The sequence below is a fragment of the Streptomyces sp. NPDC020747 genome (assembly GCF_044334695.1).
Lineage (GTDB): Bacteria > Actinomycetota > Actinomycetes > Streptomycetales > Streptomycetaceae > Streptomyces.
In genome coordinates this window covers 537479-582806 of the sequence record NZ_JBIRTJ010000004.1, presented here as the reverse complement: position 1 = coordinate 582806, position 45328 = coordinate 537479, and the positions used below count along the sequence as shown (strand labels likewise).

Genomic DNA, 45328 nt, shown 5'->3' with positions numbered 1-45328 from the left:
AGCGTGAGGGAAACGCCCGGTTACATTCCGAACCCGGAAGCTAAGCCTTACAGCGCCGATGGTACTGCAGGGGGGACCCTGTGGGAGAGTAGGACGCCGCCGAACGATTATTAATAGAGCTGGTCCCTGAACTTCGGTTCAGGGACCAGCTCTTTTTTGTTGTGCGTCACTTGGAGTTCACGTTGCGCGACCAACATCTGACACATGGGTACTGCTGCAATGCTCCGGGCCGCGGGCGTGGGAATCGGTGACGAGGTCATCGTGCCGGCGTTCGGCAACGTCGAGGTCGCCGAGGCCGTGATGCAGGCCGGTGCGATGCCGGTCTTCGCCGACATAGACCCGGGCACGTACTGCCTGGACGCCGCCGAGGTGAACGCGGCCGTCGGTCCGCGGACGGTCGCTGTCGTCGCCGTACACCGCTTTGGTCGGCCCGCCGACATCGCGCGGCTCCGGGACGTCGGACAGCGGCACGGGCTGCTCGTGCTGGAGCAGGGCGAGTCCGAAGCGCCGTACAGCGAGATCGAGGAGCGCAGGGCACATGCGGCGTTCCTCGACGGGCGGTTGAGGGGTGTGCGGACGCCGGTGCGCGGCATCGGACACACGTACCAGCAGTACGTCGTGCGGGTGCCTGGGAACGGGCGGCCGGACCGGGACGCCTTCGCGCGGGCCGTGCGGGCCAAGGGAATCGAGTGCCGGGTGCCGGTGAAGACGCCCGTGCACCGGATGCCCGTGTTCCGGCGGGACGTCTGCCTGCCGGAGACTGAGCGGGCCGCCGACGAGACGCTGGCTCTGCCTGTCGACGCGTCGCTCACGAAGCGGGAGATGCAGCGGATGGTGTCCGCGTGCAATGCGCTCGGTGGGCTCCTGCAGCCCGCTTTCTAGGCGTTGAACGCGGGTCGAACACGGTTGGGAGCACGCCGCCGTTCGGGGTATGATCTATTTCGTTGCCGCGAGGGAGACCTCGAAGGGTAACCGGCCCCCCTAGCTCAGTCGGTAGAGCGTCTCCATGGTAAGGAGAAGGTCAACGGTTCGATTCCGTTGGGGGGCTCAGACAAAAAGGCCTCCGCCCTTGTGGGCGGGGGCCTTTCGTGTGTCCGGGGCCGGTTTCTCCGGGGCGGGCTCAGTCGTTCTGGAGGCCGGGAACGCGCATCGCGAGGATCGCCATGTCGTCCGACGGGGCGTCCGACGCGAAGCGTTCCACCGCGCGCATGATGCGGGCGGCCACGGCTCCGGCCGTGAGGCCTGTGCAGGTGGTGAGGACGTCGGTGAGGCCGTCGTCGCCCAACATGCGGGTGCCCTCGCGGCGTTCGGTGACGCCGTCCGTCACGCACAGCAGGACGTCGCCCGGATCGAGCGTGATCGTCTGCTCGTAGAGCTCCAGGTCCTCCATCACGCCGAGGAGCGGCTGAGGTTCGGCGGCCGGTTCGACCGTGCCGTCCTGGCGGAGGCGCAGGGGGAGCGGGTGGCCGGCGCAGACGACCTTGAGGAGCGCCGAGCCGTCCTCCTGGGGCCACAACTCCCCGTACAGGAGCGTCAGGAAGCGGCTGCGGGCGCCCTCGTCGAGGATCGCGGAGTTCAGGCGCTCCAGGACCGCCGGGCCGCCGAAGCCCTCGCGGGCGAGCAGCCGCAGCGCGTGCCGGGCGAGGCCTGTGACCGCGGCCGCCTCCGGGCCCGTACCGCAGACGTCTCCGATGGCGAAGCCGTAGGCGCCGTCGCGGATGGGGAAGAGGTCGTAGAAGTCGCCGCCGACTTCGTTGCCCTCGCCCGCCGCGCGGTAGATGACCTCGACCTCCACCCCGTCGATCTGGGGGAGTTCCGGGGGCAGGAGGCTGCGCTGGAGGGACTGGCTGATGGCCGTGCGCTCCGAGTACAGGCGGGCGTTGTCGAGGGCCAGGGCGGCCCGGCGGCTCAAGTCCTCGGCGAGTTCCAGGATTTCCTGGCGGAAGTGTTCGTCCGACGGCTTGCCGAGCGTCAGCATGCCGATGACGCGGTTGCGGGCCACCAGGGGGAGTACGACGGTCTCGCCGCCGACCGCGGCGGCCGTTTGTAGTGTCGTGCCGATGCCGGAGCTCACGGTGGCGGGCTCGCCGAGGCCGAGGCTGCGCATGGAGGTGCGCAGGGCGGCCTGGTGGGCGGCCTCCGCGGGGGCGCCCCAGACGCGGGCGCCCGGGGTCGGGACGGGGTCCGGAGGGGCGATCTTCGAGAGGAGTGCCTTGAGGCCGTCGATGCGCTCCTCGTCCTCGTGCAGGACGTACGAAAGATACGGATCCGACGCCTGGTCGGCGATCGTGTAGACGGCGCACCAGGTGGCCAGGGTCGGGACCGTCATCTGGGCCATCAGGGCCAGTGTCTGGTCGCGGTCCAGCGTGCCCGCGAGGAGGTCCGAGGCCTCGACGAGGAAGGACAGGGAGCCGCGGCGCAGGCGCTCCAGCTCGCCCAGGCGTGCCGACTCCACGGCGAGCGCGATGCGGTCGGCGGCGAACTGGAGGCGCAGGGCCTCCTCGTTCGTGTACCGCCCCTGGGCCTCGGCCGCGACGCCGAGCGAGCCGGTGAGGCGGCCCTCGACCTTGAGGGGGACCGTGACGACCGAGCGCATGCCCGTGCCGCTGAGCAGTGGTACGGCGCCCGGAACGACCGTCAGGTCCTCGTGTACGGCGGGCATACGGGCCGAGCCGTAGCGACCCGGGCCCGCTTCCACGGGGACGCGGGCGAAGCGCTGGCGGGCGGAGGGGAGGCCGGTGGAGGCGCGGACCTCCAGCTCCGTTTCGTCGTCGGTCGCCAGGAGGAGGAAGGCGGAGTCGCCGTCGAGCATGTCGCGGGCGCGCTCCACCGTGCGCTGGAGGAGGCCGTCCAGGTCGTCGGGGGCCGGCGAGCCGATGAAGACCTCGAAGGGGTCCGACGCCTGGCCCTCTGAGCTGGTCGTCGTGTCCGAGGCGTTGACGCGCAACGGGGTCTGCAGGACGGCGCGTTCGTGGTCGCGGACGAGCAGGCAGACCGTTGACGGCTCGCCGCCGGTGTCCCGGACGCGCAGATGCGAGGCGTAGACGGGCGTCACACGGCCGTTGGCGGCGCGCAGGCCGTAGCTGCCCTCCCAGCGGGAGAGTTGGAGCGCCTCGACGATGCCGGTGCTCGTGCCGGGGGTGTGCGGCCAGGCCGCGAGGTCGGTGAGGGGCTTGCCGATGACCTGCTCGGCCGCGTACCCGAAGAGTTCCTCCGCGTCCTCGTTCCAGGCGTTGATGGCGCCCGTGCGGTCGATCTGGATGACCGCCACGCGTACGCGGCCGTCGGCGAGCGGGAGGAGGTTGGCCGGGAGGGCGGGGCCGGCCGTGCGGGTGCCCACCGAGCGTTCCGGCAGTTCCAGCTGGAACCAGACCTGCTTGTGCGTGGGCGTGTATTCGACGCCCCAGCGGCCGGCCAGGGCGGCGCAGAGCTGGAGGCCGCGGCCGCCCTCGCGGTCGGGGCTGCCCATGTTGATGGCGGTCGCCTGGAGTGGAATCTCACGTTCCGGGTAGCGGTCCCCCACCTCGATCCGTACGCCCTCGTCGCTGCGCAGGCACAGGACGTCGGCGGACGTGCCCGCGTGCACCACGGCGTTGGTGACAAGCTCGCTGGTGAGGACCACGGCGTCGTCGACGATGTCGGCGAAGCCCCAACCCTGGAGGGTGTCACGGACGAAGGACCGAGCGGTCGCGACGGACCGCCCGACAGGATCGAAGCTGGCGGCCGCGCGCGCGGTGATCACAGAACTCCTTGTCCGGTTGTCGGAGGGCAGCGCTGCGTGGCCGACCCGCTCCTGCCGTGGCAGGGGCTGGTTCCCCGTCGGCCGGGGATCCTGGGGTGGTCCCCCGGGATGCAGTTCGGTGGTCATGGTGCGGTGCCCCTCCGATGCCTGCCCGCTCGTGCTCGTGCCACCGCCCAGGCCGGAAGGACCGGCGTGGCTGGACAGCCGCATGCAAGGTTACTTACCTTCGCGGTCCATGCGGATGCCGGTCACCACTGTTTCCACTCCGGAGCGTGTGTGCGGACCATGTGCGAAGCTGCCGAACTGTTATGGCCTGGTTCAGCCATGGTGAAACACTGGGCAAGCTTCAAGGGAAGGTCCGGGCAGGCCGAGTGCCTTTCAGTACACCGAGCAGTAGTACCCGAGTACGCCGAGCAGTAAATGGTCGACCCTTGCGGGAGGGACACAGTGGAGTCTGGCGCAGCGACGCGGGGCACTAAAACGCGCGCGAAAGGCGGACAGTCCCTGAGCAACAAGCGCAAACCGCGCAATGGCACCACCGACGTGGACACGGCCGCCCTGGACAGGCTGCTGGTGGCCCTGGTGTCGATGCGGGACGGCAACTTCCGTAAGCGGCTCACGGTCTCGGGCGATGGCGTGATGTCCGAGATTGCGGCGGTTTTCAATGAAGTGGCCGACCGGAATCTGCATCTGACGGGCGAGCTGGCGCGTGTGCGGCGCATGGTCGGCCGTGAGGGCAAGTTGACGGAGCGGCTGGAGTCGGGCGCCTGCGAGGGCTCCTGGGCCACCGCGATCGACAACTCCAACGCGCTGGTCGACGACCTCGTACGGCCCGTCTCCGAGGTCGGACGGGTGCTGTCCGCCGTTGCGGAGGGTGATCTGTCGCCGCGTATGGAGCTGCGGGCGCAGGCCGCGGACGGGAACGGGCATCCGCTGCGCGGGGAGTTCCTGAAGGTCGGGCGCACGGTCAACAACCTGGTCGACCAGCTGTCGACGTTCACCGACGAGGTCACGCGCGTGGCCAGCGAGGTGGGCACCGAGGGCAAGCTGGGCGGGCAGGCGCGGGTGCGCGGGATGTCCGGTTCGTGGAAGGACCTCACGGACTCGGTCAACACCATGGCGTACCGGCTGACGGCTCAGGTGCGGGACATCGCGCTCGTGACCACGGCGGTCGCCAAGGGTGACTTGTCCCGGAAGGTCACGGTTCACGTGGCCGGCGAGATGCTGGAGCTCAAGAACACCGTCAACACGATGGTGGACCAGCTGTCCTCTTTCTCCTCAGAGGTGACGCGAGTCGCGCGCGAGGTGGGCACCGAGGGCGAGCTCGGCGGGCAGGCACAGGTGCCGGGTGTGGCCGGCGTGTGGAAGGACCTCACCGATTCGGTGAATCTTATGGCCGGCAATCTGACCGCGCAGGTGCGCGGGATTGCGCAGGTGACGACAGCCGTGGCCAACGGTGACCTGTCGCAGAAGGTCACCGTGTCGGCGCGTGGCGAGGTCGCGCAGCTCGCCGAGACGATCAACCAGATGACCGAGACACTGCGTACGTTCGCGGACGAGGTCACCCGCGTGGCCAACGAGGTCGGCGGCGAGGGGCGGCTCGGCGGGCAGGCGAACGTTCCGGGCGCGGCGGGAACGTGGAAGGACCTCACCGATTCGGTGAACACGGTCTTCCGGAACCTCACCACTCAGGTGCGGGACATCGCCGCGGTGACGACGGCCGTGGCCAACGGTGACCTGTCGCAGAAGGTCAGCGTCGAGGTCGCCGGCGAGATGCTGGAACTGAAGAACACCGTCAACACGATGGTCGACCAGCTGTCGAGCTTCGGTGCCGAGGTGACCCGCGTGGCGCGGGAGATCGGTGTCGAGGGTGAGTTGGGCGGCCAGGCGGCGGTGCCGGGCGCGGCCGGTACGTGGAAGGACCTCACCGACTCCGTCAACACGGCGTTCCGGAATCTCACCGGACAGGTGAGGAACATCGCGCAGGTGACGACGGCGGTGGCCAACGGCGACCTGTCGCAGAAGGTCACCGTGGACGTCTCCGGCGAGATGCTCCAGCTGAAGAACACCGTGAACACGATGGTGGACCAGCTGTCGTCCTTCGCCGACCAGGTGACGCGGATGGCGCGTGACGTGGGCACGGAGGGCCGGCTGGGCGGGCAGGCGCGCGTGGACGGGGTGTCCGGCACGTGGAAGGACCTCACCGACTCCGTCAACTTCATGGCGGGCAACCTGACGTCCCAGGTGCGGCAGATCGCCCAGGTGACGACGGCGGTCGCCCGGGGTGACCTGTCGCAGAAGATCGAGGTCGACGCGCGCGGCGAGATCCTGGAGCTCAAGAACACCATCAACACGATGGTCGACCAGCTCAGCGCCTTCGCCGAGCAGGTGACCAGGGTGGCCCGTGAGGTGGGTACGGACGGCCGCCTGGGCGGTCAGGCGCAGGTGCCCGGCGTAGCCGGTGTGTGGCGCGATCTGACGGACTCCGTGAACGGCATGGCCGGCAACCTCACCGCCCAGGTGCGCAACATCGCGCAGGTCGCGACCGCTGTGGCCCGGGGTGACCTGTCGCAGAAGATCGACGTGGACGCGCGCGGCGAGATCCTGGAGCTGAAGAACACCCTCAACACGATGGTGGACCAGCTCTCGAACTTCGCCGAGCAGGTGACCCGGGTGGCCCGCGAGGTGGGCACGGAGGGCATCCTCGGCGGGCAGGCCGAGGTGCAGGGTGTCTCCGGCACCTGGAAGGACCTCACGCAGTCCGTGAACTTCATGGCGAACAACCTGACGATCCAGGTGCGCAACATCGCCGAGGTCACGACCGCCGTCGCCATGGGCGACCTGTCCAAGAAGATCACCGTCGACGCCAAGGGCGAGATCCTCGAACTGGTCACGACCGTCAACACAATGGTCGACCAGCTGTCGTCGTTCGCCGAGCAGGTGACCCGGGTGGCCCGCGAGGTGGGCACCGAGGGCATCCTGGGCGGCCAGGCGCACGCGTCGGGGGTCACGGGCATCTGGAAGGACCTCACCGACAACGTCAACCTGATGGCCAACAACCTGACCGTGCAGGTGCGGAACATCTCCCAGGTCGCCGCGGCCGTCGCCAACGGGGACCTGACCAGGACGGTGACGATCGAGGCCCGCGGCGAGGTCGCGCAGCTCGCCGACACCTTCAACACCATGGTGAAGACGCTGAGTTCGTTCGCCGACCAGGTCACCAAGGTGGCCCGCGAGGTGGGCACGGACGGCATCCTCGGCGGCCAGGCGCGCGTACCGGGCGTGTCCGGTACGTGGAAGGACCTCACCGAGTCCGTGAACGGTATGGCGTCCAACCTGACCGGCCAGGTGCGCAACATCGCGATGGTCACCACGGCCATCGCCAAGGGCGACCTGACCAAGAAGATCGACATCGACGCGCGCGGCGAGATCCTGGAGCTGAAGACCACCATCAACACGATGGTCGACCAGCTGTCGTCGTTCGCCGAGGAGGTCACCCGGGTCGCCCGGGAGGTGGGCACCGAGGGAGCGTTGGGCGGCCAGGCGCGCGTACGCGACGTCGACGGCACCTGGCGCGACCTCACCGAGTCGGTGAACGAGATGGCCGGGAACCTCACCCGGCAGGTGCGTGCCATCGCGCGCGTGGCGACCGCGGTGACCCGTGGCGACCTCAACCTGAAGATCGACGTGGACGCCTCCGGCGAGATCCAGGAACTTCAGGACTACATCAACAAGATGATCGCCAACCTCCGCGACACCACCATCGCCAACAAGGAGCAGGACTGGCTGAAGGGCAACCTCGCCCGGATCTCCGGTCTGATGCAGGGCCGGCGCGACCTCGCCGACGTGGCCTCGCTGATCATGAGCGAACTGACTCCGGTGGTCTCGGCCCAGCACGGCGCGTTCTTCCTGGCGATGCCGCTGGACGACGGCAAGGACGTGGGCGCGGCGCACGACGACTCGTACGAGCTGCGCATGCTCGGGTCGTACGGGTACTCCATGGGCTCCATGCCGACGTCGTTCAGGCCCGGTGAGACGCTGATCGGGACGGCCGCCAAGGAGAGGCGGACGATTCTCGTGGAGAACGTGCCGCCGGGGTACCTGAAGATCGCGTCCGGGCTCGGTGAGGCGCCTCCCGCGCATGTCATCGTGCTGCCGGTGCTCTTCGAGGGGACCGTGCTCGGTGTGATCGAGCTGGCGTCGTTCCACTCGTTCACGCACATCCAGAAGGACTTCCTCAGCCAGATCGCCGAGATGATCGCGACGAGCGTCAACACGATCGCGGTCAACACGAAGACAGAGGTACTGCTCAAGCAGTCGCAGGAGTTGACCGAGCAGCTGCGGGAGCGGTCGGCCGAGCTGGAGAACCGGCAGAAGGCCCTCCAGGCGTCCAACGCCGAACTGGAGGAGAAGGCCGAGCTGCTGGCCCAGCAGAACCGCGACATCGAGGTGAAGAACACCGAGATCGAGGAGGCGCGGCAGGTCCTGGAGGAGCGCGCCGAGCAACTCGCGGTCTCCATGCGCTACAAGAGCGAGTTCCTCGCCAACATGTCGCACGAGCTGCGTACGCCGCTCAACTCGCTGCTGATCCTGGCCAAGCTGCTCGCCGACAACGCGGACTCCAACCTCACCCCGAAGCAGGTCGAGTTCGCCGAGACGATCCACGGCGCGGGTTCCGACCTGCTCCAGCTGATCAACGACATCCTCGACCTGTCGAAGGTCGAGGCGGGCAAGATGGACGTGTCGCCGACACGCATCGCGCTGGTCCAACTCGTCGACTACGTAGAGGCCACTTTCCGTCCGTTGACGGCAGAGAAGGGCCTCGATTTCTCCGTACGTGTGTCGCCGGAGCTGCCGGCCACGCTGCACACGGACGAACAGCGGCTGCTCCAGGTGCTGCGCAACCTGCTCTCCAACGCGGTGAAGTTCACCGACTCCGGAGCGGTCGAACTGGTCATCCGGCCCGCGGGCGCGGAGGTGCCGGTCGCCATCCGGGAACAGCTCCTGGAGGCGGGTTCGCTGCGGGACGCGGACGCCGATCTGATCGCGTTCTCCGTGGCGGACACGGGAATCGGGATCGCGGCCAGCAAGATGCGGGTGATCTTCGAGGCGTTCAAGCAGGCGGACGGCACGACGAGCCGCAAGTACGGCGGTACGGGACTGGGGTTGTCCATCTCCCGGGAGATCGCGCGGCTGCTGGGCGGCGAGATCCACGCGCAGAGCGAACCGGGACGCGGCTCGACGTTCACGCTGTACTTGCCGCTGCACCCGAGCGAACTGCCCCCCCAGGGCTATCCGCAACTCGGTACGCCCATGGAGAACGGGGCGCTTCCGGCCGGCTCGGACGACGAGAACGGGGGGCATGTGGAGACCCCCGCCGAGGTCAAGTCGTACCAGGAGACCCAGAACGGGGCCGCCGCGCTCTTCAGGCGGCGTCGCAGGGCGATGCCCTCGGCCCAGCAGCGGCCCGCCCTTCCGGGGCCTCAGACGCAGGCCCGGGATTCCTGGACCGTCGGCGGCGAGGAGACGTCCGTGCACTCGCGCGCCGTCATCCGCTTCGAGGGCGAGAAGGTGCTGATCGTCGACGACGACATCCGCAACGTGTTCGCGCTCACCAGCGTCCTGGAGCAGCACGGACTGTCGGTGCTGTACGCCGAGAACGGCCGCGAGGGCATCGAAGTGCTGGAACAGCACGACGATGTGACGGTCGTCCTGATGGACATCATGATGCCCGAGATGGATGGATACGCGACCACGACGGCGATCCGTCGGATGCCCCAGTTCGCCGGGCTGCCGATCATCGCGCTCACCGCGAAGGCGATGAAGGGCGACCGGGAGAAGGCGATCGAGTCGGGCGCTTCCGACTATGTGACGAAGCCGGTCGATCCCGATCATCTGCTCGCGGTGATGCAGCAGTGGATGCGCGGACAGTGACAGGGTGGCAGGAGTGATCGGCCGACCGGGAACAGCCCGGTGGCCAGGGGTGTTGGGTCGGTCGCCCGGGCACGCCGGGCTGTTGACTCAGTGTGCCCGAGGCGGTGTAGAGACCCGGGATTCGGGGAACCTTCTGGTCTCCCGCTACGTTTCTGCTACGTGCACAGTGACATCGCGGTGACAGGGTGTGGCGACAGGCGGGGTGCGGCTACCATGACCGGCACAAGGACGGGCGACGCAAGGGAGTCGTCCCCTGGGGCGGCGCCCGGTGCACTGCCGGGGCGAGGAGGGCGGGCCATGGTGCAGAAGGCCAAGATCCTCCTGGTCGATGACCGGCCGGAGAATCTGCTGGCGCTGGAGGCGATTCTCTCCGCGCTCGATCAGACACTGGTTCGGGCATCTTCCGGGGAGGAAGCGCTCAAAGCACTGCTCACGGACGACTTCGCGGTCATTCTGCTGGACGTCCAGATGCCGGGCATGGACGGTTTCGAAACCGCCGCGCACATCAAGAGGCGAGAACGGACCCGGGACATCCCGATCATCTTCCTCACGGCGATCAATCACGGCCCGCACCACACCTTCCGGGGGTACGCGGCGGGTGCGGTGGACTACATCTCGAAGCCGTTCGACCCGTGGGTGCTGCGCGCGAAGGTCTCGGTCTTCGTAGAGCTCTACATGAAGAACTGCCAACTCCGGGAGCAGGCCGCGCTGCTGCGGCTCCAGCTCGAAGGCGGTGGCGGCAAGGCGGCGGTCGGCGACTCCAAGGAGCCGGCCGGACTGCTCGCCGAGCTCTCCGCGCGACTCGCGGCTGTCGAGGAGCAGGCCGAGGCCCTCTCCAAACAGCTCGACGACGACTCGGCGGACGCGGCCGCGGTGGCCACCGCGGCCCATCTCGAACGCAAACTCACGGGATTGCGCCGGGCGCTGGACGCGTTGGAGCCGGGGACGGGAAACGGGGCGGCCTCGCTGCCCTCGCCGAACTGAGCCGAGCGGCCGAGCCCATCCGGCGGGCCGCCCGGCACGCCACGCCGGGTTGGCCAAGGCCGGTTCGTGGCTTGCGGGTTGGCGGGCACTGATCGCGCCCACGCTGCGGAGCCGCACATGCCGCCGCCCCGCATTCCTTACGGGACTTCGTCGGTTGAGGCGGCGTCAGTTCGGCGCCCTGTGTGGGCGACACGAACGGGTGAAGCAGTAGGCACACGTGTCCGCAGTGGTCTCCACCGGTAACCTCACACCCATGGCCTCACGTCAGTCCGCAGCCAAGAAGGCGCCCGCGAAGAAGGCGGCCGCTCCGAGGAAGGCTGCGGCGAAGAAGGCCCCCGCGAAGAAAGCTCCGGCGAAAAAGGCGCCCGCGAAGAAGGCCGCGGCCAAGAAAGCCGCGCCTCCGAAGCCGGCGCCCAACCCGACCGGGGGCGTGTACAAGCTGGTGCGCGCCCTGTGGCTGGGGGTCGCGCACGCCGTCGGCGCCGTGTTCCGCGGCATAGGGCGGGGCGCGAAGGGGCTCGACCCGGCGCATCGAAAGGACGGTCTCGCGCTGCTGCTGCTCGGGCTGGCACTGATTGTCGCGGCCGGGACCTGGTCCAACCTCCGTGGTCCGGTGGGCGACCTCGTCGAGATGCTGGTGACCGGTGCCTTCGGCCGCCTCGACCTGCTCGTGCCGATACTGCTCGGGGTCATCGCCGCGCGCCTCATCCGGCACCCCGAGAAGCCCGAGGCCAACGGCCGCATCGTGATCGGCCTTTCCGCGCTCGCCATCGGTGTGCTCGGCCAGGTCCACATCGCCTGCGGGGCACCCGCGCGCAGCGACGGCATGCAGGCGATAAGGGACGCGGGCGGGCTCATCGGCTGGGGTGCGGCGACACCACTGACGTACACGATGGGCGAGGTCCTCGCCGTACCGCTCCTTGCGCTGGTCACGGTCTTCGGGCTGCTGGTGGTCACCGCGACGCCGGTCAACGCCATTCCGCAGCGCCTGCGCATGCTGGGCGCCCGGCTCGGCCTCGTACACCCTCCGGTGACGGACGACGGCTTCGACGAGGACGACGAGCGCTACGACGACCAGTGGCGCGAAGCGCTGCCCGCGAGCCCCCGGCGGCGCCGGGCGGCGCCCGAGGAGTACGACCCGGACGGTGCCGAGCAGGAGGCTCTCTCCGCGCGCCGGAGCCGCCGCAGGCGGCCTGCCGTGCAGCAGCCCGCGCTGGACAGGCCCATGGACGCCGTGGACGTGGCCGCGGCCGCCGCGGCGGCGCTCGACGGCGCCGTGATGCACGGGATGCCTCCCAGCGCGCTGGTGGCCGATCTGACGCAGGGCGTCGGTGCGGATCGCGGCGACCGTCCGGACACCGGCGGACAGGACACGGGCCGGCGCGGGGAGCCGACGCCGGTGCCCGCCGCGCGTGCCAAGGGCGCCAAGCCCAAGCAGGAGATGCTCAAGGCCGAGGTCGCCGACCTGACCAAGCCCGCTCCCGAGACCGCGCGCGACCTGCCTCCGCGCGCCGAGCAGCTGCAGCTCTCCGGCGACATCACCTACTCCCTGCCGTCGCTCGACCTCCTGGAGCGCGGCGGCCCCGGCAAGACACGCAGCGCCGCCAACGACGCCGTGGTCGCCTCGCTCACGAACGTCTTCATGGAGTTCAAGGTCGACGCCGCCGTCACGGGCTTCACCCGCGGTCCGACGGTCACGCGGTACGAGGTCGAGCTCGGCCCCGCCGTGAAGGTCGAGCGGATCACGGCGCTCGCCAAGAACATCGCGTACGCCGTCGCCAGCCCGGACGTGCGGATCATCAGCCCGATCCCCGGCAAGTCGGCGGTCGGTATCGAGATCCCCAACACCGACCGCGAGATGGTCAACCTGGGCGACGTGCTGCGCCTCGCGGACGCCGCAGAGGACGACCACCCGATGCTGGTCGCGCTCGGCAAGGACGTCGAGGGCGGCTATGTGATGGCCAACCTGGCGAAGATGCCGCACGTCCTGGTGGCCGGAGCGACCGGTTCCGGTAAATCCTCGTGCATTAACTGCCTGATTACGTCCGTCATGGTCCGCGCGACCCCCGAGGACGTGCGCATGGTCCTCGTCGACCCCAAGCGCGTCGAGCTGACCGCGTACGAGGGCATCCCGCACCTCATCACGCCGATCATCACCAACCCGAAGCGGGCCGCGGAGGCGCTGCAGTGGGTCGTACGGGAGATGGATCTGCGGTACGACGACCTGGCGGCGTTCGGCTACCGGCACATCGACGACTTCAACCAGGCCATCCGCGACGGCAAGCTCAAGACGCCGGAAGGCAGCGAGCGGGAGCTCAAGGCCTATCCGTACCTACTGGTGATCGTCGATGAGCTCGCCGACCTGATGATGGTCGCGCCACGGGACGTCGAGGACTCGATCGTGCGTATCACGCAGCTCGCGCGTGCGGCCGGCATCCACCTGGTGCTCGCCACACAGCGGCCTTCCGTGGACGTCGTCACCGGTCTGATCAAGGCGAACGTGCCGTCGCGGCTCGCCTTCGCCACGTCGTCGCTCGCGGACTCGCGGGTCATCCTCGACCAGCCCGGCGCCGAGAAGCTGATCGGCAAGGGCGACGGGCTGTTCCTGCCGATGGGGGCGAACAAGCCGACCCGTATGCAGGGCGCCTTCGTCACCGAGGACGAGGTCGCGGCCGTCGTCCAGCACTGCAAGGACCAGATGGCGCCGATCTTCCGGGAAGACGTCACCGTGGGCACCAAGCAGAAGAAGGAGATCGACGAGGACATCGGCGACGACCTCGACCTGCTGTGCCAGGCCGCCGAACTGGTCGTCTCCACGCAGTTCGGGTCCACCTCGATGCTCCAGCGCAAGCTGCGCGTCGGGTTCGCCAAGGCCGGCCGGCTGATGGACCTCATGGAGTCCCGCAACATCGTCGGTCCGAGCGAGGGTTCCAAGGCACGTGATGTTCTTGTGAAACCTGATGAGCTGGACGGAGTGCTCGCGGTGATCCGTGGGGAGGCTCATCCGTAGAGAAACGGGGAAGTCCGATTCCTCTTGCGGATGGGCCACGGCCACGTGGGTGAGCACGTCAGGGCCACGTGGGTGATTCGAACGTGACTCACCCGTAAGGGAACCGTGAGCAACCGTTTCCCTTCGTCGCACGTCAAGTTGAGGGAAGGGAAAGGCACGTGTCCCACCATCAGGATGACCAGCCGTTCTGATGGCGTACAAAGTCCCACCGCCCGGTTGCCCCACCCTTTCACAACCCCCCTAGACTGAACCTCCAGCACAGGTGGCTACACGCTCGAAAGGCGCCCCCGTGTCCATCGGCAACTCCCCTGACGACAACTCCCCTCAGGACGAGCCTCCCATCGAAAAGGGTGATCGCCCTTCGATCGGCCGTGCTCTGCAGCAGGCGCGCATCGCGGCGGGGCTGACGGTCGACGATGTCAGTAACGCCACCCGGGTCCGCATGGCCATCGTGCACGCGATCGAACAGGACGACTTCACGCCCTGCGGCGGCGACGTGTACGCGCGCGGTCACCTCAAGACGCTGGCGCGTGCCGTCGACCTCGATCCGGCGCCGCTCCTCGCGCAGTACGACGACGATCACGGCGGGCGGCCCGCGCCGACCCCCGCGGCACCGATGTTCGAGGCCGAGCGGATCCGTCCGGAGCGCCGGGGACCCAACTGGACCGCCGCCATGGTCGCCGCGATCGTCGCGGTGATCGCCTTCGTCGGGTTCACGATGGTCAAGGACGACTCGGACGGCTCGAAGACGCAGGTCGCCGAGGGATCCACGCCCACCGCCAGCAAGCCCGTCAAGACCAAGCCGACCCCGACCAAGCCCGTCGACCCCAAGCCCGACCCGTCGGACAGCGCCATCGCGGCCGCGCCGCAGGACAAGGTGACCGTCCAGGTGACCGCCCCCGACGGGCGCAGCTGGATCTCCGCCAAGGACCACAACGGCCGGCTGCTCTTCGACGGCTTCCTGAAGCAGGGCGACTCCAAGACCTTCCAGGACAAGGAGAAGATCGACCTCGTCCTCGGTGACGCGGGCGCGCTCCAGCTCTACGTCAACGGCAAGAAGATCGAGGACGAGTTCCAGGCGGGTGGGGTCGAGCGCCTCACCTACACGAAGGGCGACCCCGAGGTCGGCTGAGCGACCCGGAGGTCGGACAAGCGACCTCAAGGGACATGCGGGTACGGGGTTGGCCAAGATCGGCCAACCCCGTCGACGTGGGCTGTCAGTGGGACGAAGTAGTCTTGAGCCCATGCCTGAACGCCGTACCGTCGCACTCGTCACTCTTGGCTGCGCCCGTAACGAGGTGGACTCGGAGGAGCTCGCAGGCCGCTTGGAGGCGGACGGCTGGCACCTCGTGGAGGACGCCGAGAACGCGGACGTCGCGGTCGTCAACACCTGTGGCTTCGTCGAGGCCGCCAAGAAGGACTCCGTCGACGCCCTCCTGGAGGCCAACGACCTCAAGGGCCATGGGAGAACACAGGCCGTGGTGGCCGTCGGCTGCATGGCCGAGCGGTACGGCAAGGAGCTCGCCGAGGCCCTGCCCGAGGCCGACGGTGTGCTCGGCTTCGACGACTACGCCGACATCTCCGACCGCCTCCAGACCATCCTGAACGGCGGAATCCACGCCGCCCACACCCCGCGCGACCGGCGCAAGCTGCTGCCGATCAGCCCGGCCGAGCGGCAGAGCGCGGGCGCGGAGGTCGCCCTTCCGGGGCACGCTCCCGTCGATCTTCCGGAGGGCCTCGCGCCGGAGTCCGGCCCCCGCGCGCCCCTGCGCCGCAGGCTCGACGGCTCACCGGTCGCCTCGGTGAAGCTGGCCTCCGGCTGCGACCGGCGCTGCTCCTTCTGCGCCATCCCGTCCTTCCGCGGCTCCTTCATCTCGCGGCGGCCGTCCGACGTCCTGGGCGAGACACGCTGGCTGGCCGAGCAGGGCGTCAAGGAGGTCATGCTGGTCTCCGAGAACAACACCTCGTACGGCAAGGACCTCGGCGACATCCGTCTGCTGGAGACACTGCTGCCCGAGCTCGCCGACGTCGACGGGATCGAGCGGGTGCGGGTCAGCTACCTCCAGCCCGCCGAGATGCGGCCCGGGCTCATCGACGTACTGACCTCGACGCCGAAGATCGCGCCCTACTTCGACCTGTCCTTCCAGCACTCCGCCCCCGGGGTGCTGCGCGCGATGCGGCGCTTCGGGAGCACCGACCAGTTCCTGCAGCTGCTCGACACGATCCGCTCCAAGGCCCCGCAGGCCGGTGTGCGGTCCAACTTCATCGTGGGCTTCCCCGGCGAGACCGCGGACGACCTGGCGGAGCTGGAGCGCTTCCTGACCGGCGCGCGGCTCGACGCCATCGGTGTCTTCGGGTACTCCGACGAGGACGGCACCGAAGCGGCGACCTACGAGAACAAGCTGGACGAGGACGTCGTCGCCGAGCGCCTCGCGCGCGTGTCCCGGCTCGCCGAGGAGCTGGTCTCGCAGCGCGCGGAGGAGCGGGTCGGGGAGACCTTGCACGTGCTGGTCGAGTCTCTGGGCTCCGCCGGTTCCGACGGCGAGGAGGAGCCCGCGTACGGCCGCGCCGCGCACCAGGCGCCCGAGACCGACGGCCAGGTGCTGTTCACGAGCGGCGAAGGTCTCGTCGTCGGCCGTATGGTCGAGGCGAAGGTGGTCGGTACGGAAGGTGTCGACCTGGTGGCCGAGCCGCTCCCGGGCTCGCTCGCAGGTACAGAGGAGGCGGCCAGATGACCGGAGCCCCGGCATCCGCGGCGGGCGGCCCCGGTGCGCCCGGCACGCGTGGTGCTGTCGGCGCTTCCGGCGCTTCCGGCACGGGAACTTCCGGTAAGGGATCCTCTGGTACGGGTGCTTCCGGCGTCCAGGGCTCTCAGGGTTCGAAGACACCGCGTGGCGCGAAGCTGAGCGCCGCGGCCGTCAACCAGGCCAGCCTGTGGAACGTGGCCAACCTCCTCACCATGCTCCGGCTCGTGCTCGTGCCGGGCTTCGTGGCGCTGATGCTGGCCGACGGCGGATACGACCCTGTGTGGCGGGCGTGGGCCTGGGCGGCCTTCGCCGTCGCCATGATCACGGACGTCTTCGACGGTCATCTGGCGCGTACGTACAACCTCGTCACCGACTTCGGGAAGATCGCCGACCCGATCGCCGACAAGGCGATCATGGGCGCGGCGCTCATCTGTCTCTCCTCCCTCGGTGATCTGCCGTGGTGGGTGACGGGCGTGATCCTCGGGCGTGAGCTCGGGATCACCCTGCTGCGCTTCGTGGTGATCCGTTACGGCGTGATCCCCGCCAGCCGCGGCGGGAAGATAAAGACGCTGACGCAGGGCGTGGCCGTCGGGATGTACGTCCTGGCGCTGACGGGGCCGCTGGCGACCCTGAGGTTCTGGGTGATGGCTGCGGCGGTCGCCCTGACCGTCGTCACCGGGCTCGACTATGTGAGACAGGCCATTGTGCTGCGGCGTCAGGGACTGGCCGAGCGGAAGGCCGCCGCCGAGGAGGCGGAAGCGTGACGTCCACGGCCGCCGAAGTGCTGCGACTACTCACGGTGAGGGGCGAGACGCTCGCTGTCGCCGAGTCGCTGACCGGCGGTCTGGTGGCGGCGGACCTCGCGGGGGTGCCCGGAGCCTCCAAGGCCTTCCGCGGCTCGGTGACCGCGTACGCCACCGATCTCAAGCGCGATGTACTCGGCGTCGACGCCACTCTGCTGGATCAGCGTGGAGCGGTGGATCCGCAGGTCGCGGCCCAGATGGCGGCCGGTGCCCGCAAGGTGCTCGGCGCGGACTGGGGCATCGCCACGACCGGTGTCGCCGGTCCGGAACCCCAGGACGGACAGCCCGTCGGCACGGTTTTCGTTGCGGTGGACGGGCCGCACAGCGCGTCCGGCGAAGGCGTTCTTGGCGGGAAAGTGGTGGCGTTGCGGTTGAACGGCTCCCGGACGGAAATCCGTATGGAGAGTGTACGGAGCGTGCTCGCACTGCTTCTGGAGCAGCTTGTGGGCGAACTCACTGAGAATGAGCGGGCACAGGATACGGAACAGAACGGGGGGTTTTGATGTTTGCAGCCCTGAGTGAACACGACATCGCTCCCCGCACGGCCGCAGCGCAAGGCGGTACGGTGGGGCGAGAAGGATGCGGCTACGCGGTCCGAGGAGGGAGCCACCGATGATTCTGCTCCGTCGCCTGCTTGGTGACGTGCTGCGTCGGCAGCGCCAGCGCCAGGGCCGTACTCTGCGCGAAGTCTCCTCGTCCGCCCGAGTTTCACTCGGCTATCTTTCCGAGGTGGAGCGGGGGCAGAAAGAGGCTTCCTCTGAGCTGCTTTCCGCGATCTGCGACGCGCTGGACGTACGGATGTCCGAGCTCATGCGGGAAGTGAGCGACGAGCTCGCACTCGCCGAGCTGGCCCGGTCGGCAGCGGCTACCGAGCCTGTGCCCACGCCGGTGCGGCCGAGGCTCAATTCCGTATCGGTGACCGGTGTGCCGCCGGAACGGGTGACCATCAAGGCGCCTGCGGAGGCGGTCGACGTCGTCGCCGCCTGACGCTCACGGGCTCGCGCCCGCGAGCTGAGATGCGAAGAACTGTGTGAGAGCCCCGGCCGGGGCCTTCTCCGGGGAGACCTGGAGGGGGGCGGTCGGGGCTTTTGCGTGGGCGGAGGCTGAAGCCGGGGCGTGGCGTGAGGGTGGGGCTCGATGGCGCGGCGTGAGGGTGTGGCTTGACGGCGTGGCTTGGTGGCGTGGTGGGTTTGTCAGCGTTTGCCGGTAGTGGTCGGGGCGGCCATGGTGGAGGAGCGGGGGCGGAAGCCGGGGGTCGTTGCTGACCGGAGGATGTCCATGTACGTCGTGAAGAGCCCGCTGACCGATGCCGATCTGAAGACCGTGGCCGAGGCGCTGCAGGGTGCGCTGGTCGACCTGGTGGACCTGTCGCTCGTGGCGAAGCAGATCCACTGGAACGTGGTCGGACCGCGCTTCCGGTCCGTCCATCTCCAGCTCGACGAGGTCGTGGACACCGCCCGGCTGCACTCCGACACCGTGGCCGAGCGCGCCTCCACGCTCGGGGTCTCGCCGGACGGACGGGCCGCGACCGTCGCGACCAGCAGCGGTATCGGGGTCACGCCGGACGGGTGGGTCAAGGACACCGACGCGGTGGGGGCGCTCGTGGACGCGCTCGCCGCCGTCATCGAGCGGATGAGGGCGCGGGTCGGGGCTACGGGGGAGGCGGATCCGGTGAGCCAGGACATCTTCATCGGGATCACCGCGGACCTTGAGAAGCATCACTGGATGTTCCAGGCGGAGAACGGGTGAGGTTGGCTCTGCCGGGTTATGTGGGCAGTGGCTAGTGGCTGTGGCTGTGGCTGTGGTTTTGGGGTTGGGGTTGGCCTCGGCTTCGGTTCTGGGTGTGCGGTTGTGGGGCGGGCGCCGGTGGTGTGCGCCGGGCGCCCCGTTCGTGTCGATGCGCCCTGTCGATGGGTGAACCCGGCGGTCTAGCGTCGGGCGTCCGGCTGGAGGTGGAGCCATGGCGGGGCGGATGGGGCGAATAGGCAGGTGGGGGCTGGCCCTGGGCGTTGGAGGGCTGTGGTGGTGGGCCGTGATGCGGCTGGCGTTCGCGCCGGGCGCCGGCGTGCTGGAGGGGGCGGTCGCGGCCGGCGGGTGGGGGCTGAGTCTGCTTCCGGTGCACTGTGTGCCGAAGGGGCGTGCCGTTGGGGCGGCCGGGTCGGATCAGTGGGCGCGGCGCGTCTCGGAGGCTTGGCGGAGGAGGCGGGGGCCGCTTCTGGGGCGCGGGGGGTCTTCGTGAGGCACTTTTCCGGAAGGCTTCGGAGCGCTAGGGAGGGTTTGGGAGGGCCTCGCGGCGGCTTCTGGGGAGGGCTCTGGAGGGGCGTGTCGGTTGGTGCGGGGCATGGCGTCGGGTGGGTGCGGGGCGTGCGTGGGTGCCTCGCTACCAGGGCATTGCCACGCCTCCGTTGGGGCGGAGGATCTGGCCCGTAGTGAACGACGAGGCGTCGGAGGCGAGATGCAGGACCGCGTGGGCGATGTCCTCCGGCTCACCGACCCGGCCCAGTGGTGACATCCGGGCCATGAACCCCTCGGTCCGCGCCTGGGCCTCGCCGTCGTGGCGGTCGGTCATGGGCGTACGGATCCAGCCCGGCGCGACCGCGTTTACGCGGATGCCGTGCGGGCCCATCTCCGTCGCCAGGGTCTTCGTCAGCTGGACGACGGCCGCCTTCGCCGCTCCGTAGCAGAGCAGGCCCGGTCCGCCGGTGTCGACGGCCCCGGACGCCATCGTGACGATGCTGCCGCGCGTACCTGACGCGATCATCGCGAGGGCCGCCTCCTGGCAGGCGTACAGAACACCCTTGAAGTTGACGCCGAGTACGCGGTCGAGGTCCTCGTCGCGGGTCTCCAGGACCGGGCTGCTGTGCATGATCCCGGCGACCGCGGCCATGACGTCCAGGCGCTCGCAGGCCGCGACCGCCTCATTGAGCTGGGCGCGGTCGGTGACGTCGAGCGGATGCGAGTGGGCCGTACCGCCCGCGTCCTTGATGAGGGTCGCTGTCTCGTCCAGGCCCTGGGCGTCGCGGTCCGCGCAGTGGACGGTGGCACCCGCCTCCGCGAGCAGCACGGCAGAGGCGCGGCCGATACCGCTTGCGGCGCCGGTGACGAATGCGGTGCGTCCGGTGAGGTCGTACGCCGTGACGGACATGAGGGGACCGTACGAGGGTTTCTGACGGGTCGTCAATTAGTTGTACGTGACGGGTTGTATGCGGTGGGGTTGCTCAGGACGGCGGGTTGTACGCGGTGGGGCTGGTCAGCGGTGTGGGGACGGGCCCGGCTGGCAGGTCGGGCACCAGTACGTGGGGCGCTCCCGGGAGCCGTCGCCCTGGTTCGCGGCGCGGACCGAGGTGCGGCAGCGCAGGCAGGGGCGGGGTGCGCGGCCGTACACGTACAGGTTCTGGTCGCGCCGGCCTGTGGTGTTGCGGACCGGGCGGTCGCGGTTGGCTTCGAGGACCTTCCTGGCGAGGGCGGGCAGACGGGCGGCGTGTTCGGCGGGGAGGTCGCCGATGGGGAGCCAGGGGGTCGCGCGGAGCAGAAAGCAGAGCTCGCACTTGTAGATGTTGCCGATGCCGGCGAGGTTGCGTTGGTCGAGGAGGGCCTCACCGAGGGGGCGGGCCGGGTCGCGCAGGAGGTTCGCCAGGGCCTTGTCGGGGTCCCAGTCCGGGCCCAGGAGGTCGGGGCCGAGGTGGCCGACGGCTCGTTCCTCGTCGGTGGTGCGGAGCAGCTCCAGTACGGGGAGCCGGTAGCCCACGGCCGTGCGGTCGGCGGTGCCGAGGATGACCCGGATCTGGTGGCCCGGGCCGCCGCTCCAGCGCTCGCCCGGGGCGTACACCTTCCAGGAGCCGTCCATCCGAAGATGCGAGTGCAGGGTCAGGCCGCCCTCGATACGGGTGAGCAGGTGTTTCCCGCGCGGGGTGACGTCCAGGACCGTGCGTCCGGTGAGGTCGGCCGTGGCGTACTTGGGCACCCGGAGGTCGGAGCGGGTGAGCACGTGGCCCGCGAGCGAGGTGTGCAGGCGCCGGGCGGTCTGCCAGACGGTGTCTCCTTCGGGCATGGGGTCCAGGGTGGCATGGGGCGGGCGGGGTGTCTTGTGTGGTGGGGAGGCCGGGGAGGGGACCGGGTGGGATGGGTGGGCGTCGGGCGGGCGGCTCTACGCCGCGGGCTGTTTTACGCGCGGAGGCGCAGCCCTCGTGGGGTCGCGTGGAAACCGGCTCCTTCCAGGAGGGTGCCGAAGGCGGATGTCAGTGCGGAGGCGCCGTTGACCCGCTCCACCGTGACCGTGCCGAGGGATCCCGCGCGGGCGGCCGCGGCGAGTGCCTCGGCGGCTGTGCGCAGGCGTGGGTCGTGCAGGGGCGAGTCGTCGGGAGGGGAACTGTCGGAGGGCGAGCCGTCGAGGGTGGACGGCCAGGCCAGGAGTGTCTTGCCGCCGCGCTCCATGTAGAGGGTCAGCTCTCCGTCCACCAGCACGACCAGGGAGCCCGCCTTGCGGCCGGGCTTGTGACCGGCGCCGGTGGGGGGTTCTGGCCAGGCGAGGGCCGCGCCGTAGGCGTTCGCGGGGTCGGCGGCGGCCAGCACGATGGCGCGGTTGCCGTTGCCCGCGCGGGCACGGGAGGCGGGGCCTCCGGGGAAGGCCTGCGGGGCCGTACGGGGGCTGTCGGCGAAGGGGGGTGGATATCGATGATCGGAGCCGGGCGTCGCGGCGCCGGGGAAGGGCGGTCCGGAGCTGTCGTGCAATGAGCGCAAGGAGTACGGGTCGTGGTCCGACCGGAGGGCGTCGGAGGCAGGGAAGCCCGTGTCGTCCGTGTCGTCAAAGGGGTCCGGGTGTCCGGCGGGACCGTCGGCGTGGCCCGGTGTCCGTGCGCTCGGACGGCCGCCCGGCTGGGGCATGCCCGGGAACCCGGGCTCGGGCAGGGCCTCGCCCCGCTCGCGGGCGTTGGCCGCCGCGCGCAGTCGGTCCACCGCGCCGTCCATCGCGAACTGGGCGGCGCCGAGCCCTTCCACCACATAGCCGCGGCGGGCCTGGCCGCTCTCCTCGAAGGCGGACAGGATGCGATAGACGGCGGAGAAGCCGCCCTCCACGCCCTCCGCGGCGACCGCGCCCCGGGTGACCACGCCGTGCCGGTCGAGCAGGGTACGGGCCAGGGCATGGGCGCGGACCGTGGCGTCGGGTTCGAGACCGGGGAGCAGCGACCAGCGGCCCGCGACGGTCGGCGGGCCCGTCCGGGACTGGGGGCGTGCGGCGGCCGTCAGGCTTCCGTACCGTCCGCGGGGCACCGTGCGTTTCGCGCGGTGTGCTGTGGAACCCGCGGTGCGGCCCGAGCCGAGGAGGGCACGCATCGGGCCGAGCGTGTCGTTCGTCAGGCGGCCCGACCAGGCCAGGTCCCAGATGGCGTCGGCGAGTTGGGGGTCGGTGGCATCGGGGTGCGTGGTGGCGCGGATCTGGTCGGTGATCTGCCGGAAGAAGAGGCCGTAGCCCCCGGAGAGGGCGTCCAGGACCGACTGGTGGAGCGCGGTCAGCTCCAAGGGATGCGGGGGTGGCAGGAGGAGGGGAGCGGTGTCCGCCAGGTAGACGGACACCCAGCCGTCCTTGCCGGGGAGCGCGCCCGCTCCGGCCCAGACGACCTCTCCGGCGGCGGTCAGCTCGTCGAGCATCGCGGGGGCGTAGTGTGCGACGCGGGACGGCAGGACGAGCTTCTCCAGCGCCGACGCGGGCACCGAAGCGCCCTGCAACTGCTCGATGGCGCGCACGAGTCCGTCGATGCCGCGCAGGCCGTGCCCACTGCCGAGGTGCTGCCACTGCGGCAGGAACTGTGCCAGCGCGGCGGGCGGCACCGGCTCCAGCTCATGGCGCAGCGCGGCCAGCGAACGGCGCCGCAGCCGGCGCAGCACCGTCGCGTCGCACCACTCCTGGCCGATCCCCGCCGGGTGGAACTCCCCTTGTACGACACGGCCGGCCGCGGCGAGCCGCTGCAGCGCCCCTTCGGTGACGGCCGGACCCAGGCCGAAGCGGGCCGCCGCCGCGGTCGAGGTGAACGGGCCGTGCGTGCGCGCGTACCGGGCGAGGAGATCGCCGAGCGGGTCCTTGACCGGTTCGGTGAAGGCTTCCGGGACGCCGACCGGCAGCGCTGTGCCGAGCGCGTCGCGCAGTCGGCCCGCGTCCTCGATCGCCGCCCAGTGGTCGGCCCCGCCGATCCGGACCCGGATGGCGCGGCGGGCCGAGGCCAGGTCCCGGGCCCACTCCGGTTCGGCGCCGCGCTCGGCCAACTCGGCGTCGGTGAGCGGGCCGAGCATCCGCAGGAGGTCCGCGACGCCTTCGGCGTCCTTGGTGCGGCGGTCCTCCGTGAGCCACTGGAGCTCGCTCTCCAGCTCCGTCAGGACGTCGGCGTCCAGGAGTTCACGCAGCTCCGCCTGGCCGAGGAGCTCGGCGAGCAGACGCGAGTCCAGCGACAGGGCCGCGGCACGCCGCTCGGCGAGCGGGGAGTCGCCCTCGTACAGGAACTGGGCGACATAGCCGAACAGCAGTGACCGGGCGAAGGGTGACGGCTCCGGTGTCGTGACCTCGACGAGCCGTACCTTGCGGGACTCCAGGTCGCCCATCAGTTCCGTGAGGCCCGGTACGTCGAAGACGTCCTGGAGGCATTCGCGGACCGCTTCCAGAACGATGGGGAAGGAGCCGTACTCGCCGGCCACCTGGAGCAGTTGGGCGGCGCGCTGGCGCTGCTGCCACAGGGGGGTGCGCTTGCCGGGGCTGCGGCGCGGCAGGAGCAGGGCGCGGGCGGCGCATTCGCGGAAGCGGGACGCGAACAGGGCCGAGCCGCCGACCTGGTCGGTGACGATCTGGTTGACCTCCCCCTTGTCGAACGCGACGTCCGCCGCGCCCACGGGGGCCTGCTCCGCGTCGTACTCCGTGCCCAGCTTGGTGGGTTCCTGGTCGAGCAGGTCCAGGCCCATCAGGTCGGCGTCCGGCAGGCGCAGGACGATGCCGTCGTCGGCGTGCATGACCTGGGCGTCCATGCCGTACCGCTCGGCGAGGCGGGCGCCCAGCGCGAGTGCCCACGGGGCGTGGACCTGGGCGCCGAAGGGCGAGTGCACGACGACCCGCCAGTCGCCCAGCTCGTCACGGAAACGCTCGACGACGATGGTGCGGTCGTCCGGGATGTGGCCGCAGGCCTCGCGCTGTTCGGCCAGGTAGGACAGGACGTTGTCGGCGGCCCAGGCGTCCAGGCCCGCCGCGAGGAGGCGGAGGCGGGCGTCCTCCTTGGGCAGCGATCCGACCTCGCGCAGGAAGGCGCCCACCGCGCGGCCCAGTTCGAGCGGACGCCCGAGCTGGTCGCCCTTCCAGAACGGCAGCCTGCCCGGCACACCGGGGGCGGGGGACACCAGGACGCGGTCGCGCGTGATGTCCTCGATGCGCCAGGAGCTGGTGCCGAGCGTGAACACGTCTCCCACGCGGGACTCGTAGACCATCTCCTCGTCGAGCTCGCCGACCCGGCCGCCGCCCTTCTTGGGGTCGGCGCCGGCGAGGAAGACCCCGAAGAGGCCGCGGTCGGGGATGGTGCCGCCGGAGGTGACGGCGAGGCGCTGGGCGCCGGGGCGGCCCGTGACCGTACCCGCGACGCGGTCCCACACCACACGCGGCCGCAGCTCGGCGAAGGCGTCGGAGGGGTAGCGGCCCGCGAGCATGTCGAGCACCGCCGTGAACGCCGACTCCGGAAGCGACGCGAAGGGGGCCGCGCGGCGGACCGTGCTGAGCAGGTCGTCGACCTGCCAGGTGTCGAGCGCGGTCATGGCGACGAGCTGCTGGGCCAGCACGTCCAGGGGGTTGGCGGGGATGCGGAGGGACTCGATGGAGCCGGTGCGCATCCGCTCGGTGACCACGGCTGCCTGGACGAGGTCGCCCCGGTACTTGGGGAAGACCACGCCCGTGGAGACCGCCCCGACCTGGTGACCCGCACGGCCCACGCGCTGGAGGCCCGACGCCACGGACGGCGGTGACTCGACCTGGACGACGAGGTCCACCGCACCCATGTCGATGCCCAGCTCCAGGCTGGACGTGGCGACCACCGCGGGCAGGCGGCCCGCCTTCAGGTCCTCCTCGACGAGGGCGCGCTGCTCCTTGGAGACCGAGCCGTGGTGGGCGCGGGCGATGACCGGCGGGGCACCCTGGGCCGCGCCCGAGCCGCCCATCAGCTCGGCCGGCGCGTGGTGCTCCTCCAGGGGCTCGCCGGTCGCCCGCTCGTACGCGATCTCGTTGAGCCGGTTGCAGAGGCGCTCCGCCAGGCGGCGCGAGTTGGCGAAGACGATCGTCGAGCGGTGGGACTGGACCAGGTCGGCGATCCTCTCCTCGACGTGCGGCCAGATCGAGGGGCGCTCGGCTGCCGTGTCGGAGTCCGCGACGGGGGAGCCGCCGAGCTCGCCCAGGTCCTCGACGGGCACGACTACGGAGAGGTCGAATTCCTTGCCGGACGGGGGCTGGACGATCTCGACCCTGCGTTGGGGCGAGAGGTAGCGGGCGACCTCGTCCACCGGGCGGACGGTGGCGGAGAGGCCGATACGGCGGGCGGGCCTCGGGAGCAGCTCGTCCAGGCGCTCCAGGGTGAGGGCGAGGTGGGCGCCGCGCTTCGTTCCCGCGACCGCGTGCACCTCGTCCAGGATCACCGTCTCGATACCCGTCAGCGCGTCGCGCGTGGCCGACGTGAGCATCAGGAACAGCGACTCCGGGGTCGTGATCAGGATGTCCGGCGGGCGGGTGGACAGCGCGCGGCGCTCGGCCGGCGGGGTGTCGCCGGAGCGGATGCCGACCTTCACCTCGGGCTCGGGCAGGCCCAGGCGCACCGCCTCCTGCCGGATGCCGGTCAGCGGGCTGCGCAGATTTCGCTCCACGTCGACCGCGAGGGCCTTCAGCGGTGACACGTACAGGACCCGGCAGCGCTTCTTCGGGTCGGCCGGGGGAGGGGTCGAGGCCAGCTGGTCGAGGGCGGCGAGAAACGCGGCCAGGGTCTTGCCCGAGCCGGTGGGGGCCACGACCAGCACGTCCGAGCCCTCGCCGATGGCTCGCCACGCTCCGGCCTGGGCCGCGGTGGGCGCGTCGAAGGCACCCGTGAACCAGGCACGGGTCGCTGGTGAGAAGCCGTCCAGGGCTCGGTGTGCGGAGCTGACCATGCGTCCATCCTGCACCCGGGCACTGACAACGGCGCTGACCTGCGAAGAATCGGGTGCAAGGGGCCGGCTGCGGTCCGGTCGTCCGTTCGCCTGCCGTCGTTGTGGGGCGGGGCCGGTCCGGTCCGGGGCGCGTGTGGTGTGCCCGTCTCGTGTTTGCGCCGATGGCGGAGAATGGAGGCATGGCTGGAGCGGGGAAGGAGCGGGCTCGGCACTGGCAGTTCGCGGAATTGCCCGGTGTCGATCTGCTGCGGGCTCGGTACGTGCGGAAGACCTTCGTCCGGCATACGCACGAGAACTTCGTCATCGCCGCCATCGCCGACGGCGTCGAGGTCTTTCATCACGGTGGGGCGGACCAGTACGCGGGGGCAGGATCTCTGGCGCTGGTCAATCCCGACACGCCGCACACGGGGCGGGCCGGTGTTCCCGAGGGCTGGCGGTACGGGGCGGTCTATCCGTCGCCGGAGCTGGTGGCGGAGATCGCTGCCGAGACCACCGCTCTTCGCGGCGCTCCCGGGTTTGTGAGCCCGGTTCTCGACGATCCGTACGCCGTGAGGCTGGTTCACCAGGTGTTGCGGGCCGCCGAGGAGGGCAACGCGCTGGCTGCCGACACGTTGTTGCGCGTCGCCGTGACCCGGTTGCTGCGGGTGAACGGCGGGCCGTTGCCGGAGCGGGTCCCGCGGACCGCGGGAGCCGGCGTCGCGGCACGCGCGCGTGCCGTTCTTGAGGAACGGATCGTGGAGCCGCCCACTCTGGAGCGGCTCGCCGGCGATCTCGGGACCAGCCCCTTCGCGCTGCTGCGCGCCTTTCGGGACGCCTACGGGATGCCTCCGCACGCGTGGCTGACCGATGTCCGGGTACGGCGTGCGCGTCGGCTGCTGGACTCGGGTGTCGCGCCCGCCGAGGCGGCCGTCGCGGTGGGGTTCACGGACCAGCCGCACCTCAATCGGCACTTCACGCGCATCGTGGGCGTGCCGCCGGGCGCGTACCAGCGCGAGCGCAAGAACGTACGAGAGCGCAAGAACGTACAAGAATCGCGGCGGGAGATTCTCGTACCGTCCGGGGCGTGGCAGAACACGCAGCTCTCGCAGACACACGCAGTGAAGACGGCGGAAAACCCGATGCCGCCGTCGTACGGGACGCCCTCGGAGTCGGGGTGGCCGTCGGACTGTCCGGTTTCGCCTTCGGGGTGACCTCTGCGGGCAGCGGGCTTACGCTGCTGCAGACCTGCGCACTGAGTCTTCTGGTGTTCACCGGCGCCTCCCAGTTCGCCCTCGTGGGGGCGCTGGCCGGCGGGGGCAACCCGTTCACCGCCGCCGCGGGCGCGTTCTTCCTGGGGGTGCGCAACGCCTTCTACGGCCTGCGTCTTTCGCAGTTGTTGGCCCTCCCGCGCGCGGTGCGGCCGTTCGCCGCCCAGTGGGTCATCGACGAGACCACGGCCGTGGCGCTCGCCCAGCCCACGCGGCGCAGCGTGCGGATCGGCTTCACCGTCACCGGGCTCACCCTCTACGTGCTGTGGAACCTCACCACGCTGCTCGGCGCGCTGGGCGCCGACGCCATCGGCGACACCGACGCCTGGGGCCTGGACGCGGCCGGACCCGCCGTCTTTCTGGCGCTGCTCGCACCCATGCTCAGGACCACCACGGAACGGATTGTCGCGGGGCTCGCGGTCGTCCTGGGGCTCGGGCTGCTGCCTGTCCTGCCTGCCGGTGTTCCCGTCCTGGTGGCCGCGCTCGCCGCCCCGGCCGTCCTGTGGGCGGAAGGGCGTCGTCGGGGGCGTACCGGGCCGACCGAGGACGACGACACCGTGGGGGAGGGGCGTTGAACATCTGGATCGCGATCGGCCTCACCGCCGTCGGGTGCTATGCCGTCAAGCTCATCGGGCTGCTGATTCCGGCAGGCCTGCTGGAGCGGCCGCTCGTCCAGCGGCTCGCCGCTCTGCTGCCCGTCGCCCTCCTGGCCGCCCTCACGGCCCAGCAGACCTTCGCCGACGGACGTGTCCTGGTACTGGACGCGAAGGCCGCGGGGCTTGCCGCGGCCGCTGTGGCGCTGCTGTTGCGTGCCCCGTTCCTGCTCGTCGTCGCTGCGGCTGTGCTCGTCACGGCGGGGGTGCGGGCGATGACCGGTTGAGGAGGAGACGCCGACTGGGCTGAGGAGGGGGCACGCGTGCGTGTGCCCCCTGATCGAGGCACCGTCGCCGGCCGGCAGCGGCAACCGGCGACCGGTGATCGGCCTGGCCACGCCGGCGAGTGGACGGGCGCCGACGTCAGCCGACGGGCAGTCCATGGGCCCGCAGGGTGCGCAGGGCCTCGATCGTCGCGATGGGGCGTGCCTCCAGGGCCGTACTCGGTGCCCACTGGTGCCGGCGGATCGGCCAGCCACCGTCCTCCTGCTGTTGGCTCACCAGGAACTCCAGGGAGCCCGTCATCTCGGCGTCGGTGAACCACGCGCGCGCGAGTGAGCCCGGTGTCTTCGCGTAGTCGTACGGGAAGTGGTGCTCCCCGGGCGCGTAACCCGGTGCCACGGGGAAGGTGCCAGGACGCGCCGGGTCCAGCGCCGCGAGCCGCTGTTCGCGCACCAGGCGGCCGAGCCGGTCGGCGGCCGCCTCCGCGCGCGGGCGGTCGGGCGCCGAGTCCAGGAAGGCCACGGCCGCCTCGATCTCGTACGGATGCGACTTGTCCAGGGACTCCACGGCCTGCCAGCAGAAGTCGGTGGCCCTGAACAGCCAGGCGTGCCACACCTCGTTGCGGTGCAACAGCCCCACCACGGGGCCGGTGGCGAGGAGTTCGCTGGGCGGGTCGTCGACGATCGGCAGGAAGGGTGCCGCCGGATAGCCGCGCTGGCTGGGATGGATCGTCGGCAGTGCCCCGTCCTGCGTCGACACGGAGGTCAGGTAGCGGCACATGCGCTCCACCCGCTGCCCGCCACAGCGCCCGATCGAGTCCAGGACGCGCAGCGCGTGCCCGGTGTGCAGGGGCTGGCTGACCGGGCCCCGCAGATCGGGTTCCAGCGCGTGACCGTACCCGTCGTCCTCGTTGCGGTAGGCGGACAACGCGGTCTCGACCGCGTCGGCACCGCCGCCCAGGAAGTGGTACGCGAAACGACGCTGCTCCAGCACGCGCGCGGTGAGCCAGACGAAGTGCTCGGCGCGGGCGAGGGGGGTGTGCGCCGGGGGCGTCGGGGGGAGTGGGGATGCTCCTGTTTCGGCCATGAGTCAGACCGTAGGACGGAAAGCGTTCTCGGCAAGCGGTCCCGGCTCGGGCCCACTCTCAGGGGCGGGATACTGGAGTCATGCGGTTGACGGTCTTCTGGGAGCGGATGGCGGATCACTTCGGAGCGGGGTACGCCGACACCTTCGCACGTGATCATGTGATGTCGGAGCTCGGCGGGCGCACGGTGCGGCAGGCGCTGGACGCGGGCTGGGAGGCGAAGGACGTGTGGCGCGCGGTGTGTACAGCGGTGAACGTTCCCTACGAAAACCGCTGATGAGCCACGAAGATCCGGGGGCGGGGGTCGATTGTCGGAGCTGTGGGCGAGACTTGGTCCGTGGCATCGACAGATGAGACCGCGCACGTCGGTCAGCAGGCTTCCCCGCTCGGCACGACACCTCCCAGGCCCCCGGCCGGGAACGCGGCCGAGACGGGTGCCCGCATGCCGCGCTGGCTGCCGCGGGCCATGGTGCTCGCCCTCACCCTCATCGCCTGTTTCCAGCTGGGCAGTTGGGCCTTCCACGAGCTGACCGGGCTGCTGATCAACATCCTGATCGCGTTCTTCCTGGCGCTCGCCATAGAGCCCGCGGTGAGCTGGATGGCCTCGTTCGGCATGCGCAGGGGGCTGGCCACCGCGATCGTGTTCCTCTTCGTGATGATCGCGAGCGCCGGGTTCGTCACGCTGCTCGGCTCGATGCTCGCGGGGCAGATCATCGACATGGTCGAGGATTTCCCGCAGTACGTCGACTCGGTGATCAGCTGGATCAACACGACCTTCCACACGGAGCTCAGCCGCGTCGACATCCAGGAGGGCCTGCTGCGCTCCGACTGGCTGCGAAAGTACGTGCAGAACAGCGCGACCGGTGTCCTGGACGTGTCCACACAGGTGCTGGGCGGACTCTTCCAGCTCCTGACGATCACACTGTTCGCCTTCTACTTCGCCGCCGACGGCCCGCGGCTGCGGCGTGCCCTGTGCTCCGTACTGCCGCCCGCCCGGCAGGCCGAGGTGCTGCGCGCGTGGGAGATCGCCGTCAACAAGACCGGCGGCTATCTGTACTCGCGCGGGCTGATGGCGCTGATCTCCGGCGTGGCGCACTACATCCTGCTGGAGTCCCTCGGCGTGAACTACGCGCCCGTGCTCGCCGTCTGGGTGGGTCTGGTCTCGCAGTTCATCCCCACCATCGGTACGTATCTCGCGGGCGCCCTGCCGATGCTGATCGCCTTCACGGTCAACCCCTGGTACGCGCTGTGGGTGCTGATCTTCGTCGTGGTCTACCAGCAGTTCGAGAACTATGTGCTGCAGCCCAAGCTGACGGCGAAGACCGTGGACATCCACCCGGCGGTCGCCTTCGGGTCGGTCATCGCGGGCACCGCGCTCCTCGGAGCGGTCGGCGCCCTGATCGCCATCCCGGCGATCGCCACGCTGCAGGCCTTCCTGGGGGCCTACGTGAAGCGGTACGACGTCACGGACGACCCCCGGGTCCACGGGCGCCGCGAGCGGGGCACGAGCACTCTCCTCGCACGCATACGACGCGCGCTGATGGGGCTCCGGGAGGCTCGGACGGCGGAGGGCGAAGAACCCCGAGACGCTTCGTAGCGCGAACCCCACGACGCCTTGTAGCGCACCGGCGCGGCGCCTGTACGTCCCTGGAAGCAGCCGGGTGGTACGGCTCGCGACACGCTCCCGTCGAAGCGCGTGGTGCGCTTGACACCGAAATCGAACATCCATTCTGATGGAGGCTCCGGCGAAGCCCGGGGCGGGATGTCGACGGGGATTTCGTGGAGAAGCGCCCGAGTTATCCACAGGTCGGACCGGCGTCGGGGCGCATTGTCAGTGGCAGGCGTTAGCGTCTTTGACGTGAAGCGATCGACACAAGCAAATCGGGTGGAACCAATGGCAGCAGGCACTGACCGCGAGAAGGCGCTGGACACCGCGCTCGCACAGATTGAACGGCAATTCGGGAAGGGCGCGGTGATGCGCCTCGGCGAGCGGCCGAACGAGCCCATCGAGGTCATCCCCACCGGGTCGACCGCACTCGATGTAGCCCTCGGCGTCGGCGGTCTGCCGCGCGGCCGAGTGGTCGAGGTGTACGGCCCGGAGTCCTCCGGCAAGACGACCCTGACCCTGCACGCGGTGGCGAACGCGCAGAAGGCCGGCGGCCAGGTCGCCTTCGTGGACGCGGAGCACGCCCTCGACCCCGAGTACGCGAAGAAGCTCGGCGTCGACATCGACAACCTGATCCTGTCGCAGCCGGACAACGGCGAGCAGGCTCTGGAGATCGTGGACATGCTGGTCCGCTCCGGCGCCCTCGACCTCATCGTCATCGACTCCGTCGCCGCGCTCGTCCCGCGCGCGGAGATCGAGGGCGAGATGGGTGACTCGCACGTGGGTCTCCAGGCCCGGCTGATGAGTCAGGCGCTCCGCAAGATCACCGGCGCGCTGAGCCAGTCCGGGACCACCGCGATCTTCATCAACCAGCTGCGCGAGAAGATCGGCGTGATGTTCGGCTCCCCGGAGACCACGACCGGTGGCCGGGCGCTCAAGTTCTACGCCTCGGTGCGGCTCGACATCCGCCGTATCGAGACGCTGAAGGACGGCACGGACGCGGTCGGCAACCGCACCCGCGTCAAGGTCGTCAAGAACAAGGTCGCCCCGCCCTTCAAGCAGGCCGAGTTCGACATCCTCTACGGGCACGGCATCAGCCGCGAGGGCGGCCTGATCGACATGGGCGTGGAGAACGGCTTCGTCCGCAAGGCCGGCGCCTGGTACACGTACGAGGGCGACCAGCTCGGCCAGGGCAAGGAGAACGCGCGCAACTTCCTCAAGGACAACCCCGACCTCGCCAACGAGATCGAGAAGAAGATCCTGGAGAAGCTGGGCGTCGGTGTGAAGCCGGAGAAGCCCACCGCCGAGCCGGGCGCGGACGCGGCGGTGTCGACGGCCTCGGACGAGGCCGCGAAGACGGTTCCCGCTCCCGCGACCAAGGCCGTCAAGCCCAAGGCCGCGGCGGCCAAGAGCTAGTCCGTGACACGGCGAACCGACTGGGCCGAGTACGTCCACCCCGCCGCCTCCGAAGGGAAGGGGCGTGGGGGTGACAGCGACACGGCCGGAGACAGCGACAGGGCGTACGACGCTGACGGGCCGTACGGTCTCGGGGCCTGGGGCGCCGAGACCGCGTACGGCGATCAGGAGGGGGACGGACGGCCGGACGACGGTCCGCGCCGCGATGACGGTCCGTACCGCGGCGGCGGTCCGCGGGACGGTGACACCACGCCGAGCGGCGGCTCGCGTCGCGGCTCCGGCCGGCGCGGTGACGACGGCTGGTCGTACGGGGGCGACGGGCCGCCGGGCACGGGGGAGCGAGGCGCCGGAGCCCCGCGCGGTGGCGGCCGTGGTGGACGGGGTCGCGGTCGGCGGCGCGGTTTCGGCGAATCGTCTGCCGACGGCGACCCACAGGACGGAGGTCCCTCTTCCTCGTCGAGGGCCGAGAAGAGGGAGCCCCCAGGGGACCCGGCCGAGCGGGCGCGGGGCATCTGTCTGCGCCTGCTCACCGGGACCCCGCGCACGCGGAAACAACTCGCGGACGCGCTGCGCAAACGCGAGATCCCGGACGACGTGGCGGACGAGGTGCTCTCCCGCTTCGAAGAGGTCGGGCTGATCAACGACAGTGCCTTCGCGGACGCCTGGGTGGAGTCCCGGCATCACGGCCGGGGCCTGGCCCGGCGGGCGCTCGCCCGGGAGCTGCGGACCAAGGGCGTGGACTCCGCACTGATCGACGAGGCCGTCGGACAGCTCGACTCCGAGCAGGAGGAGACGACCGCACGCGAGCTCGTCGCCCGCAGGCTGCGCTCCACGCGCGGCCTCGACCGCGACAAGCGCATACGACGCCTCGCGGGCATGCTCGCCCGCAAGGGCTACTCCGAGGGCATGGCCCTCAGAGTGGTCCGGCAGGCGTTGGAGGAAGAGGGAGAGGACACGGAGTTCCTCGACGACGGCGAGGGGTTCTGAGACGGGCCCTTGAGGAGGCGTGGGGCTGCCTCCGGGCCGACCGGTTCCGGGCCCCGGGCACGGTGGACGCGCGGGGGCGCCCATCGCATCCGGGGCCGGGACGGGGTGGGGCGGGCAGGGCAGGACAGAGAGGGCTGGGCGGGGCGCGAGGCTTCCGGCGCCGACGCTGACCCGCTGGCACCGCCCCCTCCCACGCCGACGCCGGTGCCGACATCGGCGTCGGGGTCGGTGCCGGCGTCAGCGCCGAAGAGCCCCGACCTCGGACGAGTGGCAACTCCCCTCCGAGAAGCCTCCGTTGCCATGAGCGAGGGTGGGGTTAACCCCCGGTCCAAGACGCTGGCCGACCGCAGTGCACAGACCCCTGTGCACAGACGACTGTGTACCCATGGCACAGGAACCCGGCGCCACCGACCCCGCTGATCAGGGACACACACGTCCCGATCCCGCGAAACCGGAGCACACAGCTCCCGACCCCGACCTCTCCCCTCGCCCGGCCCCCGTCGAGCTCTCCGACCTCGCCGCGCTCAAGGCACTTGCCCAGCCCCGGCGGCAGTGGATGCTGCAGCACCTCACCGTGCACGGCCCCGCCACATCCGCGACGCTCGCCAGGGCGCTCGGGCTCAACACGGGGGCCACCAGCTACCACCTGCGCGAACTCGCGCGCTACGGCTTCGTCGAGGAGACGGGCGCCGCCGGGCACGGCCGAGAGCGCTGGTGGCGAGCCGTCCCCGGCGACCGCCGCTTCCCGCCGCGCAGCCGCCAGAGCCCCGAGATGCGGCTCGTGATGGACGAGCTCAACCACCACGCGTACGCCGCAGACCTCGAACTCTTCGAGCAGCTCCAGCGGGACGCGGTCGACGAGCCATGGGCCGACGCCTTCCCGTACTCGCGCGGCACGATCCGGCTGACGCTCCCCGAACTGCGCGAGTTCTTCGAGGAGTACATCGCGCTCCTCAACCGCTACAAGCGCCCCGATGCGGACACTCCGGCCGACGCGCGCACGGTACTCACCCGGTTCCTCGCCTTCCCCGCCCAGGCCGTCTCCACAGACGCGACCGACCCCGATTCCCCGCCCGGCCCGGCGTCCGGTTCCACTCCCGACAGCGCAGACGACTCAGACGACTCAGACGACTCAGACGACTCAGACGACTCAGACGACTCGGACGACGGAAGAGAGACCGAGACCCCATGATGCTGCGCTACGCCCTGCGGACCGTCCGTCATCGCAAAGGCGGATTCCTCGGTGCCTTCCTCGCCCTGATGTGCGCGGCAGCCCTCATCACGGCCTGCGGCACCCTCCTCGAAACCGGACTGCGCGGCACCATCGGCACCGAGCGCTACGCCGCCACCCCCGTCGTGGTCTCCGCCGACCAGAACGTCCACCGGACCACCGTCAAGCACAAGAAGGGAAAGACGAAGACCAAACACAAGGCCAAGCCCATCGCCGAACGGGCCTGGCTGCCCGAGAACCTCACCACGAGGCTCAGCCGAGTCCCCGGCGCCGAACGCGTCATCCCCGAACTGACCTTCCTCGCCGAGCCGTTGACACCCACCGGCACAGGCGGTCGCACCGCCTACGGCCACGCCTGGGACTCCGCGGCCCTCACTCCGTACACCCTCACCACCGGAACCCCTCCCCGAGCCCGGGACGATCTGGTCGTCGACCGCTACCTCGCCGACCGAGCCCGGCTGAAGCCGGGCGACCGCCTCACCGTCCAGTCCACCCGGAGCCCACGCACGTATCGCGTCACCGGCATCGCCGCGCCCACCGGAGACGAGATACGCCACCAGACCTCGCTCTTCTTCTCCGCCGCCGAAGCCCGGCACCTCGCCGCGCACCCCGGCCAGGTCACGGCGATCGGCGTCGTCCCGGCCGAGGGCACCAACACCGGCGACCTCGAAGCAGCCGTGGCCAAGGCGCTGCGTGGCACGACCGCGCAGGTCAGCACGGGAGACGAGCGGGGCCCCGTCGAGTTCCTGGACGCGGCCGCCGCCCGGATCAAGCTCGTCAGCATGGGCGGAGCGATGGGTGGCACGTCCCTGCTCGTCGCCGTACTCGTGGTCGTCGGTACCTTCGCGCTCTCCGTGCGGCAGCGGCACCGCGAACTCGCCTTGCTGCGCGCCATCGCCGCCACACCAGGACAGATCCGCAAGCTCCTCGGCCGCGAGGCCCTGCTGGTCGGCGCGGCAGCCGGAGTCGCCGGAGCGCTCGCGGGGCTGCCGCTCGGCAGCTGGCTGCACGGCAGGTTCGTCGCCCTGGGCGCCGTGCCCGCCACACTTCAGCACACCGTCAGTGTGTTCCCGCTGTTCGCCGCCGTCGTCGCCACGCTCATCGGCGCCTGGGCCGCCGCCCGTGTCTCCTCACGCCGCATCGCCCGTATCCGCCCGGCCGAGGCACTCGCCGAGGCCGCCGCCGAGCGTGGCCGACCCGCCTGGGGGCGCGTCCTCGCGGGACTCGTGCTGCTCGCCGGAGGTGCGGTCCTGGTCGCCGTACTCAGCGTTCTGCGCACCGAGCCGGCCTCGACTCCCGTGACGTTCCTGGCCGTTGTCGTCCTCGCCTCGTCCGTCGCCCTGCTCGGCCCGCTCCTGGTGAGAGCGGCCGCCGCGGTCCTGGGCGCCGCGCTGCGACGGACCGGCCCGGGCGGCAGGCTCGCCACCGCGAATCTGCGCGGCAACGCCACCCGCATGGCCTCCGTCGTCACCCCGCTCACCCTCCTCATCGGTATGACCTGCACCGTCCTCTTCGTCCAGCCGACCCTGGGACACGCTGCCCGTGCCCAGGCCCGCGAGGGCATCCGCGCGGACTGGGTCCTCGCAGCCGAGGGCCCCGGCGTCCCGGCGCAGGCCGCACGGCAGCTGCGTACGGGCCGCGATGTCGCCACCGAGGTCGTCCGGACGACCGTCCGGGTCGGCCTCGACAAGTACGCGGCACAGGGCGTCAGCACCGCCGGTCTGGCCCGCACCTGGGACCCCGACGTCACCGCGGGCTCCCTCGCCGAGCTCACGCACGACACCGTCGCCGTCAGTGAACTCGCCGCGGACCAGCTCCACTTGAAGCCCGGCAGCACGCTGAAACTCACCCTCGGCGACGGCACGCCCGCCACCCTCACCGTTGCCGCCGTCTACGCCAAGGGCCTCGGCTTCGGCGACCTCACCATGGCCCACGACCTGGTCGCCCGCCACGTCGACAACCCGCTCGCGGCCACGGTCCTCGTCTCCACCGCCCGTTCACAGGAAGAACTCGCGGCCGCCGTCCGGAAGTTCCCGGGCGTCCGGGTCGTCTCACCGGCCGCCGCGGACTCGTTGCAGGCAGAGCGGCTGCAGGCGAACGCCGAGGTCAACTACTTCGCCATGGGGCTCGTCCTCGCCTTCACCGCCATCGCGGTCGTCAACACGCTCGCCATGTCGGTCTCCGAGCGCGTACGGGAGTTCGCGTTGCTCCGCCTCGCCGGTGCCACGCGTCGCCAGGTACTACGGATGCTGCGGACCGAAGCCCTGTCGGTACTGCTCCTGGCGACGACCCTCGGCAGCGGCATCGCGCTCGCCGTCCTCACGGCCTTCAGCATCGGGATGACAGGCAGCGCGGCCCCGGCCGTCACACCCCTGGTCTACGTCACGGTGGTCGCCGCCGCCGGACTGCTCGCCCTCGTCGGCACCGCGCTGCCGGGCCGGGTGGCCCTCAAGGCGCGACCGGTCACCGTGGCAACGGCCAGGGAGTGACCTGAGTGGTCTGGGAGTAAGGGGTGGTACGCAATGGTGGGGGCCCCTTACACGAAGGGGCCCCCACCGCTACATATGCCCAACAAGGCAGCGTAGTACGCCGGCAGGGGAGGCTTTGTGTACGGCAGGAACCGCTGCCGCGCACCCCAGGCAGGGCGTGTGCCTCTGGCCTGGTCCGGGCAGGGCCGCGCGTCCACGACTTGTGCACACGGTTGGGACGTACGCCCGGATCAGGAAGTCCGACCGGAGGCCCAACCGGAGCTCTGACCGGAGGTCTGAGTCGCCACCGGCAGGCCGGCCGCGCGCCAAGCCTGGAAACCGCCCACCAGGTCTGTCGCCCGGTGCAGCCCCAACTGGCGCAAGGAGGCAGCCGCGAGGCTCGACGCGTAGCCCTCGTTGCAGACGATCACTACGCGCAGGCCGTGGCTCGTGGCCTCGGGAGCGCGATGGCTGCCCTGGGGGTCGAGGCGCCACTCCAGTTCGTTGCGCTCGACGACGAGGGCGCCGGGGATCAGCCCGTCGCGCTCGCGCAGCGCCGTGTACCGGATGTCGACCAGCAGGGCCGCGCCCGCTCGCGCGGCCTCGTGGGCGGCGTCGGCCTCGACCCGGTCGAGGCCCTCACGGACCCGCTCCAGCAACTCGTCGATTCCGACCGGGCTTTCGGCTCCCGGGCGGCCTTCGGCGGTCACTGCCAGTCCGCCGGGCGCTCGACCTGCTCCAGGCGCAGGACCTGGCCGCTGCGGCTGTAGCGGCGGATCTGCGGCAGCGGAGGGTAGTACGCGTGGACGGAGATCGCGTGCTCCTCCGTGGACTCGTTGAGCACCTCGTGCACATGGTGCTGACCGAAGGAACGGCCCTTGCCGGTCCCCAGCCGCCGTTCCCGGTCGATGCCCTCGGTCAGTTCGAGGGTCTTCCAGCCGTCGGTGGGCAGCCGCGCGGTGAGCGAGTTCTCCTTGAGCTCGCCCGACGCCGTGAGGAAGGCACCGACCGACTCGGCGTGGTCGTGCCAGCCGGTGCCCGTACCGGGAGGCCAGCCGATGAGCCAGGCCTCGCTGCCGCCGGGCCCTTCGAGACGTACCCACGTACGGCCCTCGGGATCGAGCGGGAGAGAGGCGATCAGCTCGGCGTCGGCGGCCGTGCGCCGGACGAAGCCGAGCAGCTCGGCCTGCGTGGGGCCATGAGCCGGAGCGGTGGCGGAGGGCGTCAGGGAAGGGGAGACAGACACGGATACCGTCCTGGTCAGCGTTCGCGTGGAGCGCGCGGGAACGACGTCGGCGACGCGCGCGGGTGGAGAGGATGCGAATTCAGCAGGACGGGCGACACACGCAGCCCGCATAGCGGACGAGGTCCATATGGACCCTCCGCCACAGGCGCACACAGGTGTCGGTCACGATCCGGAGTACACCATGGCGGTCCGGACCGGTCAACTCAGTGTCACCGACTGGACAGAGCGCACTCAGGATGCCCCCGCCGATGCCTCCGCCGTGGCCCGGGGGCCGCCCAGAGCCGCCTCCGCCGCCTCGTACAGATCCGCCGGGCGCACCCCGCTGAGCGCCGTGACCAGGTGCCCGTCCGGGCGGATCAGCAGCACCGTGTGCGCCGCCGCACCCGGGTAGCTCTCGGCGACCAGCAGCTCGGCGTGGTGCGGCAGCGCGGTCACGGCGGCCGCGAGGCGCGGCATGATCCCGGCCGTCACCCAGTGCTTGCGCTCCCACACCCCGGTCCCCGGCGCGATCAGCAGGACCAGCAGTGCCCCGTGGCCCAGCCGGTCCCGCAGCCGCACGAAGGAACCGTCCTCCGCCGTCACCCGTACATCGGCGATCTGGTCGCCCACCGCCGTGCCGACCTCGGCCGACGACTCGGCGCGTGGAGGCGCGAGCGGTGAATCGGCGTACGCCCCCGGCGCACCCAGCTGGCCGCGCCCCAGATGACCGTCGGTGAGCAACGAGTCATGGCCACGGGCCGACCCCGGCACCGCGGAGCGCAGCCCTCCGGCACGCAGTATCGGCAGTGCCTGGTCCGCGGCGCGCAGGCGCGCGGCGACGACCGCGCGCCGCTCCACCTGGTAACTGTCGAGCAGCGCCTCGTGCGGGCCGTGGTGCCAGGCGAGGGACAGCTTCCACGCGAGGTTGTCGGCGTCCCGAAGACCGTCGTCGAGGCCCTGCGTGCCGAGCGCACCGAGCAGATGCGCGGCGTCCCCGGCCAGGAAGACACGTCCGGCCCGCCACCGGCGCGCCAGCCGGTGATGCACCGTGTGGACTCCGGTGTCCAGCAGCTCGTACGGGGGTGTGGTGCCCCCGCTCCAGCCGGCGAGGGTCTCGCGGACGCGCGCCACCAGTAGGTCCGGTGTGACCAGGTCCTTGCCCGGCGGCAGCAGCCAGTCCAGGCGCCACACGTCGTCGGCGAGCGGGCGTGCGGTCACCTCCCCGGCCGAGGGGCCCGACGTCCGCCACGGCGGCATCCGGTGCAACAACGCCTCACCGGGCCACGGAAGTTCCGTACGCAGCGCGGCGACGGCGTGTCGCTCGACGGCGGTGCGACCGGGGAAGCGGATGTCCTGGAGTTTGCGCACCGTCGAGCGCGGTCCGTCGCAGCCGACCAGATAGCTGCCGCGCCACCAGGTGCCCTTGGGCTCGCGGGTGTGCGCCGTGACGCCCGAGGTCTCCTGCTCGATCGAGTCGAGGCGGCTGTCCACGGCGACCTTGACCAGGCGCTCGGTCGCGATCGCCGCCCTGAGCGCGGCGGTCAGTACGTGCTGTGGGACGTGCAGAGGCGCGGGCTCGTCGTCGCCGAACGAGATCTGCCGCATCACCTGCTTGCGCCGCATCGACCGCCATCCGGCCCAACGGAAACCGGCCTCGGCGAGCGGGAACCCTGTCAGCCGCTCGATCAGCGCAGTGGTGTCCTCACGCAGTACGACGGTCCGCGCGAGCCGCTGTTCGTCCTTGCCGGGACCCTCGTCCAGAACGATGGACGGGACCTCCTGGCGGGCCAGCGCCAGGGCGAGCGTGAGTCCGACGGGCCCCGCTCCGACGATGATCACCGGGTCCACGACGCGGCGCCCCCTGCCCGGAGAGGTGTGCCGAGTGTCTTACCGGGAGTGGCAGGTGGAGCGGGGTGCACGATCACAGAACGTATGCAACCCATTGCCGGTGCTTGCGTCAAGTGACGGAGGCAGTGGCGATCACGCCACTGCCTCCGGTTGCTCACATCTCGTCAGTTCTTCGGTGCGCGCGGGTCGTTCACGGACCCTTGTCGACCTCGTGGGTGACGTCCACGTGGTCGCCGGGTGCGCTGAGCTCGTCGACCGCGTCCACTCCGAGGACCGCGCCGGTGGACTTCTTGCCGCGGCGCAGCCTGCCCTCCAGCCAGCTCGCGAAGGACGTGAGGGCGAAGTTGATCACGATGAAGATCACGGCCACCACCGTGAAGCTGGCGATGGGATTGCCGTAGTAGCCGATCATCGCGCTGGCCGCCGCGAGCAGCTCGGTGTAGGTGAGGACCGCGCCACCGAGCGCCGTGTCCTTCACGATCACCACGAGCTGGCTGACGATCGCCGGCAGCATCGCCGTGACCGCCTGCGGCAGCAGGATGAACCGCATGACCTGGTTCTTGCGCAGGCCGACGGCCATCGCCGCCTCGGACTGTCCCTTGGGCAGCGAGAGGATGCCGGCCCGGACGATCTCGGCGAGGACCGCGGCGTTGTAGAGCACCAGGCCGGTGACGACCGCGTACAGCGGGCGGTCGTCCGTGTTGACGTTCGTGTACTCGGAGAACAGGGCGAGGCCGAAGATCATGAGCACCAGCACCGGGATGGCGCGGAAGAACTCCACCACGACGCCGGCCGGGACACGCACCCAGGCGTGTTCGGACAGCCGGGCGATACCGAGGACCGCGCCGAGCGGCAGCGCGATGACCATGGCGAGCGCTGCGGCCTTGAGGGTGTTCTGCAGACCCGGCCAGAGGTACGTGTTCCAGGCCTCGGTGCCGGTGAGGAAGGGCTTCCACAGCGCCCACTGGAGCTGGCCCTTCTCGTCGAGCATGCCGTACATCCACCACAGCACAGCGGCTAGAGCGGCGAGGAACACCACGGAGAACACGATGTTCCGCCGCTTGGCCCGCGGCCCCTGGGCGTCATAGAGGACCGAGCTCATCGCTTCACCGCCACCTTCTTGCTCAGCCAGCCGAAGAACAGACCGGTCGGCAGCGTCAGACACACGAATCCGAACGCGAAGACCGCGGAGATCGCGATGAGCTGCGCCTCGTTCTCGATCATCTTCTTCATCAGCAGTGCCGCCTCGGCGACACCGATCGCGGCGGCCACCGTGGTGTTCTTCGTCAGCGCGATCAGGACGTTCGCCAGCGGGCCGACGACCGAACGGAACGCCTGCGGCAGCACGATCAGCGACAGCACCTGCGTGAAGTTCAGGCCGATGGCGCGCGCCGCCTCGGCCTGGCCGACGGGCACCGTGTTGATGCCGGATCGCAGCGCCTCACACACGAACGCCGAGGTGTACATGATCAGACCGAGTACCGCAAGCCTGAAGTTGATGGTGTCGGTCTGATCGGAGCCGAGGGTGATTCCGAATGTCTGGTTGAAGCCGAGCGACGCGAACAGGATGATCAGAGTGAGTGGGATGTTCCGCACGATGTTGACGTAGGCGGTACCGAAACCGCGCATCAGGGGCACCGGACCGACCCGCATGGCGGCCAGCATGGTTCCCCAGATCAAGGAGCCGACGGCGGAGAGGACGGTCAGCTGCACCGTCGTCCAGAAGGCTTCCCACAGGTCGTAACCTTCAAGAAAGTCGAACACGATCTCCCGCGCTTCCGCGTGTGGGGAGGGGCCCTCCTGACAGGTGCGCCGCCCCGGAGGACGGCGCATCTGTCAGGCCAGGTCCCGCTTCACTTGACGATGTTGCCGATCTTCGGGGCGGGCTCGTTCTTGTACCCGGCCGGGCCGAGGTTGTCCTCCACGGCCTTGTCCCACGACTTGTCGGAGACCATCTTCTCCAGGGCCGTGTCGATCTTGGCCTTGAGGTCGCTGCCCTTCTTGACGCCGATGCCGTAGTTCTCGTTGGTCATCTTGAAGCCGCCGAGCTTGAACTTGCCCTTGAAGTTCGCCTGCGAGGCGTAACCGGCGAGGATCGAGTCGTCCGTGGTCAGCGCGTCAATGGCGCCACTCTGCACACCGGTCAGACACGCCGAGTACGCCGGGTACTGCTGCAGCTGGGCCTTGGGGGCGAGCTTGTCCTTGACGTTCTGCGCCGAGGTCGAGCCCGTAACCGAACACAGCTTCTTGCTGTTGAGGTCCTTCGGTGACTTGATCGAGTCGTCGTCGGCGCGGATCAGGACGTCCTGGTGGGCCAGGAGGTACGGACCGGCGAAGTCGACCTTCGCGGCGCGCTCGTCGTTGATCGAGTAGGAGGCGGCGATGAAGTCGACGTCACCGCGCTGGAGCAGGGTCTCGCGGTCGGCGCTCTTCGCTTCCTTCCACTGGATCTGGTCCTCGCTGTAACCGAGCTGCTTGGCGACGTATGTCGCGACGTCGACGTCGAAGCCCTCGTAGCCCTGCGGCGTCTTCTGGCCGATGCCGGGCTGATCGAACTTGATGCCGATGGTGATCTTCTTGCTGCCGCCCGAGCCGGTGTCGGCGCTGTCGCTGTCCTTGTCGTCCGAGCCGCACGCGGTGGCCGTGAGGGCGAGTGCGAGGACGGCGGCCGAGGCGGCGGTGACCTTGCGGAGCTTCATGGTGAACATCCTTTGAGTGGTGAAGATGTGCGATCCGTCGGTGGCGGGTGACGCGGGTCGTCAGTGGTGCAGGATCTTCGACAGGAAGTCCTTCGCCCGGTCGCTGCGCGGGTTGCTGAAGAACTGGTCCGGCACAGCCTCTTCGACGATGCGCCCGTCCGCCATGAAGACGACGCGGTTGGCGGCCAAACGGGCGAAACCCATCTCGTGTGTGACTACGACCATCGTCATCCCGTCACGCGCAAGCTGCTGCATGACTTCCAGGACCTCGTTGATCATCTCCGGGTCGAGAGCCGACGTCGGCTCGTCGAAGAGCATGACCTTGGGGTCCATCGCCAGCGCCCGCGCGATCGCGACACGCTGCTGCTGGCCGCCCGAGAGCTGCGCGGGGTACTTGTCCGCCTGCGTGGCGACACCCACCCGGTCGAGCAGCCCGCGCGCCTTCTCCTCCGCGGCCTTCTTGTCCGCCTTACGGACCTTGACCTGGCCCAGCATCACGTTCTCGAGCACCGTCTTGTGCGCGAAGAGGTTGAAGGACTGGAAAACCATGCCGACATCGGCCCGCAGCCGGGCCAGTTCCTTGCCCTCCTCGGGCAGCGGCTTGCCGTCGATCGAGATGTCTCCCGAGTCGATCATCTCCAGGCGGTTGATGGCGCGGCACAGGGTGGACTTTCCGGACCCGGAGGGCCCGATGACCACGACGACCTCACCACGCGCGATCGTCAGGTCGATGTCCTGGAGCACGTGCAACGCACCGAAGTGCTTGTTGACGTTCTTCAGTACGACCAGATCGTCGGCCGCGGGTACGGCGTCCTTGGTCACCGATACTTCGGTCATCGGCCTCTTGCTCCGTCCTCCTCGGTTGCGGAGGACAGTAGTGATGCCGCACGACCAGCGTCATTACATCTGAGGGGAAATTGAGCATAACGATCTGGTAGCAACCGGACACTCTTCGTGAAGGCCGTGGCGGGCACGTACCGGCTGCGTAACGGAAGTCGGCCGCGCCCCGAACACACTTGACGCCGTCAGCGTCATCGGACTGACTTCCAGGGGGGCACGCGCGCGTGCCCACGTCTATCCACCGAAAACGTACGACCGATGAACCGAAGGGGGCCGGTATGAGACTGCTCCTCGTCGAGGACGACAACCACGTGGCCGCCGCTCTGTCCGCGGTCCTCGCACGTCACGGCTTCGACGTCACCCACGCCCGCAGCGGCGAGGAGGCCCTCCAGGCGCTCGTCCCCGAAGGCGCCGGCTTCGGAGTGGTGCTCCTCGACCTCGGCCTGCCCGACCAGGACGGCTACGAGGTCTGCGGCAAGATCCGCAAGCGCACCAGCATCCCCGTCATCATGGTCACCGCGCGCGCCGACGTGCGCTCCCGGATCCACGGCCTCAACCTCGGCGCCGACGACTACGTGGTGAAGCCGTACGACACCGGGGAGCTCCTCGCCCGTATCCACGCCGTCAGCCGGCGCAAGGTCGCCGACGAGGCCGCGGCCCCCGGCGAGACCGCACTGCACCTCGGGTCCGTACGGATCGAACTGCCCACCCGCCAGGTCAGCGTGGACGGTTCGGTTGTCCAACTGACCCGCAAGGAGTTCGACCTTCTCGCTCTCCTCGCCCAGCGTCCCGGTGTGGTGTTCCGGCGCGAACAGATCATCAGCGAGGTCTGGCGCACCAGTTGGGAGGGGACCGGCCGCACCCTGGAGGTGCACGTCGCGTCCCTGCGCTCCAAGCTGCGCATGCCGGCCCTGATCGAGACCGTGCGCGGCGTCGGGTACCGGCTCGTCGCGCCCGCCGCGTAGCGGGGCCAGGTGCGCGCACGTCTCCTCCCGCTGCTCATCGTCCTGATGGCGGCCGTACTGCTCGCCCTCGGCGTCCCCCTCGCCGTCAGCCTGGCGGCCGCCCAGCAGCAGAAGGTGGTCGTCGACCGGATCGACGACACGGCCCGCTTCGCGTCCCTCGCACAGTTCGTCACCGACCCGCCCAAGGGCTCACGGGTCGACTCCTCGGACGAGCGCCTCAACACGCTCGGCAGGGAACTCATCAAGTACAACGGGCTGTACGGCATCAAGGTCGGCGTGTTCTACCGCGACAACATCATGGCCAAGGCGCCCGCGGACTGGTACATCCCCGTGAAGGGCGAGGCCCGCGACGCCTTCGAAGAGGCCTTCCAGAGCCGCCGCAGCCACGACCCCGCACAGGTCTGGCCGTGGCAACGGGACCGTCTCGTCGTGGCGTCCCCCGTCATCCGGGACGGTGA

Annotated in this window: 34 protein-coding genes, 1 tRNA gene, 1 rRNA gene and 1 pseudogene (1 of these 37 only partly in view); 24 read left to right on the top strand and 13 right to left on the bottom strand. The window is 70.3% G+C overall.

The genetic code is table 11. The annotated features are described in order from the left end of the window. The 3 genes from rrf to ACH4YP_RS15215 form a co-directional block, all read left to right on the top strand. Positions 1-105: ribosomal RNA gene (gene rrf, locus ACH4YP_RS15225) — 5S ribosomal RNA — on the top strand; the annotation flags it as partial. Positions 106-219: 114 nt separating this feature from the next. Further along, positions 220-882, top strand: a complete 663-nt coding sequence (locus ACH4YP_RS15220) for a DegT/DnrJ/EryC1/StrS family aminotransferase (protein ID WP_361059268.1) — start codon at positions 220-222, stop codon at positions 880-882. Between the two features lie 93 nt (positions 883-975). Then, a tRNA-Thr gene (locus ACH4YP_RS15215) sits at positions 976-1048 on the top strand. 72 nt (positions 1049-1120) lie between these two features. On the opposite strand, the gene ACH4YP_RS15210 is transcribed toward ACH4YP_RS15215, so the two are convergent. Then, positions 1121-3868 (bottom strand): SpoIIE family protein phosphatase, encoded by a 2748-nt coding sequence (locus ACH4YP_RS15210; RefSeq protein WP_361059266.1) that lies wholly within the window; start codon positions 3866-3868, stop codon positions 1121-1123. 321 nt (positions 3869-4189) lie between these two features. Between ACH4YP_RS15210 and ACH4YP_RS15205 the strand changes: the two genes are divergently transcribed. The 10 genes from ACH4YP_RS15205 (at position 4190) to ACH4YP_RS15160 (ending at position 19459) form a co-directional block, all read left to right on the top strand. Beyond that, complete coding sequence (locus ACH4YP_RS15205) at positions 4190-9676, top strand: HAMP domain-containing protein (protein ID WP_361059260.1); 5487 nt, start codon at positions 4190-4192, stop codon at positions 9674-9676. Between the two features lie 297 nt (positions 9677-9973). After that, on the top strand, positions 9974-10660 hold the full coding sequence (locus tag ACH4YP_RS15200; protein WP_361059258.1) for a response regulator: 687 nt from the start codon (positions 9974-9976) through the stop codon (positions 10658-10660). A 253-nt stretch (positions 10661-10913) separates the two neighbouring features. Beyond that, positions 10914-13670, top strand: a complete 2757-nt coding sequence (locus ACH4YP_RS15195; protein ID WP_398490816.1) for a DNA translocase FtsK — start codon at positions 10914-10916, stop codon at positions 13668-13670. A gap of 289 nt (positions 13671-13959) precedes the next feature. Next, positions 13960-14802 carry a RodZ domain-containing protein gene (locus ACH4YP_RS15190; protein WP_361059254.1) on the top strand — a complete coding sequence of 281 codons (843 nt, stop codon included), beginning with the start codon at positions 13960-13962 and terminating at the stop codon, positions 14800-14802. Positions 14803-14914: 112 nt separating this feature from the next. Continuing rightward, the gene (gene rimO, locus ACH4YP_RS15185) at positions 14915-16405 is read left to right on the top strand and encodes a 30S ribosomal protein S12 methylthiotransferase RimO (protein ID WP_361059252.1); all 1491 of its coding nucleotides are present in this window, start codon (positions 14915-14917) and stop codon (positions 16403-16405) included. Beyond that, positions 16402-17181, top strand: coding sequence for a CDP-diacylglycerol--glycerol-3-phosphate 3-phosphatidyltransferase (gene pgsA / locus ACH4YP_RS15180; protein ID WP_361059250.1), 780 nt, complete (start codon positions 16402-16404; stop codon positions 17179-17181). The genes rimO and pgsA overlap by 4 nt, the downstream gene beginning before the upstream one ends. Next, the gene (locus tag ACH4YP_RS15175) at positions 17178-17723 is read left to right on the top strand and encodes a CinA family protein (RefSeq protein ID WP_361059248.1); all 546 of its coding nucleotides are present in this window, start codon (positions 17178-17180) and stop codon (positions 17721-17723) included. Before pgsA ends, ACH4YP_RS15175 begins: the two co-directional genes overlap by 4 nt. Before the next feature lie 109 nt (positions 17724-17832). Next, positions 17833-18207, top strand: coding sequence for a helix-turn-helix domain-containing protein (locus ACH4YP_RS15170; RefSeq protein ID WP_055509692.1), 375 nt, complete (start codon positions 17833-17835; stop codon positions 18205-18207). Between the two features lie 291 nt (positions 18208-18498). Beyond that, complete coding sequence (locus ACH4YP_RS15165) at positions 18499-18969, top strand: DNA starvation/stationary phase protection protein (RefSeq protein ID WP_361059245.1); 471 nt, start codon at positions 18499-18501, stop codon at positions 18967-18969. Positions 18970-19192: 223 nt separating this feature from the next. Then, the gene (locus tag ACH4YP_RS15160) at positions 19193-19459 is read left to right on the top strand and encodes a hypothetical protein (protein ID WP_361059243.1); all 267 of its coding nucleotides are present in this window, start codon (positions 19193-19195) and stop codon (positions 19457-19459) included. Positions 19460-19600: 141 nt separating this feature from the next. Here the strand turns inward: ACH4YP_RS15160 and ACH4YP_RS15155 are convergent, their stop codons facing one another. The 3 genes from ACH4YP_RS15155 to ACH4YP_RS15145 all read right to left on the bottom strand — a co-directional run bounded on the left by ACH4YP_RS15155 (position 19601) and on the right by ACH4YP_RS15145 (position 26379). Continuing rightward, complete coding sequence (locus ACH4YP_RS15155; RefSeq protein ID WP_361059241.1) at positions 19601-20365, bottom strand: SDR family NAD(P)-dependent oxidoreductase; 765 nt, start codon at positions 20363-20365, stop codon at positions 19601-19603. Between the two features lie 105 nt (positions 20366-20470). Then, complete coding sequence (locus ACH4YP_RS15150) at positions 20471-21271, bottom strand: Fpg/Nei family DNA glycosylase (RefSeq protein WP_398490815.1); 801 nt, start codon at positions 21269-21271, stop codon at positions 20471-20473. 113 nt (positions 21272-21384) lie between these two features. Further along, positions 21385-26379: an ATP-dependent helicase gene (locus ACH4YP_RS15145; protein ID WP_398490814.1), complete on the bottom strand. Its 4995-nt coding sequence runs from the start codon at positions 26377-26379 to the stop codon at positions 21385-21387. Positions 26380-26540: 161 nt separating this feature from the next. On the opposite strand from ACH4YP_RS15145, the pseudogene ACH4YP_RS15140 reads away from it, so the two are divergent. The 3 genes and pseudogenes from ACH4YP_RS15140 to ACH4YP_RS15130 form a co-directional block, all read left to right on the top strand. Then, positions 26541-27311 (top strand): annotated as a pseudogene (locus ACH4YP_RS15140) (AraC family ligand binding domain-containing protein); the annotation flags it as partial. Between the two features lie 131 nt (positions 27312-27442). Further along, positions 27443-28201 (top strand): AzlC family ABC transporter permease, encoded by a 759-nt coding sequence (locus tag ACH4YP_RS15135; RefSeq protein WP_398490813.1) that lies wholly within the window; start codon positions 27443-27445, stop codon positions 28199-28201. Continuing rightward, on the top strand, positions 28198-28506 hold the full coding sequence (locus ACH4YP_RS15130) for an AzlD domain-containing protein (RefSeq protein WP_326759256.1): 309 nt from the start codon (positions 28198-28200) through the stop codon (positions 28504-28506). The genes ACH4YP_RS15135 and ACH4YP_RS15130 overlap by 4 nt, the downstream gene beginning before the upstream one ends. A 136-nt stretch (positions 28507-28642) precedes the next feature. On the opposite strand, the gene ACH4YP_RS15125 is transcribed toward ACH4YP_RS15130, so the two are convergent. Then, complete coding sequence (locus ACH4YP_RS15125) at positions 28643-29587, bottom strand: hypothetical protein (protein ID WP_398490812.1); 945 nt, start codon at positions 29585-29587, stop codon at positions 28643-28645. Between the two features lie 80 nt (positions 29588-29667). Here ACH4YP_RS15125 and ACH4YP_RS15120 point away from each other — a divergent pair, with 80 nt between their 5' ends. The 6 genes from ACH4YP_RS15120 to ACH4YP_RS15095 all read left to right on the top strand — a co-directional run bounded on the left by ACH4YP_RS15120 (position 29668) and on the right by ACH4YP_RS15095 (position 37314). After that, positions 29668-29862, top strand: coding sequence for a DUF3046 domain-containing protein (locus ACH4YP_RS15120; RefSeq protein WP_361059230.1), 195 nt, complete (start codon positions 29668-29670; stop codon positions 29860-29862). Between the two features lie 60 nt (positions 29863-29922). Beyond that, complete coding sequence (locus ACH4YP_RS15115; RefSeq protein WP_361059228.1) at positions 29923-31182, top strand: AI-2E family transporter; 1260 nt, start codon at positions 29923-29925, stop codon at positions 31180-31182. A gap of 297 nt (positions 31183-31479) precedes the next feature. Continuing rightward, positions 31480-32607: a recombinase RecA gene (gene recA / locus ACH4YP_RS15110; protein WP_361059226.1), complete on the top strand. Its 1128-nt coding sequence runs from the start codon at positions 31480-31482 to the stop codon at positions 32605-32607. Positions 32608-32610: 3 nt separating this feature from the next. Then, positions 32611-33594 carry a recombination regulator RecX gene (recX, locus tag ACH4YP_RS15105; RefSeq protein WP_361059224.1) on the top strand — a complete coding sequence of 328 codons (984 nt, stop codon included), beginning with the start codon at positions 32611-32613 and terminating at the stop codon, positions 33592-33594. 385 nt (positions 33595-33979) lie between these two features. Then, positions 33980-34786: an ArsR/SmtB family transcription factor gene (locus tag ACH4YP_RS15100; RefSeq protein ID WP_398490811.1), complete on the top strand. Its 807-nt coding sequence runs from the start codon at positions 33980-33982 to the stop codon at positions 34784-34786. Then, on the top strand, positions 34783-37314 hold the full coding sequence (locus ACH4YP_RS15095) for an FtsX-like permease family protein (RefSeq protein ID WP_398490810.1): 2532 nt from the start codon (positions 34783-34785) through the stop codon (positions 37312-37314). The genes ACH4YP_RS15100 and ACH4YP_RS15095 overlap by 4 nt, the downstream gene beginning before the upstream one ends. A gap of 230 nt (positions 37315-37544) precedes the next feature. Here ACH4YP_RS15095 and ACH4YP_RS15090 read toward each other — a convergent pair whose 3' ends face one another. The 8 genes from ACH4YP_RS15090 to ACH4YP_RS15055 all read right to left on the bottom strand — a co-directional run bounded on the left by ACH4YP_RS15090 (position 37545) and on the right by ACH4YP_RS15055 (position 43902). Continuing rightward, complete coding sequence (locus tag ACH4YP_RS15090; RefSeq protein ID WP_398490809.1) at positions 37545-38003, bottom strand: rhodanese-like domain-containing protein; 459 nt, start codon at positions 38001-38003, stop codon at positions 37545-37547. Continuing rightward, positions 38000-38539, bottom strand: a complete 540-nt coding sequence (locus ACH4YP_RS15085) for a cysteine dioxygenase (RefSeq protein ID WP_361059215.1) — start codon at positions 38537-38539, stop codon at positions 38000-38002. The genes ACH4YP_RS15090 and ACH4YP_RS15085 overlap by 4 nt, the downstream gene beginning before the upstream one ends. A gap of 79 nt (positions 38540-38618) precedes the next feature. Next, positions 38619-38690 (bottom strand): putative leader peptide, encoded by a 72-nt coding sequence (locus ACH4YP_RS15080; RefSeq protein WP_309544753.1) that lies wholly within the window; start codon positions 38688-38690, stop codon positions 38619-38621. A gap of 80 nt (positions 38691-38770) precedes the next feature. Continuing rightward, positions 38771-40366, bottom strand: coding sequence for an FAD-dependent monooxygenase (locus ACH4YP_RS15075; RefSeq protein WP_398490808.1), 1596 nt, complete (start codon positions 40364-40366; stop codon positions 38771-38773). 190 nt (positions 40367-40556) lie between these two features. Then, positions 40557-41468 carry an amino acid ABC transporter permease gene (locus ACH4YP_RS15070; RefSeq protein WP_398490807.1) on the bottom strand — a complete coding sequence of 304 codons (912 nt, stop codon included), beginning with the start codon at positions 41466-41468 and terminating at the stop codon, positions 40557-40559. Next, positions 41465-42130, bottom strand: a complete 666-nt coding sequence (locus ACH4YP_RS15065; protein ID WP_398490806.1) for an amino acid ABC transporter permease — start codon at positions 42128-42130, stop codon at positions 41465-41467. Before ACH4YP_RS15065 ends, ACH4YP_RS15070 begins: the two co-directional genes overlap by 4 nt. Positions 42131-42219: 89 nt before the next feature. Then, entirely contained in the window at positions 42220-43065 is an 846-nt protein-coding gene (locus ACH4YP_RS15060; RefSeq protein ID WP_398490805.1) for a glutamate ABC transporter substrate-binding protein, read from the bottom strand. Between the two features lie 60 nt (positions 43066-43125). Next, positions 43126-43902, bottom strand: a complete 777-nt coding sequence (locus ACH4YP_RS15055; RefSeq protein ID WP_398490804.1) for an amino acid ABC transporter ATP-binding protein — start codon at positions 43900-43902, stop codon at positions 43126-43128. A 281-nt stretch (positions 43903-44183) separates the two neighbouring features. On the opposite strand from ACH4YP_RS15055, the gene ACH4YP_RS15050 reads away from it, so the two are divergent. Both ACH4YP_RS15050 and ACH4YP_RS15045 read left to right on the top strand, forming a co-directional pair. Next, complete coding sequence (locus ACH4YP_RS15050) at positions 44184-44870, top strand: response regulator transcription factor (protein WP_361059205.1); 687 nt, start codon at positions 44184-44186, stop codon at positions 44868-44870. A 9-nt stretch (positions 44871-44879) separates the two neighbouring features. Continuing rightward, on the top strand, positions 44880-45328 hold the start of the coding sequence (locus tag ACH4YP_RS15045) for a HAMP domain-containing sensor histidine kinase (protein ID WP_361059203.1). 955 nt of this gene lie beyond the right edge of the window; only the first 449 of its 1404 coding nucleotides appear in the window; the start codon lies at positions 44880-44882; its stop codon lies beyond the right edge, outside the window.

Excerpts from the sequence above, each read along its gene's own strand:
- ACH4YP_RS15060 (WP_398490805.1), bottom strand. The coding sequence starts at position 43,065 with ATGAAGCTCCGCAAGGTCACCGCCGCCTCGGCCGCCGTCCTCGCACTC.
- ACH4YP_RS15050 (WP_361059205.1), top strand. The coding sequence starts at position 44,184 with ATGAGACTGCTCCTCGTCGAGGACGACAACCACGTGGCCGCCGCTCTG.
- ACH4YP_RS15100 (WP_398490811.1), top strand. The coding sequence starts at position 33,980 with ATGGCACAGGAACCCGGCGCCACCGACCCCGCTGATCAGGGACACACA.
- ACH4YP_RS15195 (WP_398490816.1), top strand. The coding sequence starts at position 10,914 with ATGGCCTCACGTCAGTCCGCAGCCAAGAAGGCGCCCGCGAAGAAGGCG.
- ACH4YP_RS15170 (WP_055509692.1), top strand. The coding sequence starts at position 17,833 with ATGATTCTGCTCCGTCGCCTGCTTGGTGACGTGCTGCGTCGGCAGCGC.
- pgsA (WP_361059250.1), top strand. The coding sequence starts at position 16,402 with ATGACCGGAGCCCCGGCATCCGCGGCGGGCGGCCCCGGTGCGCCCGGC.
- ACH4YP_RS15150 (WP_398490815.1), bottom strand. The coding sequence starts at position 21,271 with ATGCCCGAAGGAGACACCGTCTGGCAGACCGCCCGGCGCCTGCACACC.
- ACH4YP_RS15095 (WP_398490810.1), top strand. The coding sequence starts at position 34,783 with ATGATGCTGCGCTACGCCCTGCGGACCGTCCGTCATCGCAAAGGCGGA.
- ACH4YP_RS15210 (WP_361059266.1), bottom strand. The coding sequence starts at position 3,868 with ATGACCACCGAACTGCATCCCGGGGGACCACCCCAGGATCCCCGGCCG.
- ACH4YP_RS15055 (WP_398490804.1), bottom strand. The coding sequence starts at position 43,902 with ATGACCGAAGTATCGGTGACCAAGGACGCCGTACCCGCGGCCGACGAT.
- ACH4YP_RS15125 (WP_398490812.1), bottom strand. The coding sequence starts at position 29,587 with ATGGCCGAAACAGGAGCATCCCCACTCCCCCCGACGCCCCCGGCGCAC.
- ACH4YP_RS15145 (WP_398490814.1), bottom strand. The coding sequence starts at position 26,379 with ATGGTCAGCTCCGCACACCGAGCCCTGGACGGCTTCTCACCAGCGACC.
- ACH4YP_RS15160 (WP_361059243.1), top strand. The coding sequence starts at position 19,193 with ATGGGGCGAATAGGCAGGTGGGGGCTGGCCCTGGGCGTTGGAGGGCTG.
- ACH4YP_RS15200 (WP_361059258.1), top strand. The coding sequence starts at position 9,974 with ATGGTGCAGAAGGCCAAGATCCTCCTGGTCGATGACCGGCCGGAGAAT.
- ACH4YP_RS15155 (WP_361059241.1), bottom strand. The coding sequence starts at position 20,365 with ATGTCCGTCACGGCGTACGACCTCACCGGACGCACCGCATTCGTCACC.
- ACH4YP_RS15070 (WP_398490807.1), bottom strand. The coding sequence starts at position 41,468 with ATGAGCTCGGTCCTCTATGACGCCCAGGGGCCGCGGGCCAAGCGGCGG.
- rimO (WP_361059252.1), top strand. The coding sequence starts at position 14,915 with ATGCCTGAACGCCGTACCGTCGCACTCGTCACTCTTGGCTGCGCCCGT.
- ACH4YP_RS15220 (WP_361059268.1), top strand. The coding sequence starts at position 220 with ATGCTCCGGGCCGCGGGCGTGGGAATCGGTGACGAGGTCATCGTGCCG.
- ACH4YP_RS15120 (WP_361059230.1), top strand. The coding sequence starts at position 29,668 with ATGCGGTTGACGGTCTTCTGGGAGCGGATGGCGGATCACTTCGGAGCG.
- recA (WP_361059226.1), top strand. The coding sequence starts at position 31,480 with ATGGCAGCAGGCACTGACCGCGAGAAGGCGCTGGACACCGCGCTCGCA.
- ACH4YP_RS15165 (WP_361059245.1), top strand. The coding sequence starts at position 18,499 with ATGTACGTCGTGAAGAGCCCGCTGACCGATGCCGATCTGAAGACCGTG.